This is a genomic window from Nocardiopsis flavescens (assembly GCF_900141985.1).
Lineage (GTDB): Bacteria > Actinomycetota > Actinomycetes > Streptosporangiales > Streptosporangiaceae > Nocardiopsis > Nocardiopsis flavescens.
Genome location: NZ_FQZK01000037.1, coordinates 1,508 through 43,481, shown reverse-complemented (window position 1 = coordinate 43,481; position 41,974 = coordinate 1,508). Strand labels below are relative to the sequence as shown.

At 74.0% G+C, this 41,974-nt stretch carries 36 protein-coding genes and 2 pseudogenes; 22 read left to right on the top strand and 16 right to left on the bottom strand.

Going from position 1 to position 41,974, the window contains the following annotated elements; all coding sequences use genetic code 11:
• From BUE45_RS29540 to BUE45_RS29525, 4 genes and pseudogenes are all read left to right on the top strand, one after another.
• Positions 1 to 400: pseudogene (locus tag BUE45_RS29540) on the top strand (methyltransferase domain-containing protein); the annotation flags it as partial.
• 216 nt (positions 401 to 616) lie between these two features.
• Positions 617 to 898 carry a helix-turn-helix domain-containing protein gene (locus tag BUE45_RS34125; protein ID WP_084738140.1) on the top strand — a complete coding sequence of 94 codons (282 nt, stop codon included), beginning with the start codon at positions 617 to 619 and terminating at the stop codon, positions 896 to 898.
• Positions 895 to 1,107 (top strand): BldC family transcriptional regulator, encoded by a 213-nt coding sequence (locus BUE45_RS29530; RefSeq protein ID WP_073383187.1) that lies wholly within the window; start codon positions 895 to 897, stop codon positions 1,105 to 1,107. Before BUE45_RS34125 ends, BUE45_RS29530 begins: the two co-directional genes overlap by 4 nt.
• A gap of 675 nt (positions 1,108 to 1,782) precedes the next feature.
• A complete protein-coding gene (locus BUE45_RS29525; protein WP_073384206.1) occupies positions 1,783 to 2,577 on the top strand; it encodes a VOC family protein in 795 nt (264 codons plus the stop codon).
• A 58-nt stretch (positions 2,578 to 2,635) separates the two neighbouring features.
• Here BUE45_RS29525 and BUE45_RS29520 read toward each other — a convergent pair whose 3' ends face one another.
• The 4 genes from BUE45_RS29520 to BUE45_RS29505 form a co-directional block, all read right to left on the bottom strand.
• Positions 2,636 to 4,207, bottom strand: coding sequence for a long-chain-fatty-acid--CoA ligase (locus BUE45_RS29520; protein WP_073384205.1), 1,572 nt, complete (start codon positions 4,205 to 4,207; stop codon positions 2,636 to 2,638).
• A gap of 31 nt (positions 4,208 to 4,238) precedes the next feature.
• Positions 4,239 to 5,111, bottom strand: coding sequence for an amidohydrolase family protein (locus BUE45_RS29515; protein ID WP_073384204.1), 873 nt, complete (start codon positions 5,109 to 5,111; stop codon positions 4,239 to 4,241).
• Between the two features lie 64 nt (positions 5,112 to 5,175).
• Positions 5,176 to 6,015, bottom strand: coding sequence for a DMT family transporter (locus BUE45_RS29510; RefSeq protein WP_073384203.1), 840 nt, complete (start codon positions 6,013 to 6,015; stop codon positions 5,176 to 5,178).
• Between the two features lie 134 nt (positions 6,016 to 6,149).
• Positions 6,150 to 6,635: an Lrp/AsnC family transcriptional regulator gene (locus BUE45_RS29505; RefSeq protein ID WP_073384202.1), complete on the bottom strand. Its 486-nt coding sequence runs from the start codon at positions 6,633 to 6,635 to the stop codon at positions 6,150 to 6,152.
• 191 nt (positions 6,636 to 6,826) lie between these two features.
• Between BUE45_RS29505 and BUE45_RS29500 the strand changes: the two genes are divergently transcribed.
• Positions 6,827 to 8,152, top strand: a complete 1,326-nt coding sequence (locus BUE45_RS29500) for an MFS transporter (protein ID WP_143173523.1) — start codon at positions 6,827 to 6,829, stop codon at positions 8,150 to 8,152.
• A 550-nt stretch (positions 8,153 to 8,702) separates the two neighbouring features.
• Positions 8,703 to 10,133, top strand: a complete 1,431-nt coding sequence (locus BUE45_RS29495; protein ID WP_084738137.1) for an MFS transporter — start codon at positions 8,703 to 8,705, stop codon at positions 10,131 to 10,133.
• A 22-nt stretch (positions 10,134 to 10,155) separates the two neighbouring features.
• On the opposite strand, the gene BUE45_RS29490 is transcribed toward BUE45_RS29495, so the two are convergent.
• The 5 genes from BUE45_RS29490 to BUE45_RS29470 all read right to left on the bottom strand — a co-directional run bounded on the left by BUE45_RS29490 (position 10,156) and on the right by BUE45_RS29470 (position 15,814).
• Positions 10,156 to 10,896: an anti-sigma factor gene (locus BUE45_RS29490; RefSeq protein WP_084738134.1), complete on the bottom strand. Its 741-nt coding sequence runs from the start codon at positions 10,894 to 10,896 to the stop codon at positions 10,156 to 10,158.
• Positions 10,893 to 11,504 (bottom strand): sigma-70 family RNA polymerase sigma factor, encoded by a 612-nt coding sequence (locus BUE45_RS29485; RefSeq protein WP_073384201.1) that lies wholly within the window; start codon positions 11,502 to 11,504, stop codon positions 10,893 to 10,895. Before BUE45_RS29485 ends, BUE45_RS29490 begins: the two co-directional genes overlap by 4 nt.
• Before the next feature lie 277 nt (positions 11,505 to 11,781).
• Positions 11,782 to 12,414, bottom strand: a complete 633-nt coding sequence (locus BUE45_RS29480; RefSeq protein ID WP_073384200.1) for a fasciclin domain-containing protein — start codon at positions 12,412 to 12,414, stop codon at positions 11,782 to 11,784.
• A gap of 72 nt (positions 12,415 to 12,486) precedes the next feature.
• Entirely contained in the window at positions 12,487 to 13,992 is a 1,506-nt protein-coding gene (locus BUE45_RS29475) for a molybdopterin-dependent oxidoreductase (RefSeq protein WP_084738152.1), read from the bottom strand.
• Between the two features lie 190 nt (positions 13,993 to 14,182).
• Positions 14,183 to 15,814, bottom strand: coding sequence for a molybdopterin-dependent oxidoreductase (locus tag BUE45_RS29470; protein ID WP_073384198.1), 1,632 nt, complete (start codon positions 15,812 to 15,814; stop codon positions 14,183 to 14,185).
• A 142-nt stretch (positions 15,815 to 15,956) separates the two neighbouring features.
• Between BUE45_RS29470 and BUE45_RS29465 the strand changes: the two genes are divergently transcribed.
• From BUE45_RS29465 to BUE45_RS29440, 6 genes are all read left to right on the top strand, one after another.
• Complete coding sequence (locus BUE45_RS29465; RefSeq protein ID WP_073384197.1) at positions 15,957 to 17,558, top strand: OmpA family protein; 1,602 nt, start codon at positions 15,957 to 15,959, stop codon at positions 17,556 to 17,558.
• Positions 17,559 to 17,749: 191 nt separating this feature from the next.
• A complete protein-coding gene (locus BUE45_RS29460) occupies positions 17,750 to 18,091 on the top strand; it encodes a hypothetical protein (RefSeq protein ID WP_073384196.1) in 342 nt (113 codons plus the stop codon).
• 48 nt (positions 18,092 to 18,139) lie between these two features.
• Complete coding sequence (locus BUE45_RS29455; RefSeq protein ID WP_073384195.1) at positions 18,140 to 20,686, top strand: TPR repeat domain-containing protein; 2,547 nt, start codon at positions 18,140 to 18,142, stop codon at positions 20,684 to 20,686.
• Positions 20,687 to 20,718: 32 nt separating this feature from the next.
• Positions 20,719 to 21,243: a hypothetical protein gene (locus BUE45_RS29450; RefSeq protein ID WP_084738132.1), complete on the top strand. Its 525-nt coding sequence runs from the start codon at positions 20,719 to 20,721 to the stop codon at positions 21,241 to 21,243.
• Positions 21,240 to 21,755, top strand: a complete 516-nt coding sequence (locus BUE45_RS29445; protein WP_073384194.1) for a hypothetical protein — start codon at positions 21,240 to 21,242, stop codon at positions 21,753 to 21,755. Before BUE45_RS29450 ends, BUE45_RS29445 begins: the two co-directional genes overlap by 4 nt.
• A gap of 149 nt (positions 21,756 to 21,904) precedes the next feature.
• On the top strand, positions 21,905 to 22,279 hold the full coding sequence (locus BUE45_RS29440) for a hypothetical protein (protein ID WP_245833566.1): 375 nt from the start codon (positions 21,905 to 21,907) through the stop codon (positions 22,277 to 22,279).
• A gap of 648 nt (positions 22,280 to 22,927) precedes the next feature.
• Here the strand turns inward: BUE45_RS29440 and BUE45_RS29435 are convergent.
• From BUE45_RS29435 to BUE45_RS29420, 4 genes are all read right to left on the bottom strand, one after another.
• A complete protein-coding gene (locus BUE45_RS29435; RefSeq protein ID WP_073384193.1) occupies positions 22,928 to 23,569 on the bottom strand; it encodes a hypothetical protein in 642 nt (213 codons plus the stop codon).
• A gap of 38 nt (positions 23,570 to 23,607) precedes the next feature.
• Positions 23,608 to 24,714 (bottom strand): FecCD family ABC transporter permease, encoded by a 1,107-nt coding sequence (locus tag BUE45_RS29430; RefSeq protein WP_073384192.1) that lies wholly within the window; start codon positions 24,712 to 24,714, stop codon positions 23,608 to 23,610.
• Complete coding sequence (locus tag BUE45_RS29425; RefSeq protein WP_245833564.1) at positions 24,711 to 25,766, bottom strand: FecCD family ABC transporter permease; 1,056 nt, start codon at positions 25,764 to 25,766, stop codon at positions 24,711 to 24,713. The genes BUE45_RS29430 and BUE45_RS29425 overlap by 4 nt, the downstream gene beginning before the upstream one ends.
• A gap of 73 nt (positions 25,767 to 25,839) precedes the next feature.
• Positions 25,840 to 26,895 carry an ABC transporter substrate-binding protein gene (locus tag BUE45_RS29420; protein ID WP_073384190.1) on the bottom strand — a complete coding sequence of 352 codons (1,056 nt, stop codon included), beginning with the start codon at positions 26,893 to 26,895 and terminating at the stop codon, positions 25,840 to 25,842.
• A gap of 187 nt (positions 26,896 to 27,082) precedes the next feature.
• On the opposite strand from BUE45_RS29420, the gene BUE45_RS29415 reads away from it, so the two are divergent.
• Positions 27,083 to 27,853, top strand: coding sequence for an AraC family transcriptional regulator (locus tag BUE45_RS29415; protein ID WP_073384189.1), 771 nt, complete (start codon positions 27,083 to 27,085; stop codon positions 27,851 to 27,853).
• Between the two features lie 408 nt (positions 27,854 to 28,261).
• Here BUE45_RS29415 and BUE45_RS34035 read toward each other — a convergent pair whose 3' ends face one another.
• Positions 28,262 to 28,384: a DUF397 domain-containing protein gene (locus BUE45_RS34035; RefSeq protein ID WP_342746061.1), complete on the bottom strand. Its 123-nt coding sequence runs from the start codon at positions 28,382 to 28,384 to the stop codon at positions 28,262 to 28,264.
• Positions 28,385 to 28,388: 4 nt separating this feature from the next.
• Positions 28,389 to 29,261, bottom strand: coding sequence for a helix-turn-helix domain-containing protein (locus tag BUE45_RS29405; RefSeq protein ID WP_073384187.1), 873 nt, complete (start codon positions 29,259 to 29,261; stop codon positions 28,389 to 28,391).
• 261 nt (positions 29,262 to 29,522) lie between these two features.
• On the opposite strand from BUE45_RS29405, the gene BUE45_RS29400 reads away from it, so the two are divergent.
• The 3 genes from BUE45_RS29400 to BUE45_RS29390 are packed head-to-tail and all read left to right on the top strand — an operon-like array spanning position 29,523 to position 31,650.
• A complete protein-coding gene (locus tag BUE45_RS29400; protein WP_084738143.1) occupies positions 29,523 to 30,074 on the top strand; it encodes an ATP-binding protein in 552 nt (183 codons plus the stop codon).
• A gap of 8 nt (positions 30,075 to 30,082) precedes the next feature.
• Positions 30,083 to 31,354, top strand: coding sequence for a hypothetical protein (locus BUE45_RS32755; RefSeq protein ID WP_178378693.1), 1,272 nt, complete (start codon positions 30,083 to 30,085; stop codon positions 31,352 to 31,354).
• On the top strand, positions 31,351 to 31,650 hold the full coding sequence (locus BUE45_RS29390) for a hypothetical protein (RefSeq protein WP_143173522.1): 300 nt from the start codon (positions 31,351 to 31,353) through the stop codon (positions 31,648 to 31,650). Before BUE45_RS32755 ends, BUE45_RS29390 begins: the two co-directional genes overlap by 4 nt.
• Before the next feature lie 467 nt (positions 31,651 to 32,117).
• Here BUE45_RS29390 and BUE45_RS29385 read toward each other — a convergent pair whose 3' ends face one another.
• Complete coding sequence (locus BUE45_RS29385; protein ID WP_073384184.1) at positions 32,118 to 32,945, bottom strand: alpha/beta fold hydrolase; 828 nt, start codon at positions 32,943 to 32,945, stop codon at positions 32,118 to 32,120.
• Positions 32,946 to 33,277: 332 nt separating this feature from the next.
• Between BUE45_RS29385 and BUE45_RS29380 the strand changes: the two are divergent.
• From BUE45_RS29380 to BUE45_RS29355, 6 genes and pseudogenes are all read left to right on the top strand, one after another.
• Positions 33,278 to 34,526: pseudogene (locus BUE45_RS29380) on the top strand (MFS transporter); the annotation flags it as partial.
• 334 nt (positions 34,527 to 34,860) lie between these two features.
• Entirely contained in the window at positions 34,861 to 35,964 is a 1,104-nt protein-coding gene (locus BUE45_RS29375; RefSeq protein ID WP_073384182.1) for a winged helix DNA-binding domain-containing protein, read from the top strand.
• Positions 35,965 to 36,124: 160 nt separating this feature from the next.
• Positions 36,125 to 37,687 carry a hypothetical protein gene (locus BUE45_RS29370; RefSeq protein ID WP_073384181.1) on the top strand — a complete coding sequence of 521 codons (1,563 nt, stop codon included), beginning with the start codon at positions 36,125 to 36,127 and terminating at the stop codon, positions 37,685 to 37,687.
• Between the two features lie 199 nt (positions 37,688 to 37,886).
• The gene (locus tag BUE45_RS29365; RefSeq protein WP_073384180.1) at positions 37,887 to 38,519 is read left to right on the top strand and encodes a hypothetical protein; all 633 of its coding nucleotides are present in this window, start codon (positions 37,887 to 37,889) and stop codon (positions 38,517 to 38,519) included.
• 192 nt (positions 38,520 to 38,711) lie between these two features.
• The gene (gene lpdA, locus BUE45_RS29360; RefSeq protein WP_073384179.1) at positions 38,712 to 40,118 is read left to right on the top strand and encodes a dihydrolipoyl dehydrogenase; all 1,407 of its coding nucleotides are present in this window, start codon (positions 38,712 to 38,714) and stop codon (positions 40,116 to 40,118) included.
• Between the two features lie 219 nt (positions 40,119 to 40,337).
• Positions 40,338 to 41,030, top strand: a complete 693-nt coding sequence (locus tag BUE45_RS29355; protein WP_073384178.1) for a hypothetical protein — start codon at positions 40,338 to 40,340, stop codon at positions 41,028 to 41,030.
• Positions 41,031 to 41,974: the final 944 nt, after the last annotated feature.

Here is a 41,974-nt window from a genome sequence, read left to right as displayed (position 1 = left end):
CGCACCCTCGCCCGACGCCCCCGCCGAGCACACCGAACGTGTGGTCGACGATCCGCGCCAAGACTGGCTCGACGGGGAGCGGGCGCTCCTGCTGTCCCTGCTCGTGCCCGACTGGGGATACGGCATGCGCATAGAGACCGGTGCCGTCGAGCCGCACGTGTGGATCGGCTCGACGTCCTGCCCCTCATGGCTGCGCCTGCACGCCCACGGGCGGGTCGAGTCGGCCGGGCCACGGCGCCTGTGGACGGAGTTCACCGACGCACTGGTCTGGTGGAAAGCCCAGGGCGAGCCCGACCTCTCCGATTTCGGGCTGACCGTGGACCGGGGCCGCGCCCTCCAGCGGGTGTGGCTGGGCAACCCCCACACACCGGTGTGGACCACACACCGCACACCCGCCTGAACCCGTACAGGCCCCCGCCCGCCCGGTGACCCCCGTCCCGGGCGGGCGGGCACCACACACCTCTTCCCGCTGTCTTCTCGCCTCTCCTCACCGCTGTTCTTCTTCCCGGGCGCGGCACGGGCCGCGCCCGAGCCACCGCATGCCACCCGTCCGTCCGCCGTCCGGCACAGCCGCAACCCCCGACCCGCAACCCGCAAGGCAAGGAACCAGGAGCCGATGCACACCGAACCCCCGCCCCTGCCCTCGAACCTGAACCCGCCGCTGTCCCCGAACCCGCCCCCGTCCCGGCTCGCGCCGCTGCCCCCGCACACGGACCCACCCCTGCCCGAACTGGTCACCCCCGGCGAGGTCGCCGCCCTGTTCGGCGTCGACGCCAAAACCGTCACCCGCTGGGTCCTGCGCGGCAAACTCCCCGGCGTGCGCACCCCCAGCGGACACCACCGCTTCCTGCGCACCGACGTCGACCGCCTCCTCCGCCAGGCAGGAGCCACCCCGTGAACCGCCCACAGCAGGTCCCCGAACCCCTCACCTCCGGCGAGGTCGCGCACATGCTCCGCGTCACCCCCGTCACCGTCGCCCGCTGGGCCGACACCGGCAAACTCACCTCCTTCCGCACCCTGGGCGGCCACCGCCGCTTCCACCGCGCCGAAGTCGAAGCCCTCCTCGTCCCCGAAACGGTCAGGACCACCAGCCCCGGAACGGGCTGACCCCGCCCGCCCGGCGCCCCCACCGGGCGGGCCCACCCCGACAACCAGCCAGGGCACCCGCATCCGCCCCCGCACACACGACGACCGGAGAAGAGACCGAGCCCATGGGCAACACCCGCACCGGGCACCCCACCCACCCCCGGAACCCACCCCTCCCACCACCCGCACCGACCGCACACAACCCCGCCGACCCCGCCGACTTCACCGACCTGGCCGCCGCCGTCCGCACCCTGCTCGCCCTACGCCCCGACCTCGCACAGACCACCCGAACACCACCCCCGACACCACAAGAACCGCCGGGTTCGCCCGGCCTGATCGGGCCACCCACTGCCGCGCCGCCGCCGGTGCTCCCGCCCGCTGGTCCACCCGGGCCGCCGCACGGGTCTGAGCCGCCGCCGGTGCTCCCGCCCGCTGGTCCACCCGGGCCGCCGCACGGGTCTGAGCCGCCGCCGGTGCTCCCGGGCCCGCCGACGGTCCTGTCCGTGCGGCCGACGCCCGTGCCGCCGCGCGGGCCGGATCACCCGCCGCCCCCTCACGCACGTCGGGCGCGACCCGCCGCCGGTACGGGGTTCCGGTGATTGCGGTGAGTTGTGCGAGACTTTGCCGCCCCCATCCCCGCCCCCGCGGACGGACGGTCCACACTCGGGAATGACGTGTCCACGAGAGGGGGCCTGCATGATCACCACCGACTTCCTGCCGGGGTCGCCCTGCTGGCTGGAGGTGTCCTCCCCGGACACCGACGCCTCGACGGCCTTCTACCGACGGGTGTTCGGCTGGAAGGCCATGGAGGACACCCCCGAGGCCGCCGGATACCTCACCTGCCGACTCGACGGGGACGCCATCGCCGGACTCAGCCCGCTCCTGGGCGAGGGCGAGCGCCCGGCGTGGACGGTCTTCTTCCAGGATCCCGACGTGGACTCCACCGTCCCCGCCGTGGAACGGCTGCACGGCTCCGTCCTGGTCGAGCCGTTCGACGCGCTGACCGCGGGCCGCTCCGCCCAGTTCTTCGACGCGCAGGGGGCCCGGTTCGCGGTCTGGAACCCCATCGACTTCCCCGGCATGGAGCGCACCGACTCCCACGGCACCCTGTGCCGGGTGGAGCTGCTGACGCCCGACGGCGACGGCTCGGAGGCCTTCTACCGCGAGCTGTTCCGCTGGCACTACTCCGACGCCCCCGCCCCCGCGGGGGCCGGGCGGCGCCGCGTCATCACCCCCGACGGCGCCGGCCGCGACCGCGACCAGGGCGGCATCACGGCCCTGGCCCCCGACCGGGTGGACGACACCGAGGGCTCGGCCGAGTGGAACGCCGTGTTCCGGGTGGACGACGTCGACAGGGCACTGGAGGCCGTCCGCACCGGGGGCGGGCAGGTCTACACCGGCCCCGAGCCCACCCCCGACGCGGGCCGCACCGCGGTCTGCGCCGACCCCTTCGGCGCCGGGTTCGCCCTGCTGGAGACCGCGCGGGGCTGAACCCCGGCGTCCCCCGCCTTCGAAGAGCGGGGGCGGGGGACACGAAGCCCCCTCGCGCTCACTGGCGGGAGACCGCCGAGGCCCCGCCGCGCAGGACGAACTTCTGGATCTTGCCGGTGGCCGTCTTGGGCAGGGCCTCCACGAACTCCACGCTGGTCGGCGCCTTGAAGTGCGCCAGGTTGTCCCGGGCGAACGCGATGACCTCCTCCTCGGTGGCCGTCGCCCCCTCGCGCAGCACCACCGCGGCGCGCGGCGACTCGCCCCACTTCTCGTGCCGGACGCCGAACACCGCCGCCTCCAGCACCGCCGGGTGGCGCAGCAGCACGCCCTCCACCTCGACGGAGGAGATGTTCTCCCCGCCGGAGATGATCACGTCCTTGAGCCGGTCCTGGATCTCCACGTACCCGTCGGGGTGCACCACCGCGGCGTCGCCGCTGTGGAACCAGCCGTCGCCCATGGCGCGCTCGGTGGCCTCGGGGTCGTTGTAGTACCCCTCCATCACCACGTTGCCGCGCACGGTGATCTCCCCGGCGGTCTCACCGTCCCACGGCACCTCCGCCCCGTTCCCGTCCACCACCCGCAGCTCGCCGGAGGTGATCAGCTCGACGCCCTGGCGGGCCTTGACCGCGGCCCGCTCCGCCGGCGCCAGCCCCGCGTGCTCGGCGCGCGGCTCGCACACGGTGATGAAAGGCGCGGTCTCGGTCAGCCCGTACACGTGGGTGACGGTCCAGCCGAACCCGTCCTCCAGCCGCTCGATGGTGGCCGCGGCCGGGGAGGCGCCCGCCGTGAACACGCGCACCCCCGCCGGGACGTCGCCGCGCACCTCCCGGGAGGCGTTGGCGAGCATGATGAGGACGGTCGGGGCGGCGCACAGCCACCGCACGTCCTCGGTGCGGACCAGCTCGAACACCGTGGCCGGGTCCAGCGCGGGCAGGCACACGTGCACCCCGGCGGCGGCCGTCACCGTCCAGGTGAACGTCCACCCGTTGGCGTGGAACATCGGCAGCGTCCACAGGTAGGACTCCCCGATGCCGATCCGCCCGTGCAGCAGGGTGCCCACCGAGTTCATGTAGGCGTTGCGGTGGGTGATCATCACCCCCTTGGGGCGGGCCGTCGTCCCGGAGGTGTAGTTGATGGTGAGCAGGTCGCGCTCACCGATCTCCGGGCGGTCGAACTCCGCGGACGCCCCCGCGATCAGCGCCTCGTAGTCCTCCCAGCCCGGCCGCGCGCCCTCCAGCGCCACGAACCGCTCGACCCCCGGCATCCGGTCGCGCACCCCGTCGACCGCGTCCAGCTGGTCGGCGTGCGCGCACAGCACCGTGGCGCCGGAGTGGTTCACGATGTAGACGAAGTCCTCAGCGGTCAGCCGGAAGTTCACCGGCACCAGTACCGCGCCCAGCTGCGGCACCGCGTAGAACGACTCCAGCTGGGCGTGGGTGTTGGGCGCGATGTAGGCGACCCGGTCCCCCGGGGCGACCCCCATCCCCTGGAGGGCCGAGGACCAGCGGTCGCAGCGGTCGAAGAACTCGGCGTAGGTCAGCCGCAGGCCGCGGTCGACCACCGCGAGCCGGTCGGGGTGGAGCCTGCGGGTCCGGCGGGCGAACTCCAGCGGGGTGAGCGCGATTTCCATGGCGGCCTTTCTCTGCTTCGTGCGGGCGCGGTCAGAGGTCGAACAGGCGGGCGGCGTTGTCGTGCAGGACGCCGCGCAGCCAGTCGTCGCCCAGGCCGAGGCCGACCAGGGCGTCGAGCTGCTCCAGGTAGGGGTAGGGGATGTTCGGGTAGTCCGTGCCGAGCAGGACGCGGTCGGCCAGGTCCTTGAGCCGGGGGTACCCGTCGGCGGGGAAGGGCGCGCGCCGCTCGGTGAACCGGGTGAACACCATGGTGGTGTCCAGGTGCACGCGCGGGTAGCGCTCGGCCAGGTCCAGGAAGGCGGTGTACTCGGGCGACCCGGCGTGGGCGATGACCGCGGTCAGCTCCGGGTGGCGGCGCATCACCTCCCCGAACGGCCCCGGCCCGGTGTGCTCGCCGGGCACCGGCCCGGACCCGCAGTGCACCACGACGGGCACCCCGGCGTCGGCGAGCGCACCCCAGACCGCGTCGAGCAGCGGGTCGCGCGGGTCGTAGCCGCCGACCTGCACGTGGGCCTTGAACACGCGGGCGCCCGCCGCCAGGGCCGCGGGGACGTAGTCGCGGGCGGAGGGCTCGGGGTAGAGGGTGGCGCCGCGCAGGCAGTCGGGGTGGGCGGCGGCGAACCCGGCGGCCCAGTCGTTGAGCCAGGCGGCCATCCCGGGGCGGTGGGCGTAGAACAGCGAGGTGTAGCGCCGCACCCCGAACCCCCGGAGCCGGGCGACCCGGGCCTGCTCGCCGTCCCGGTAGGTGATCGGCCAGTACCCGCCCAGGGCGTCGAAGTGGGCCCACACCTTGCGCAGGACGTTGTCCGGCATGAAGTGGGTGTGCACGTCGACCAGGCCGGGCAGGCCCAGGCCCTGCCAGAGGCGGCGGACGGCTGCGGACTCCGTTGAGATGTCGGTCACACGGCCACGATACGAGGGGCGCCCGCCGCGGGCCAGTCCGGACGGGGCCGCGAGCCGGACCCCCTCACAGGGCCAGCAGCAGCACTCCGGCCACGACGAGCGCCGAGGCGGCGACGCGCACGGCCCCGAACCTCTCCTTGAACAGCAGGGTGCCCAGCAGCGCCGCGAACACGATGCTGGTCTCGCGCAGCGCGGCGATGCCCGCGAGTGCGCCGCTCAGCTGCGCCCACAGCACGATCCCGTAGGCGAGGGCGCTGATGGCGCCGCCCGCCAGCCCCCTCTTCCACACCGGCGCGAGCTGGGCGGGCAGCCGGCCCCGGCGGGTGAACACCGCCACCACGAAGAACACCGGTCCCTGAAAGAACATGATCCACGTGATGTAGCCCAGCGGGTCCTGGGTGAACCGCACGCCGTAGGCGTCCACCACCGTGTACGCGGCGATGGCCAGGCCGGTGGCGAACGCGGCCGGCAGGGCCCTCATCTGCTCCCGGGAGGGGCGCCCTCCCGCGAACACCAGGACCATCAGCCCGGCCGAGACGACCAGCACCCCCAGCAGGTGGGGCGCGGACACGGCCTCGCCGAGCAGGCCCACCCCGACCAGCGCCACCACCCACGGGGCGGTGCCCCGGGCCAGCGGGTACACCTGCCCGAACTCGCCGCTGCGGTAGGAGGCCATCAGCAGGCCGAAGTAGACCAGGTGGGTGAGCACGGAGGCGGTCAGGAAGAGCCACGCCTCGCGGGGCGGCGGGCCGACGACGAACAGCAGCGGCACGGCGGGGACCATGCCGCCCAGGCCGATGAGCGCGAAGCCCAGCAGCCGGTCGGTGATGCCGTGGGCGATGGCGTTCCACGCCGCGTGCAGCAGCGCGGCCAGCAGGACCGCGGCCACGATCGCAGGAGTCATGGGTGTGGGGGTGTCCCGTCTCGGAGCCGGACAAGGCCGACCACCCTACCCGCGGCCCCCTTTCACGTTCGCGACGGGAGGCCCGCCCGCCGGGGCCGCCCGGCGCGGCCCCGGCGGGCGGACGGGGGACGGGGTCAGGCCCGGCGCCGGGGGCGGGCGCCGGCCGGGGCGATGCGGTCGTTGCGCAGGTGCTCGTAGACGATCGAGGCGCGCACGTCGGCCACCTCGGGGCGCTCGGTGAGCTTGTCGACGACGAACGCGTAGAGGCTGTTGTTGTCCGGCAGCGCCACGTGGACGAGGAAGTCCTCGCTGCCGGAGGTCACGAACACCGCCAGCGTCTCCGGCAGCGAGCGCACCCAGTCCCGGAACGCCTCGATGTTGTGCCGCGAGGGCTTGACCACGCTCACCGTGACGAGCGCCTGCACCGGCCGGCCGATGAGTTCCAGGTCCACGTCCAGGAGTGCGCCACGGATCACACCCCGTTCCCGCAGGGCGCGGGTCCGGTCGAGCGTCGTCGTGGGCGATGCGCCCACCGCGGCGGCCACATCGCGGTTGGTCTTCCGTGCGTCCGACTGGAGTTCGGCCAGGATCGCCGTATCTAGTTCGTCGAGATCAGGCATATGCGCATCATACCCGTATTAAGTACGGAAAGTTGTGTATACAGCCGGGCTATGCTTACCATTCAAGCGAAAAGGTCGTATTTGGCTCGCCCGAGAAGTGATCCTTCAGGGGCAGGCGGTGTCGCCCGCCGGTCGGCCTGGCTCCGGTGCAACGCCGCACCACCGCTGAACAAGGGACGTCCGTCGCCGTTATGTCACCCTCGTCGATGACGGCCGTCGCCGACCGATCGTCGGTACGGCCCGCCCCGGTGCCCACCACGGCCCGCCGGGGCCGCATCCTCGCCTTCACGGCCATCGCCTGCGCGGCGCTCAACCTGCGCCTGGTGGTCACCTCGCTCTCACCCCTGCTGGCCACCGTCTCCGCGGAGTTCGGGTTCAACGCCACCGTCGTCGGCGTCTTCGGAACGCTGCCGCTGGTCGCCTTCGCCGTGTTCGGCCTGGTCACCCCGGTGATCATGCGCCGGATCGGCCCCGAGGCCACCGTCGTGCTCAGCATGGCCCTCACCGCCGCCGGGCAGGCGCTGCGCGCCTTCGCGCCCGGCACCGGCACCCTGCTGCTGCTCACCGCCGTGGCGCTCACCGGCGCCGCGCTGGGCAACGTGGTGCTGCCCCCGCTCATCAAGCAGTACTTCCCCGACCGGCTGGCCGCGCTGAGCACGGTCCAGATGGTGGCCATCCACCTCGGCGCGCTGTTCCCGCCCCTGGTGGCGGTGCCCCTGGCCGAGGCCTTCGGCTGGCGGACCGCGCTGGGCGCGTGGGCCGTGGTCGCCGTGGCGGCGGGCCTGCTCTGGGCCGTCCGCTGGGCGTCCCCGGACGCGCGCCGCACCGGCCGCGCCGCCCGGGCCGACCAGGGGCCCGAACTCGCCCGGCCGCTGTACCGGGTGGGCATGGCCTGGCGTACGGCGCTGCTCTTCGGCCTGGTCACCTGGAACGTCTTCACCCTGTTCACCTGGCTCCCGGCGCTGCTCACCGACGCCGGGCACACCTCCGCCTACTCCGGGAGCATGGTCTCCCTCATGGTCGGGGTGAGCCTGCTGTTCGGCCTGGTCGCGCCCACCGTCACCGCCCGTGCCGCCGACACCTTCCCGATCGTCGCCCTGGGCGTGGCCGGGTACGCCGCCGGCTACCTTGGCCTGGCGCTGGGACCGGCGTGGCTGGCCCCGCTCTGGGCGTGCTTCCTGGGCCTGGGCACGAGCCTGTTCGTGGTCGTCATGACCATGATCAACACCCGGGCCACCACGGCCCGGGGCTCGGCCTCGCTCTCCGGGTTCGTCCAGGGGGTGGGCAGCGGCGTCGCCCTGGGCGGCCCGCTGCTGTTCGGCCTGTTCGCCGAGCTGACCGGCGGCTGGACGCTGTCGTACGCCCTCGTCGCGGGCGGCTCGCTCGCCGGGGCCCTGGTGGTCGCCCGCCTGGAGCGCACCCCGTGGACCATCGAGGCCGCCGCCGCCGGGCACCGGCCCGCCCGCCGCGGCCGACGGGCCGCGGGAGGCCGCCGGCCCGGGGCCCGCGCGGCCTGATCGCGCCGGGCCGGCCGTCCCGGCGCCGGCACCGCGCGGGGTTTTCACCCCGGAACCCCGCGCGGTTCTCCTTTCCCTTCGCTCCCGTGCGAAGCATGGATTTCACGCGCATCCGCAATCTCATAAAACCCTGAAGAAACAAAGGGACGGAGTTCCCCCTTTTTGCCGCCCGGGGCCCGGAGGGTGTTTCCGGGAGGGCCCGCGGCCGGGGCGGCCGGCTCGGAACGGCCTGTGCGCAGGCTGAACGCGGGCGTACCGCGCGCCGCGCGGACCCGCGCCCGCGACCCCGGCCCACCCGCGGGGGGAGGGAATCCGACAGGAACCGCCGATGCGCGCGGTGTATCCCGGGAAAGGCGTTCAGTACGGAGAACGAGCGCATAATGGCGTCATGACGAGTTCGCTTCCCGGAAGGATTCCCGGGAGGCCCCCTGACCCCGGAGAGCGCGTGTGTCCGCCGGACGCCGGGCGGCTCCGCACACGCGTGTCGAGCCCACCAGGCCCACACCGCGTCATCCCCGAAGCCGGGGGACCCCAGGGGGAGTCGATCACCATGGCCGCGGACCAGCTCCGCCAGCACCGGGCCCGCACCGGGCGGCGCCCTCCCGCGCCCGCCGGTGTGGACCCCCGCCCGCCCGCTGCCGCGGACGCCCCCGGGCCCCGGCCCGCGCGCGGGGGCGACCCGCTCGCGCCCGCCGGCCCCCTCCCGCCCGCCGGGGGCCCGCCCGTGGACCCGCCCGGGGGCGCGGGGGAGGACGGCCCGCCCCCGCTCCTGCGCAACCGCGACTTCCAGGCCCTGTGGAGCAGCCGGTTCCTCGCCGGGCTCGGCAAGGAGAGCGGCGAGGTCGCCTACCCCCTGCTGTGCCTGCTGCTCTCCGGATCCGCCGCCCACGCCGGGGCCATCGGCGCCGCCCAGGTGGCCGCCACCATGGTCGCCGCCCTCGTCGGAGGCTCGCTCGCCGACCGCGCCGACCGCCGCCTGGTCCTGCTCTGCTGCGACCTGGGCCGGCTGGTCCTGCTCGGCGTGTTCGGGGCCGTGCTACTCGCGGGCGGGGTCGCCTTCCCGGCCGTCCTCGCCGTCGCCGTGTGCTCCTCGGTGCTCATGGGGGTCTCCAACCCGGTCGCCATGGCCGCCGTCAAACAGCTGGTGCCCCCGCCGCAGGTCGCCGACGCCGCGGCCCAGAACCAGATCCGCTTCTTCACCACCACCGCCCTGGGAGCGCCCGCCGCCGGGGTCCTGTTCCACCTCGGGCGCGCCTTCCCGTTCCTGGCCGAGGCGGCGGCCTACCTGCTGTCGGCGGTGCTGGTGCTGTGCATCCGGCGCCCCCTCCAGGCGCCCGGCCCCCGCGCCCGCGAGCCGTGGTCGCTGCGCGGCGTGTTCGGCGGGTTCGTGTTCCTGGCCCGGCACCCCGTCCTGCGGCCGATGCTCACGTGGATCGTCGGTTTCAACCTGGCCTTCACCCAGACCGGCGCCTTCCTGGCACTCATCGCCACCGCCGAGAGCCGGGGCGCCGACCACGCGCAGATCGGCCTCACCGTGTCCCTGGCCGGGGCCGGCGGGCTGGTGGGCGCGCTCGTGTCCGCGCTGGTCCTGCGGCGGGTGCGCCCCTCGGCGCTGTTCCTGGCCGCCGCGTGGTCGGCCCCGGTGTGCGCACTCGCCCTGGCGGCCGTCCCCGACGTGCTGTCGATGGGCCTGCTGACGGGCTGCGTGTTCGCCCTCGTGCCGTGCGTGAACGCCGTGTTCCACGGCTACATCGCGGCGTCGGTCACCGACGAGTACCAGGGGCGGGTGCTGGGCGCGGTCACGTTCCTGTGCCTGGTGTCCCAGCCGGTCGGCGTGCTCGGGGTGGGCCTGGTGTTCGAGGCCGCCGGACCCGCCCGGGTGTTCCTCGCGATGGCCGCGGTGTCGGGGCTGGCCGCGCTGTCCAGCCTCTCGCCGGTGATGCGCGGCCTGCCCCGGCCCGGGGACGTCACCGTCCCCTGACCGGGGCGGGCCGCCGTCCCCCTCAGCCTCGGATGGGCATGGCCATGATGGGATCGGAGGTCGGCTGCTCGGAGCCGCCCACCGGCTCCACGGTCACCGCGACACCCTCGGTGTCGGCGCCCCGCGGGGACGCCGGGATCGGGGCGACGACGCCGCCCTCGTCCACCGGCAGCACCCCGGCCGAGTACACGGTCCCGTCGGTCCTGGTGAACCACAGCTGGTAGTCCTCGTCGTCCAGCGGCTCCAGGCCGTGGCCGCTGAACACCATGCTGCCGTGCGCCTCGGAGTACACCGCCGCCACGAACACGCCCTCCATGGGCTCGGCCGCGGTGTACTCGGCCGCCGGGTCCGACAGGACCGCGGCGACCAGCCGCTCGTTGTCCTGGAGCACCCGGATGCGCTGCGCCTGCTCCCACGCCACCGCGCCCAGCGCCATCGCCACCACCAGGCAGGCCGCGACCACCCACGTCGAACCGCGGGTCCACCACCGGCGCCCCGGCTCGGCCAGCCGGTCGGGCGGCGGGGCCAGCTGCCGGGTGCGCGACACCTCCGACAGCACCCGGGCGCGCAGCCCCGGCGGGGGAGCGGCCTCGGCGGACGCGCCCAGCAGGGCGGCGGTCTCGGCGAACCCGCGCACCTCCTGCACGCACGAATCGCACCGGGCCAGGTGGTCCTCGAACCGGACCGCCTCGTCCGGTGACAGGGCGCTCAGGGCGTAGGCGCCCGACAGCGTGTGCGGGTCCTGCCTCAGTCTCCGACTCACCACTCCACCCCCAGGCAGTCGCGCAACCGGATCAGGCCGTCGCGCATCCGCGTCTTGATCGTGCCCAGCGGAGTGGACAGCAGCCTGGCCACCTCACGGTAGGTGTAGCCGCCGTAGTAGGCCAGCCGCACCGATTGCTCCTGGAGTTCGGTGAGGGTCTCCAGACAGCGGCGCACCCGCTCCCGCTCCAGGCGGTCGGTGACCTCCTCGGCGACCTCGTCGTAGGGGCGGTCCGCCTCGGCGGCGGCCGCCCGCGCCTCCCGGTCCGCGCCCACCTGCTCCGAGCGGACCCGGTCGACCGCGCGGCGGTGGGCGAGGGTCATCAGCCACGCCCGGGGTGTGCCGCGCCGCGCGTCGTAGCGGCAGGCCGTGCGCCACACCTCCACCATGACCTCCTGGGTGACCTCCTCGGACTGGGCCGGGTCGCGCAGCACCCGGCGCACCAGCCCGTACACCGACGGGGCCACCTGGTCGTACACCTCCCCGAACGCGCTCTCGTCGCCGCGCGCCACCCGCCCCAGCAGGTCGGCGAGGCTGGGTACGGGCTCCGGCCCCGGTGCCGGTCCCGTCGCCCAAGGGCCGTGCGGTCGAGCCGCGTCCTGGTCCATCCGGTCCTCCTGCCGCGATGGGGGCCGCGCCGGCCGGCGCGGCCCCTGGGCCGTGTGCTGCGGGTCGCCGCCGGTCCGCGGCCACCGACCGCGTCCCGTCGGCCCCGCCCGGGTCACCGCCCCGGCAGGGCCGGCCCCGCCCCTTCCCGGTGGGCCCTCCCGCGGGAGGCCCCGGCCGGCCGGCGCGGACGCCGGTCCGGACACGGGTCCCGCGTCGCGGCCCCTGGGCCCCGGACGGCCCGGCCTTCGTCCACGGGCCGCCCGGGAGTCGTACCGACTACTCCGGCATCAGCACGGTGTCGACGATGTACACGGTGGCGTTGGCGGTCTGGACGTTGCCGCAGACCACGGCCGAGTCGCCGTTGACCGTGAACTCCTCGCCGGCGCCCTCGGTGGTGACGTCCCCGCCCTGGAGCGAGGTGAACGTCCCGTCCTCCAGGTCGGCGGGCGCGTGCTGACCCTCGACCACGTGGTAGGTCAGCACGTCGGTGAGCTGGTCCTGGTCGGCGAGCAGCGCGTCCAGGTCCTCCTGCGGGATCTTCTCGAAGGCGTCGTTGCTGGGCGCGAACACGGTGATGTCCTCGGCCGAGTTCAGCGTGTCCACCAGGTCGGCCTCGGTGACCGCGGTGACCAGGGTGGACAGGACCGGGTTGTTGGAGGCCGCGGTGGCCACCGGGTCCTGGGCCATGCCCTCGAAGCTGCCCGCGCCGTCCTCCGGCACGGCCGCGCAGCCCGGGCCGAAGTTCTCGCCCGCGGTCTCGGTCATCTCACCGCCGCCGTTGTCCATCTCCTGGTCGGTGCTCTCCTCGGTCGCCGCACCCTCGGTGGGCGCCTCCTCCTCCATGCCGCCGCAGGCGGTCAGACCCAGGGCGAGAACGGCGGCGCCGGCGATCATGCTCGTGCGAATCATGGTGCTCTCCTTTGACTCTTCTTCTTGTGAAAACCGTGAAACCGGTGGTCTGTTCGTGATGTGCGCCGGGCGTCAGGTCGCCGTGAAGGCGATCTGGTGCCAGCCGGTGGCCCCGCTGGGGATCGGTTCGGCGCGATCGGAGGTCTGTACGTAGCCGGTGGCGTCGGTGGCGCGCACCTGCACGTCGTGGCGGCCGGGTTCGACGTCGACCTCGGCGACCCACTGGACCCAGGTGTCGATGCCGGGGACCTTGGCGAGCTCGGCCTCGGACCACTCGCCCCCGTCGACGCGGACCTCGACGGCGTCCACCCCCCGGTGCTGCGCCCAGGCGACGCCCGCCAGGACGACCTCCCCGGCGTCCACCCGGCCCAGCGGGGCGGGCACGTCGATGCGGGACATGGTCCTGATCGGGGCCTTGACGGCCCAGTCGCGCTGCGCCCAGTAGGCCTGCTCGTCGGAGAACCGGGTGAGCTTGAGGTCGGTGACCCACTTGGTGGCGCTCACGAACCCGTACAGGCCGGGCACCACCGTGCGGACCGGGAAACCGTGTCGGTGGGGGAGCGGCTCACCGTTCATCCCCACGGCCAGCAGCGCGTCGCGGCCGTCCATGACGACCTCGGTGGGCGTGCCGCAGGTCCAGCCGTCGTGCGAGGTGGCGAGGATCTGGTCCGCCCCGGCCTGCACCCCGGCCCTGCGCAGCAGTTCGGCCAGCGGGTACCCGAGCCAGCGGGCGTTGCCCGCGAGGTTGCCGCCCACCTGGTTGGACACGCAGGTCAAGGTGATGTCGGCTTCGACCAGCGGCAGGTCCAGGAGTTCGGCCATGTCGATCTCGAAGGGCCGGTCGACCATGCCGTGGATCCGCAGCCGCCATCGCCCGGGGTCCGGGCGGGGCACGGTGAGCGCGGTGTCGATCCGGTAGAAGTCGCTGTTGGGGGTGGTGAACGGCGTCAGGCCCGGGATCCCCAGGTTGGTCGCCGCGGGCAGGGCGGGCAGCGGACGCGCCGCCGCGGGCAGGGCCACCGTCTCCGGGCCGCCCGCACCGCCGAGCCACCCGGGCACGAGGCGGGACAGGACGCCCGCGGCGCCCGCACCGGCCGCGATCCCCGCGGAGGTCAGCACGAACGCGCGGCGTCCGGGCCGGTGCTCCACGGGGCCCGGGGACGCGGTGTCCCCCTCCCCGGCGGAGCCGCCCCCCTCGGGCGCGGTGCCCTGGGGGGAGTTCTGCGCCGCGGGGCGCACGCGGCCCGCCGCGCGCAGCAGCGCGGCCAGGCACAGCGCGCCGACGGCCGCGGCGGCGAGAACGGGGAGCACGGCCCACGTATCCCCGCCGCGGCCGATGAAGACGGCGGCGACGCCCGCGACTCCGAACACCGCCAGGCCCGCGTACCCCAGGGACGGCCGCCGCAGCGCGGCCACCCCGAGGACGCCTCCTACCAGCAGGAGGATGACGACGATGCCCGAGACCAGGACGATCTTGTCCGCGGTCCCGAACAGGGAGATCGCCCACTCCGCCAGGGCCTGGGGGGTGTTGTCGACGAGGGCGTCGCCGACGGCGACCACGGGGGACGCCGTTCCCATGAGTGCGGCGACCAGTTCACCGGCGGCCACGGCGGCCGCCACGGTCACCAACCCCACGCACGACCCGGGGAGGAGCCGCCCTCTCGTGCGGTTCCGGTCCCCGAGGTCCTGCTTTCGCGTGGTCACATGGGGTATTCGGAGCCGGCCCGGGGGCGGATGGGTCCCGGATCGGATTTTTTTCGGGAGAGTTCTATTCGGCGGTGAACCGCAGGTAGTGCCAGCCCTCCGCGCCGTCGGGGACGGTCTCGACCTCGACGGGGGACTGGGTGAACCCGGTGGCGTCGGTGGCCCGGACCTCCAGGGCGTGCATGCCCGGGTCGACGACGACCTCGGTGACCCACTGGACCCAGGTGTCGACGCCGGGGACCCGGGCCAGCTCCGCGGGGCGCCACTCGCCCCGGTCCAGGCGCACCTCCACCGCGTCGACGCCCGTGTGCTGGGCCCACGCCACCCCGGCGACGGTCACCTCCCCGGCGCCGGTCCGGGTGAAGTCGCCGGGGACGTCGATACGGGACATGGTCTTGACCGGGCCGCGCTCCGCCCAGCCCCGGTCGGCCCAGTAGGCCTGCTCGTCGGAGAACCGGGTGAGCTTGAGGTCGGTGACCCACTTGGTGGCGCTGACGTAGCCGTACAGGCCGGGGACGACCGTGCGGGCCGGGAAGCCGTGCTCGTAGGGCAGCGGGGCGCCGTTCATGCCGACGGCCAGGAGCGCGTCGCGGCCGTCCATGACGACCTCGGTGGGGGTGCCGCAGGTCCAGCCGTCGCGGGAGGTGGCGAGGATCTGGTCGGCGTCGGCGTGCACGCCGGCCCTGCGCAGCAGTTCGGCCAGGGGGTACCCGAGCCAGCGGGCGTTGCCGGCCAGGTCTCCGCCGACCGGGTTGGACACGCAGGTGAGGGTGATGTCGGCCTCGACCAGGGGCAGGTCCAGGAGTTCGGCCATGTCGATCTCGAAGGGGCGGTCCACCATGCCGTGCACCCGCAGCCGCCACTGCGAGGAGTCCAGGCGGGGGACGGCCAGCGCGGTGTCGATCCGGTAGAAGTCCCGGTTGGGCGTGAAGAAGGGGGAGAGGCCGGGGACGCCGAGGTCCGTGCCGGGCGCCGGCGCGGGGAGGGCGCCGGCGGCGGCCGGCAGCCGCAGCGCCTCGGGACCGCCGCCGCGCCCGAGCACCGAGGGCAGCCACAGCCCTGTCCCGCCCGCCAGCGCGCCCGCCGCCAGCACCCCGGCGGACGCCACGACCGTCCGCCGCGCGGGGGCGGGCGGGCCGTTGCCCGTCCCGGGTGTCTCGGAAGCCCCGCCGGTCTCTGCCGCCCCGGGACCGCTGTCCGTCCCGGGTGCCGCACGGCTCCCGTCCGCGCCGGAGGCGGCGGGCACCGCCGCTCCGGGCGGGGCGGGGAGGGTACGGCGCAGGAGCGCCAGCGCCAGGGCGCCGGCCAGCGCCGCCACCAGCACGGGGACCCCCGCACCGGGGTCGTCGGTGCGGCGCAGCCAGGCGGCGGCCAGGCCCGCCAGCGCGACCGCCCCCAGGACCGCGTACCCCGCGTTCGGGCGGCGCAGGGCCAGGGAGCCCGAGGCGCCCGCCACCGCCGCCAGCACCAGCAGGATCCCCCCGACCAGCACCGCCTTGTCGGCCGCGCCGAACACCGCGATCGCCCACGCCACCAGACCGAACGGGCTGTGGTCCACCACCGCGTCGGCCACCACCGTCACCGGCGGCGACACCCCCAGCAGCGCGGCCGTCGGCTGGGCCGCGCCCAGCGCCGCGGACGCCGTCGCCAGCCCGATGAGCGGACCCGGGAAACGGGGCTGTGCAGATACCGACATGGCAGTAAGAATGGTCGATCGCCCTCCCCGGCGCCAGGCCCGGCGGACTTTCCGCCCGTTGCGGGGCACCGCGGTCGGTTCGACTCCGGGAGTGCAGGAGGATATTTCCCGTACGTCTCCCCAACGATCGGAGTTCCCCCACATGGTGCGGAAGACGCCCCTCGCCGCGGCCGCGCTCATGGTCTCGGGCAGCCTCCTGCTCAGTGGCTGCACGATCACCGCGGACATCTCGGACTGGTGGTCCGAGACGTTCGGGAGCGCGTCCGGACCACCCGAGGTCAGGGAGGAGTTCCCCTACGTCCGGGAGGGCCGGATCTTCCAGGACACCGGCCAGGACACGGAGATGCGCTTCGCCGTCACCGGGCTGGAGCGCACCGACGAGTACACCGTCATGCACTACGAGATCACGTATCCCGACGAATTCTCCGGCCCCAACCGGAACCTCAGCATGGCCCACACCCTCGTCGACCCGCTCACCGGGCGCGTCTACCGGCAGTTCCTCGACGCGGACGGCCTCAAGTACGGGTCCGAGAGCCCCAACCAGGACGGCCTCTACCCCGTCCACGACGGCGTCACCAACGAGTACACCCGCTACTTCCCCCGCATCCCCGACGAGGTGCGGCAGGTCACCTTCGTGGGCAGCGGCCTGGGAGCCATGACCGGCATCCCCGTCCAGGACGTGGAGGAGGAGCGCGCCGACCCCGAGAACCCCAACGGCCCCGACCACCTCTCCCTGGACGACCCGCCGCCCAACGGGGAGAACCTCACCTTCGCCAACCGGCGCCCGGACGGGGACGCCGTCGCCGACGAGGGGTGGGTGCAGAGCTTCGTCGACTCCGAGATCGCCTCCACCACCCGCGACGGCGACCGCGAGATCATCTCCCTGCACTCCGACGTCATGTTCGAGTTCGACCGCTCGGACCTGACGGAGGAGGCCGAGGAGGTCGTCCGCCGGGCCGCCACCTCGCTGGCCGCCAACGTCCACCCCGACGAGCCGGTCATCACGATCATCGGCCACACCGACGGCATCGGCGGCGACGCCTACAACGACGGCCTGTCCGTGGAGCGCGCCGAGAGCGTGCGCGACCTGCTGGCCGAGGAGATCGGTCCGGGGTTCGACCTGGAGGTCGAGGGCCGCGGCAAGAAGGAGCCCATCGCGCGCGAGGGCGGCCCCGACGACGAGCAGGCCCGCGCCCGCAACCGCCGCGTCGAGTTCTCCTACATCTTCAACACCGACGTCGAGGCGACGGAGGAAGAGGAGTACGACGAGGACGGCCTCGACACCGCCCAGCGCAACGTCACCTGGCCCGCCCCCTACGACGACGACCCGGGCTCGGTGGTGGCCGAGAGCGAGCAGGACGGCATCCGCCTGGAGGTCTACCCGCTGCGCCGCGACGGCGCGTACGTGATCGGCACGGTCGCGTTCACCAACGTCACCGACGAGCCGCTGATGCCCGAGATGGGCGGCTCGGACGTGGTGGCCGGCGGCCCGGAGCAGTTCAGCAAGGGCACCCTGGGCGGGTTCCAGCTGTTCGAGCCGGAGAGCGGCCTGGTGCGGTACGTCGCGCAGATGGACTTCGGCGAGGGCCGGTACAGCAGCTTCGCCGAGGAGGTGCACGTGCTCCAGCCGGGCAACACCTACAACCTGGTGGCGGTGTTCCCGGCCCCGGCCACGAGCGTGGAGGAGCTGACGCTGCGCGCCGGGCCCTTCGGCGAGTTCGAGGAGGTCCCGGTCGAGTACTAGACCGGGGGAGCGGGGGGTCGTCGGCGATGCGCCGGCGGCCCCCCGTCCGCGTGTCCGCCCCGTTCCCCCGCCCGCGGTACGCCGTCCCGTCATCACGAAGCCGTAACCATGCGGGAAAACCTCAACTGCTACGTTTTCTTCGCGATCTACGGATAACGATGGTTCCCTCGTGACGAAGGAGGTGTACCGCGATGAGCGGTGGAACCGGTGCGAATCCGAACGAGGCGCGCCAGGGCGGCGAGGACGCCGAGGCGCTGGCGACGGCGATGGCGGGGCTGGCCGACGCGTTCGACCTGACGGTCGACGACGCGATCCGGGTGGCGGGCGAGGAGGACGTCGAGGCGGGATGGCGGTCCTTCCGCGAACTCCACCTCCAGGGGTTCGTGGACGTCCAGGGGCACGGCCTCCAGCTCGCCGACAACATCCAGGCGGGGGCGAGCGAGATCGCCCTCAACGACCTGGAGAGCTCCGAGGAGCTGTCCGGCGCCACCGAGCACGTCCCGCCCGGTCTGGGCAACGTCAACTTCTACTGACCCCGGTCCCGGTCACGTCCCCTCCCCCGCTTCTTCTGAGGATGCCCTGTGGCTACTTTCGACATCTCCCTGACCCTGCGCACCATCGACGCGGTCCCCGCGCTGGTCCGGGCCCGGTCCGCCGACTTCGAGGAGCTCAACGGCCGGGTCCTGGGCGACTCCGAGAACCTCCAGTCGAGCCTGGACGGCGCGGCCGGGCAGTTCACGAGCCTCCTGGCCTGGGACATCACCACCCTGTCCGCCGAGGACCGGCAGCTGTGGGTGGACGCCGCCGTGGCCCTGACCTACGCGGCCATGGTCAGCGACCAGTGGGCCGACCACGTGGAGGAGTTCCGCGACGGGCGCGAGGAGCTGGTGGAGGAGTGGAACACCGCCGTCACCAACTGCGAGGGGCGGGTCCCGGGCAAGTTCTCCTCCAGCCACATCACGGCGACGTTCCCCGAGCGCAGCTGGTTCTGGAGCGACGAGGACACCTGCCGGGACCTGTACGACGAGCTGGTCGAGAAGCGCACGAGCGTCCAGGGGCGGTTCGACACCCTGTGGAACACCTACCAGGGGCACGCCGAGGAGGTCGGCGCCATGCTGGAGGGCGGCCCCACCAAGGTCAACGTGCAGAAGCTCATCGACGGCGGGTACGCGAACTGGGCGTTCTACAACCTCGACCCGAACAAGTACACGATGCTGGTGGACGGCCGTGAGCTGACCGACGAGAACGCCCGCGAGTGGTCCACCGAGCTGGCCTCCTACTGGTCCGGGGACAAGCCGCTGGACGACCGCTACCACGAGCTGATGCTCATGATGGCGATGATCGGCACCAACGCCAAGCAGGCCCAGAACACCGGCTCCGGGTTCCGCTCCGAGGAGATCGACTTCCTGGAGGAGTTCTATACCAACCTGGAGCTGGAGGGCGGCGGCCCCTACACGGGTGTCCTGTCCGTCCCGGGGTGGATGGACGGCGACCACATGAGCGGGGAGGAGCGCGCGCACGCGCTGGGGGTGCTCGGCGACGGGCTGCTCACCCTCTCCGACGAGGACCTGGGCGGCGGGTACGACCTGCTGCCGGAGAGCGTGCGCCGGGCGACCGAGGGGCCCTTCCTCGCGCCGGGCGGCGACGGGGAGATGCCGTACCACCTGGTCAACTACCAGGACGACGCGCTGGCTCTGTCGCAGCTGCTCCGGTACACCGACGACGAACTCCAGGGCGGTGACGCGTTCTCCACCAACCTCACCCTGGGCGCGGGCGCGTACATGCACTACTGGGGCGCGGAGGGCGAAAACGGCTGGGTGGTGTCGGAGGACCTGGCCCCGCTGGTGGAGGTCGGCACCCGCAACGAGGACGCCAACCACTACGTGCTCACCGGCGAGTACCCGGGCGGCGCGGAGAGCATTCCGGGCCTGCCCGAGCTCGCCCCGCACGAGCGCCCCAACGCGGTCGAGGGCCTGCTCACCTACGAATGGCACGACGGCGGCGCGACCGCGCGCGGGCTCATCGACTGGATGGCCGAGGACGCCCTCAGCGAGGACGACGAGGTCCGGGAGCGGGCGGGGACGGCCGCAGCCGGGTTCATCGATCTGGTCACCACGGCGGAGATGCAGGAGGCGCTGACCGACACCGGTGTCGATGTGGGAGACAGCGAGGACGCCTCGTTCACCGAGTTCAACCCCGAACTCGCCGATGCGTTCGCCGGGGTCTTCGACTCCTACATCGTCAGCTTCGCCGAGAGCGTCATCGAGGACGGCGGGAACAACGACGAGCTGATCACCGGTGTCGGTGAGTACAACCCGGAAACGGGTGCCTTCAACATCGGCATCCAGGAGCGGGCCGCCTACATGCAGTACCTGATGGGCGACGAAGCGGCCGCAACACGGGTCATCAACTCCACTGCCGCGTACGAGTACGCGGCGACCGAGTTCTATATCGCGACCGGGGACACCGAGCTCGCCGCACGCGGGCCCGCGACCCTCCACTCGCTCATCGAGCTGGGCATCTCCATGGAACTCGACGACAGGGTCGGGGACGACGCGTCCGCGCAGCAGCGGCGGGAGGAACTGTACGGGTACGCGCTGGGCGAGGCGGGGACCCTGGTGGAGAAGATCCCGGTCATGGGAGGCCTCATCAACAAGGGGCTGGACCTGGGGTCGGATGCCATCGTCGAACACCTGGCGGCTTCCGACGCGGAGATCGTCGCGAATGTTCCGAGCCACGGGAACGAGAGCGAGGAGGCACGCAGGGAGAACCAGCAGGTGCAGTTCCTCGCCCACATCCTGACCTCCGAGAACGGAGCGGTGGTCCAGGGGCCCGGGCAGGAGCAGCTCCATGAGCTGGAGAAGCACGGCATCGTCTCCTACGCGGCGGACGGCTCGATCCGGGTCGAGACGGACCGCGGCAAGTGGGACGTGGAGAACGAGCCCGGGGGCGGGGGGGACGGGGCGGCCAACGCGTTGCACGCCGCCCTGAACAGCACCCAGCTCGATCCGTCCAACAGGGAGCAGACGGACGGCAACACCATGTACAACGAGTTCGCGACTCCTTACAACACCCGGTATGACCTGGTGCAGGAGGAAGGACGCCGAGAGACCGAGGACGACGAATGACGCAGGGACCAGGGAGACGTACTTTCCGAGCCGTGGCGACCGTGTCCGTGCTCTTGTTCGTCGGCGCGTGCGCCCCGGCGGCAGAGGAGATCGCGGACCCGGGGGAGGTCGAGGCCTCGGAGGGGACCGGGGCCTCGGGCGGGCCCAGCGCGGAGTGGGTGCTGCGGACCGTGCGGACGTTCACGCTGGAGCGCATGTTCGCCGAGCAGGACCCGGACCCGGCCGCGGTCCACGCCGGGGACCGGCCGGGGGACGTGCTCACCGAGGCCGGGGTCCTGGTCGAGGACGGCGAGGGGACCCGGGTGGAGACCGACCCGGAGCTGTGGTCCCCCTCTCTCGGTGAGGGGCTGAGCGGCGACGGTCCCCTGCTCCAGGAGGTGGACCAGGCCCTGGCCGACCTCCTGAGGGAGAACGGGGTCTCCTGGTGCGGCCCCGAGGTGCCCGGCGACACCTTCGTCGACTCCTATCCCGCGCTGGAGGCCGGTGCCTTCGACACGCATGAGGAGTACCTGGAGGACATCGCCGACTACGTCGACTGCGGGGAAGATCCCTCGTGAGGACGACGTTCCTCCGGTGTTCGGCGGTGGCCGCAGTGGTCCTGCCGCTCATGGCGTGCGGTGCGGTGGGGACTCCGGAGGAGCCCGCGGAGCCCGTCGAGAGGACGGTCGTCACCCTTTCGTGGGTGAAGCGTGAGGTGAGCGTCCTGACGCTGGAGCGGATGTTCGCCGAGACCGGTTCGGAGGAGGTGCTGGGCAACACCGATGAGCTGTCCGTGGAGAGGTTGCTGGAGTCGGGTGCCGCCCGGCCTGTGGAAGGTGGGGAGGGCCATGAGGTCGTCCTCGACAAGGCGGAGTGGCGCACCGATGAGGCAGTCAATGGTCTGAGACGCCTGGACGGGGCGCTTGGTGGGGTGATGTGGGCGAACGAGGTGTCGTGGTGCGGTGAAGCGGTGGACGGTGAGACGTTCGTGAACGCCTACACGGAGGAGTTCACGAAGGCCTTCGACACGCATGAGGAGTACGAGGCCAGCATCGCCGACTACGTCGACTGCGGGGAAGGGCGGCCGTGAAATCCCTCGTGAGGACGACGTTCCTCCGGTGTTCGGCGGTGGCCGCAGCAGTGCTGATGTTGGTCGCCTGCGCAGGTCGGGCGGCGCAGGACGAATCCTCGGAGCCCGTCGAGAGGACCGGTGTCTCCTTCTTCTGGATGGAGCGTGAGGTGAGTGTCCTGACGCTGGAGCGGATGTTCACCGAGACCGGTTCGGCGGAGGTGCTGGGCAACACCGATGAGTTGTCCGTGGAGAGGCTGCTGGAGTCGGGTGCCGTTCGTGCCGTGGAGAGCGGTGAGGGCCATGAGGTCGTCCTCGACAAGAGTGAGTGGCGCACCGATGAGGCAGCCAATGGTCTGAGCCGTCTGGACGGGGCGCTCGGTGGGGTGATGTGGGCGAACGAGGTGACCTGGTGCGAGGGGGCGCCGGACGGTGAGACGTTCGTGAACGCCTACACGGAGGAGTTCGAGGGCGTCTTCGACACGACCGAGGAGTACACGGCCAGCGCCGCCGACTACGTCGACTGCGGTGACGGGCGGCCCTGAGCCGAGCGGCCGGCCTGCGCCGGGAGACCGGTACCCCCGGGGAGGGGCGGGCGAGCGCTGCGCGGCCATGACCGGCGCCGCGTACCGGCCGGCGACGGTCTCCGTCCGCGATGCGAACACGGGCCCGCCGTCCCGCGCGGTGTGCCCCACGCGCCCGCCGACGGGGGCGTTCGGCCGCCGGACCGCCCCCGCGGGGGTCCGGCGGCCGGGTGGCCCGGGGTCCGTAGGACGGACGGACCCCGGGTGGAGCCGGGGCTCCCGGTGCAGCGGCAGCCCCGGCGGTTCAGGGCCGGGGCGCGGAGGCCGCGCTCGTCCGGGCGGTGGCCGCGGCGGGAGCCGGGTCCGCCCGGGAACGGGCCGGGCGCGCCGCGCGGCGGATACTCCCGCCGGTACGTCGGCGAGGTGGGCGGACGACGGTCGGTGCCATGGCCCGGACCTCCTCGACGGGTTGTGCGGACCCGCGGGCGGACACCCGTACGGCCCTCTACCGCTGAGAACGGTCATGCGTCGACTGATGTTCCTTTAATTGAGTCTTTCTCACTCAACTCTAAAGAAGGTAAGAAGGGGCCGTGCGACCTGCGGGCGCAGCCTTCGCCGGGCCCCGCCGGTTGCGGCCCCCGGCTCCACCGCGGCCGAGGAGCGCGCGGGTCAGCGGGGGGCGGCGCCCCGGCCAGCGCGCCCCGCACGGACCTGGGCGGTGACCGCGGCGAGCACGGCGTCGGCGGTCCCGCCGGGGTCCATGGAGCCGCCGACGGGCAGCGCGGTGAGGCCGCTCCGGTCGACCTCGGCGCGCATGAGGCTCTGGAAGCGCAGGGTGCGGTCCAGGAACACGTCGATGAGGTGCCGCTCCCGCGGGGTCGCGTCGGCGCGGCCGGACTCCGCGTACACCCGCTCGCGCAGCACGCCCTCGTCGGCGGTGAGCCACACCGCCCCCGTGCCCGGGACGTCCAGTTCCGCGACCCTGGCCGGCCACAGCGCCGACCCCTCCAGCACCAGGCCGGGGCCCCCGCCCGCGGCGTGCTCGGCGACGGTCTCCCGAATGCGCGGCCACAGGCGCTCGTAGTGGGCGAGGACGGAAGCGATCAGCTCGTCCGGGGCCAGGGTGCCGTAGTGCTCGGCGACGTGCGGGGGCACCTCCCGGTCGGGCGTCCGCCACGGGCGGCCGGGGTGGCGGGCCAGGTGGTCGGTACCGGCGTACGAGAAGCCGAGGCGCTCTGCGAGCACCTGTGCGGTCGTGGACTTGCCGGTGTGGGAGGTGCCGCCGATCAGGACGACCCGGATGTCGCGCATGCCCCCGACCCTAGCCGCCCCCCGCCGGACGCGGTCGGTCACCGGGGCCCCGTGTAGTGGCCACGGGTCTCCCCGACCAGGAGCCGGATCAGGTACAGGCCGCCCAGGCACACGGTGATCAGGCCGACCGGGACGGGCCGGTACACCTGGGCGACCGCCAGCGAGAGCACGTGGGCGCCGGCCAGCAGCACCGCACCCATGGCGGCCGACGACAGCAGGCTCACCCCCGGCGACCGCGTGAGGCGCCGCGCCAGCTGGGGCGCGACCAGGGCGATGAACCCGATGGGGCCCGCCGCCGCGGTCACCAGCGCGGAGGTGGCCACCCCCGTCACCATCAGCCCCAGGCGTACCGGGCCGGTGCGGGTCCCCAGCGTCACGGCCGCGTCGTCCCCCAGCTCCAGCCGCCGCAGCGCGGGGGCGAGCAGGGCCGCGGCGAGCACGATCGCCGCCGCGATCGCCAGCGAGGGCGCCAGGCCGTTCCACGAGACCCGGGAGACCGAGCCGGCGCCCCAGAAGCCCACCGCCATCGCGTCGTCGATCTCCGCGCGGGTGATGAGGTACGCGTTGACCGAGCCCAGCATCGCGGAGACACCGATACCGACGATGATCAGCCGGAACCCGACGACGCCCCGCCGGTAGGCGAGGAGGTAGACGGCCAGCGCCGTCCCCAGGCCGCCCGCCAGCGCCGCGGAGGCGATCGACCAGTAGTCGCTGGAACCGAGGACCAGGATGGTCAGCACCACGGCGGTGTAGGAGCCCGCGTCGAAACCGATCACGTCCGGCGAGCCGAGGGGGTTGCGCGTCAGGGACTGGAAGACGGCCCCGCCGATGCCCAGCAGCGCGCCGAACACGACGACGGCGACGGCGACGGGCAGCCGCCACTCGACGACGATGGTGCGCTGGAAGGGTTCGCCCCCGCCGCCGAGGGCCGCCGCCACCTCGCCGAGGGTCAGGGGGTAGTCCCCGACCGTGATCGCGGCCGTCGCCGCGGCGACGGCGACGGCGAACAGGACCAGCGAGACGAGCAGCAGCCGGACGGGGATCCGCACGGAGAGCCGACGGGCCCGCAGGGTGGCGGTGGCGTAGCCGAAGTCCACCCGAGGGGAGGGGGTACCGGCGCCGCGTGGGCGGGACACGGTGCTCACAGGCCGCTCGCCTTCCTGCGCCGCACCAGCGCGATCAGGACCGGAGCGCCGACCACGGCGGTCACGATGCCGACCTCGATCTCGGAGGGCCTGGCGACCACCCTGCCCACGACGTCCGACGCCAGGACGAGCACCGCCGCGGCCACGGCCGAGCACGCGATGATCCACCGCTGGTCCGGACCCGTGAACCACCGCACGACGTGCGGCACCATGAGGCCCACGAAGGCGATCCCCCCGGTCAGCGCGGTCGCCCCGCCGGCCAGCAGGGCCACCGCGACGACGCCGAGCACACGGGTGCGCCGCACCCTGGCGCCCAGGGACGCGGCCAGGTCGTCGCCGAGCGCGATCGCGTTCAGCGAGCCCGCCACGGCGAGGGCGAGGACCGTTCCGGCGAGGAGGAACGGCAGCACGGCGAGGGTGTCGTCCAGGCCCGTGCGGGCGATGGACCCCAGGCCCCAGGCGCGGACCGACCGGAAGGTGTCCTCGTCGATCAGCGTCAGGAACGTGGCGGAACTCGTCAGCACGGCGCCCAGCGCGACACCCGCGAGCACGAGCGTGACCGGCGCCGCGGGGCCCCGGCCGGCCGAGCCGATGACGTAGACCAGGACCGTGGCCGCCGCCGCACCCGCGAAGGCGAACCAGATGTAGCCGGTGATGCCCGACAGGCCGAGGAAGCCCACGCCCAGGGTCACCGCGAACCCCGCTCCGGCGTTGATCCCCAGGATGCCGGCGTCGGCCAGCGGGTTGCGGGTGAGCGCCTGGATCAGCGCTCCCGCCACCCCGAAGGCCGCGCCCACCAGCAGGCCCGCCACCGTGCGCGGGACGCGGAGCGTCCACACGATGAGCGCCTCCTCGGACCCGTCCGGCCGCCACAGGCCCCACCACACCTGCCCGGGGGAGAGCGGGTTGGCCCCGAAGGCCAGGCCGGCCGGCACCGCGACCGCCAGGGCGGCCAGGAGCAGCAGCAGCCCGAGCACCCGGCGGGCGTGCCGGGGCGGCGCGTCCGTGCCGTCCGCCGGCTCCGCGGCCCCGGCCACGGGCGCCGTCCTCACGTTCTCGTCCCTGACACGGGAGAGCCACCTCTTCTTCTCCGGGGTCCGACTGCTCCGAGGGGTCCGCGCCCGGTCAGGCGAGGTCGACCTCCTCGGCCCAGCCGGCCACCACCTCGACGGCCCAGGGCACGCTCAGCGCGCTCGCGCCGCGCCGCAGCACCCACGTGGCGTTGCCGCCCGACCCCTCCTCGTCGGAGAGGACGGAGACGTAGCGGTCCTCGGCGACCGGTGCCAGCGTCCGGAAGAGCTCGCCCTCCTCGCGCGCCCGCCGGTCGGCGTCGTTGTTGTAGAACACGACGAGCAGGTCGGCGTCGAGCAGGCCCAGCCGCTCCTCGGACACCCCGGGGTCGGCGACGAACTCCTCCGCGAGCGGGTTCGGCTCGAAGCCCAGCTGCCCGACGATGCCCTCGGCGGTGCCGCCCGTCACGGTGTAGTAGTCCATGCCGGTCTCGGCGTAGTCGTAGGCGATGGTGATGGTCCGGCCCGCGAACTCCGGGTGCTCGGCCGCCACGGCCCCGACCGCCTGCTCTGCCCCGTCGATCGCCTCCTCGGCCGCGGCGCCCAGGTCCAGGGCCTCGCCGACCATGCGCTGGGTCTCGCGCCAGTCGATCTGGTCGCCCTCGACCTGCTCGGGGTTGTCCAGGACCGGGGCGATGTCGCTCAGCCGCTCGTAGTCGTTCTCGTCGAAGATGAAGTTGGCGGCGACGATGAGGTCGGGCGCGGACGCGGCGATCCCCTCGAAGTTGAGGGGGTCGCGGCGGGTGGCGGTGTCCACGACCTCGACGCCGGAGAGCCACTCCGGGTCCCGCCACTCCCAGTCCTCGTCGCTCAGGGCGTAGACCGGCGTCGCGCCGATCGCCTCCAGCGCGTCCAGGTTGGGGGAGAACCCGATGACCGCCACGCGCTCGGGCCGCTCCTCCAGGACGGTCTCCCCGGCCCAGGTGGTCAGCGTCAGCGGGTACTCCGTGGTCCCCTCGGCCGCCGGGAGCAGGTCGGCGGCCGGGCCCTCCGGCGCCCCCTCGGGGTCCGCGCCGTCCGGCGAGGCACAGCCGGACAGCGCGACCACGGCCGCCAGCGCCAGCGCGGGCAGCGCCCGCGGTCTCCGGGGGACGGGGGTGGTGACGGTCATGGGAGTCCTCTCGTGGTCCGGGGCAGGGGTGTGCGGGCCGCGGCGGGGGGCGGGCGCGGCCGGGTGAGATCCCCTGACGATAAGGTTAGGTAAACCTATCCTTATGCGGGACGCAGTTTGCGACAGGGTGGGTGCAGTTTGCGGCAGCGCGTTCCGGCGCACGCCGCTCCGGACCAGGCTGGGGGCCATGCCGAAACCACGAGTGCCGGAATCCGGGTCGGCCGCGGGCTCCCCCTGGCGGGTCCACCTTCCCCCCGTCTCCCTGGAGGGGATGATCGAGGACGACAAGCACCTCCTGCTCTGGCAGGCCCGGGGCGAGTCGGACTTCACGATCGACGGGGAGCCGCGCGTCCTGGCGTCGGGCCACGCGCTCTGGCTCCCGGCCCGCACCCCGCACGCGTTCACCGTGCGGGAGAACTCGGTGCTGCTGCCGATGTTCTTCGACGTCGCCGTCACGGCCACCACGCTGCGGGAGTCGACCGCCATCACGGTCGACCGCGACCTGCGCACCCTGTTCCTGGGGTTCATCCAGGCGAGCTACAGCCTCATCCGGCCCAACGTGAACATCGCCCGCCAGATCCTCGCGCTGATCGAGGAGCGGCCGGTCCTGGTCACGGCGCTGCCCCTGCCGACCACCGAGTCGGCCCTGCTGGTGGCGGAGTCCCTGCGGTTCAACCCCGGGGACGACCGCAGCGTGAACGAGCTGGCCGCGTCCGTGCACTCCTCCGCGCGCACGATCGAGCGGGCCTTCCTGGCGCAGACGGGCATGACCCTGCGCCAGTGGCGGATCAGGAACAGGATGGAGGCGGCGGGCATCCTGCTCCGCTCGCACACGCTGCTCGACGCCGTGGCGCGCCGGGTCGGCTACACCAGCACGAGCGCCTTCCGGCGGGTGTTCAAGGGGCACTTCGGGATGACCCCGGGGGAGTACATCGCGCGGTTCCGCAGCGGGCCCTGAGGCGCTCGGGGCGACGGCGCCCGGAGCCTTGGCGGGCCGCCGCGCCGGTCACGGCGCCAGGGGGCGCCCGGTGCTCCCGGGAATCCGAGGGAGCGATGGTGAATGACTGAATTGGATGCTTATCGATAATTTCATGGCGGAAGAGAATTCCGGACCGGGAAAAAAGGAACGGCCGACCGGTGGATACCGGTCGGCCGTCGGGCGGGGGCCGAGCCCGTGGGTCCGGGTTCTCGCACCGCGCGGTGGAGCCGCCCGGGCGCCGGGGTCACGGCCGAGGTGTCCCGGAGGGTGTTCCGGGTGTCGCGGGCAAGGACGGGGAGCCCTCCGGAGACCTCGGTGCCGACGCCCGCGGCGGTGCGGCGACCGCTCTGGAGCCGGTCGTCCCGCGCGGTGGTCGTCCACCCGGACTCAGACGTGGGACTTCACGCCCCGGAGGAAGACCGTCCACGCGCGCGCGGAGTAGTCGATGTGCCCGAGGGGGCGGTTCTGGGTGTCCCTGACGAGGGTGCTCGGCCCCTCGGAGACCTCCACGCAGCTACCCTCGCCGGAGCTGTAGCTGCTCTTGTGCCACGGCGGCTGCCCGAGCTCGTGCCTGCTCTTCAATGCTTTCCCTGACCTTCCTGACGTATTCAACGCTGGCCCCCATCGGCAGTGCCTCGGCTTGCAGAAGCCCGAAGATGGTCATGCGCTTCTGCACGGTCTCCTGATCGTCCATGAGCACCTCGCCGCCTGCGTACTCGGCGGAGGCCGTCGGCGGATCGCCGGGGAAGGTGTAGATCCGGAACGGGCCTGCGGTCCCGGGATGGTACTGGGAACGCGGAGGGGTGACCTGGAAGCGGATCCTTCCTTCCTCGACAAGCTGCAGGACCCAGTTCAACTGGGCGATTTGGGTAGTTTCGTCCCCCATGACGAGGTCTAGGACGAACGCCTCTACCACGATAGACACTAGCGGAGGGTGGTCCCTCACAAGTATCTCTTGCCTCTTTTGCCTCGCCAGCACCATCTCTTCCACCTCGGTGGCACTGGCCCACGGCAATGCGTCGCGAATCGTTGTGCGGGCGTACTCGGGGGTCTGGATGAGTCCCGGAAAAATCTGGGACTGGTACTCCCGGAGTTCGGTTGACTTCTGTTCCAGCTTCGGGACCTTTTTGTACCAGGGTGGGATGGTTTCGGTCTCCTGGCTTCTCTCCCAGGCGCGGGTCAGCTGGCCGTTGGCCGAGAGGGCCCGGTCGAGCCGGAAGACCTGCTCCTCGCTCATGCCCCGCTTGCCGTTCTCCCAAGCGGACACGTGCGCGGCAACCACGTTGGCGTAAGGCGCGAGCTCCGCCTGGGTCAGCTTGGCGGTGCGGCGCAGGGCCGCGAGTTCCTTGCCCACCTTGGCCCATTCGGGCTTGCGGCGATCCGACATTCGTCACCTGTCCAAGCGAAGGAAACCGGGGATAACCACGATGCAACGCCTTCTCAACCACTCGCAACCGATTCACCGAAATGTTGTCCCTGTGGTTGATTCGCTGGCCTTTTCCCAAACGGCTACCTCAAGGTGTTGTCACGAAGGCGCACGGTAACCGAAAGGGTCTTTGTACCCTTCTCGGTTCTTCTGGGTGGTTCTTGGCGTCGTCGGACAACGATGCGGAAGGCGGAAGAGCACAGAATGGGATCGGTGACCCGCATGGAACCCCGTCAAGAGCAGAACACGGCTTCCAGCGACGACGTCGAAGAACTGGTGCCCCGCCCGCCCAGTCCGGAGCCACCCGGCCCCGTGCCGCCCTCGCGGCGCACGCCCGCCCCGTGCGGCCGGGCCGCGATTGTCCTGGACGTCGCGAGCGGTGGACTGGAGCACTCCCTCACGGTCCCGGGCGTTCCCGAGCGGACGGGGGAGGTGCGCCGGCGGCTCGCCGAACTCGCCCTGCTGCCCGGGGAGCGGACCGACGTCCTCCAGGGTCTGGTGAGCGAGCTGTTCACCAACGCCGTCCGGCACACGCGCAGCGGACTGCCGGGAGGCACGGTCGTCGTGGCGCTGTACCGGCTGCGGGGGTGCGTGCGGGTCCGGGTGACCGACCAGGGGGCCCGCGACGGCTCCGGGAAACCCCGCGTACGCGAGCAGGACCTGGAACGCGAGGGCGGTTTCGGCCTGAGGCTGGTCGCGCTCCAGGCGGACCGGTGGGGGGCCGTCTGCGAGGACGGACGGACCACGGTGTGGTTCGAGCTGGATCGAGGGTGACCCCGGCCATGGCCTGGAACCGAGTGGACGACGGCGAACAGTACGAGGCGGCCCGGCGGCTCAACGCCGAGGCGGGCCGGACGTGGACGGTGATGTGGGCTCCGGGCCTGCGCGCGTACGTGGCGTTCTACCAGGGGACGGCCGCGGTCCGCTGGCAGGGCTCGCCCACGGCGGAGGGGCTGATGGAACGGTTGCGGGAGGCCGAGCGTGGGCTCCGCGCGGGCCCGGGGGGCTCGCGGACGCCGGAACGCGGCGACGGACCGCGCGCCGGCGGAGCGCACCGGCGCCGGGAGGCGGCGCCGGTCCCGGCCGCGGCGGGTGCGACGACGGCCGCAGTGCCGGCCCCGGCCGGGCCGGCGGCGGTGTCCGGGCCGGACGCGGTGACGGGGTCCTGGGCGCCCCCGCACACGGCGGGCGTGGGCGATCCCGTGGAGGGGGCGGGCCCGGACGGCTCCGTGCGGGCACCGGTCCCGGGCGTGGTGCCGGCGGGCTCGGAACCGCGCCTGTTCGGCGGGGTCGTGGCGGACACGCCCGACTCCGTGGAGGGGGCCGGCCTGGACGGTTTCGTGGGGGAACCGGCCCCGGACGCGGTACGAGCGGGTTTCGACCCGCGTGTGTCCGATGGGCCCGGGGCGGGCGCGGGGCGCAACCGCGCGTCGCGCATGCCCGTGGAGCCCGATCCCGGGCCCGAGTCGGCACGTGCGCAGGCCGCCGGGGTCGACGCGCACGGCCCGGCGACCCCGGGCGGCGGCGAGGGGGCCGTCGCCGTGGACGGTCCCGGTACGGGGCGCGGCTCCGGCGCGGTGCCCCCGTGTGCGGGGCGGCACGCGGCGGTACCGACCGTCCCGGTAGCCGCGGACGCCGGACCGGCGCGGTCCCGGGCGCCGATGAGGAGGCCCGCGCCGGTGCCGGTGCCGGTACCCGCTGCGGTCCCGGACGGCGGCGCCGACCACGCGATCGAGACCGCGCCCGGTACCGCCAGGGCGACGTTCGTCCCCGTGGGCGCCGGGACCGGGACCGGTCCGTGGTCGGCGACCACACGGCTGCGCGGCCCGAGGCCCGGAGCCAGGGCGGTGGTGATCCCCGGGGAACCGGTGGCGGACGGGTACTGGACCTGCCCGGCTCAGGGGTGCTCGTGGACGTCGATCAACCCCATGTCCCACCCGTGCCCGGTGGGCGGCCAGAGCCGGGCGCGCGGCCGGGGCCACGGCCGGAGCCCCGCCCGTGCACGGGGGGAGTTCGGGGTCGAGGGCGCCCTGCGCGCGGGACCCGCCTCATGAGACCCGAGCCCGCGTCGGTGGACGAGGCGCTGCTCCTGCTGCGGGAGGAGCGGGAGGGCGCGCGCGGCCCGCACCGCGGGGCGGGCACACGAACGACCGGCTGGGAGTGGCCCATCGCGCAGCCGACCCTGGAAGAGGTCATCGCCTCCCTGGAGATGGTGTACGACCTGGCGGAGGGCACTACGGAGGGCGCGGAGGAGATCCTGCGCCTGGTGCGCGCCCTGCGCGCCCTGCACACCGGGCCCGGTTCCGTGCCGAGTTCCGTCGTCGACCACCTCCCGTCGATCCACCGTTGACGTCGTCCACCCGGCCCTCCTCGACCCGGGCCGGGAGGCGGGGCGGAGCGGGGACGGGTGCCGCCCATGATCCGTGCCGCGCGGGGGCCTGACGGGAGCCGCCTCGGCCGACCGGAAGCCCCGCCGGCCCGCTGCGGGCGGGCCACCGGACCGCCCACAGCCCCGGGGGCGCGGGTGTGGGCCGCGCCCTACGGAAAGACCGGGCACCTTTCGGGGCGCTCTTGTGCCGCTCGGCCGCTCCGCCCGCCGCCGCAAGCGGGTGCGTGGGGCGGACCGCCTTTCCGGGCGCGGCGGGTACCGCCCTGCGCGGAGCGGTGGCCGTTCGGGGCCTTCCCGTGCCCGGTCGCTGCACCGGCCGCCGGAGCCGGATGCGCCGGACCGCCCGCCTTCCCGGCCGCGACGGCCTGGGACATGCGGCCGGTCGCGCGCGGCTCCGCCCCGGCGCCCCGCCCCGGCGCACGCCGGGCTCACGGTGTCGCTGGTCGGGTGGTCGCCCAGCGGCGGAGTTCGTCGGCCAGGGCCACCGGGGCGTCCAGCTGGATCAGGTGGCCGGCCTCCGGGATGAGGGACAGCGTGCTGCCGGGGATCGCCGCCCGCAGCCGGTGCGCCCGGTCGACCGGGATCCACGTGTCCTCGGTGCCCCACACGATGTGCACCGGGAACGGCGTCCGCGCCAGCTCCGGCTCCAGCTCCTCCGTGAACCGCTCGTCCGCCTGCGCGATCTGCCGGTAGAACGCGGCCTTGCCCTCCCCGCCCAGCCACGGGGCGACCAGGGTGTCGAGGTCCGCGTCGCGCAGCCCCCGGTGCGAGGCCCCGGCGACGTAGGCGCGCACCGCCCCCTCGTGCACCGCGTCCGGGAGCCGGCCGAACACGGACGCGTTCTCCCGGACCAGCCGGAAGAAGGGCGAACCCCACGGCCGCAGCGCGACCACGTCCACCAGGCACAGCGCCAGGTAGTCGGCGCCGTGCAGCAGGGCCGCGCGCAGCGAGACGGCGCCCCCGTAGTCGTGGGCGACCACGCGCGGGCGGTCCAGCTCCCAGTGGTCCAGCAGCGCCGCGAACGCCTCGCCCTGCACGCCGAGGTCGACCGGGTGCCCCGGGTCCTTGCCCGAGGCTCCGTAACCCGGCATATCCCACAGGTACACGGTGAAGTCGCGCGACAGCGCGTCGGCGAACGGCGACCACAGGCGCGAGGACCACGGCGTGCCGTGGCACAGCACCAGGGGCGGGCCCTCGCCCCCGCGCCCCCAGGCGATCCGGTGTCCGCGCCACTCGAATTCCTCCGTCACATCCATGGTTCCAGGGTGCCGTAGACCGGGGCCCGGGAACCGTTGTCCACAGGGCGGATCGCGGCGGGTCCCGACCCGGGGCGGCACCGCGCGGCCACCCCGGCGGTCTCCCCCGACGGCCTCCCCGGGAAAACCGGTGGACACCGCCCCCGGGACGGCGGATAGGTTCGGTCCCGTGTCCTCACCCGAAGCGTCCAGACACGTGCCGCCGGTCCGCCGGTAGGCACGTGACACGAGATCTCCGGCCCCCGCCGCGGGGTCCGTTCTCCGTGCGCTCGTGAACTCCGGCGGCGCCGTGCGCCCGCCGACCCTTCACACGACGCTCTCGGGAGACACCCGTGCCCTTTCTGCTGTACATGCTCGCCCTCGCGGTCTTCGCGCAGGGCACCTCGGAGTTCATGCTCGCCGGGCTGCTGCCCGCCGTCGCCGACGACCTGGGGGTTTCCATCCCGCAGGCCGGGCTGCTGACCTCGTTCTTCGCCGTCGGCATGGTGGTCGGCGCGCCGGCCATGGCCGCACTGGGCCGCCGGTGGTCGCCGAGGTGGACCCTGACCGGGTTCCTCGGCCTGTTCACCGCCGCCCACGCGGCGGGCGCCCTCACCGACGACTTCTCCGTCCTGCTCGCCACCCGGGTGGCCGCCGCGCTGGCCAACGCCGGGTTCCTGGCGGTCGCCCTGTCCGTCGTCGCCGCCGTGGTGCCCGCGGGCCTGCGGGCCCGCGGACTGGCCGTGGTGCTCGGCGGCACCACCCTGGCGCTGGTCGCCGGCGTCCCGCTGGGGGCCGCCCTGGGCGCCGGGTTCGGCTGGCGCTCGACGCTGTGGGCGGTGGCCGCGGTCTCGGTGCCCGCGCTCGTCGCGGTGGCCGCCGCCACCCCGGACCGGATCGGGGACGCCGGGCGGGGCGCCGACGGCACCCCCGGCGCCGACGGCACCCCCGGCGCCGACGGCACCCCCGGCGCCGAGGGCACCGCCGCCCGGGATGCCCGGTCCCGCGCCGACGCGCCGGGGCTGGGAGCGGAGTTCGCGGTGCTGCGGCGTGCCCGCCTGTTGGTCGCCCTGCTGCTCGGCGTCCTCGTCAACGGCGCGACGTTCTGCGCGTTCACCTACCTCGCGCCGCTGGTGACGGACACGGCGGGGCTCTCCCCGGCCGTGGTCCCGGCGGTGCTGGCGCTCTTCGGCGCCGGGGCCTTCGCCGGGGTCCGGCTGGCGGGCCGCTACGCGGACCTGTACTGGCGGGCGCTGCTCGGCTGGGGCGGGGGCGCGCTGCTGCTCGGCTGGGGGCTCCTGGCCGCCGTCGCCGCGCACCCCGCCGCGCTGCTGGCCCTGGTCCCGCTCCAGGGCGCGCTGTCGTTCGCGGTGGGCGGCACCCTCATCGCCCGCGTCATGGCGAACGCGGCCGGGGCGCCCACCATGGGCGGATCCTTCGCCACGGCGGCCCTCAACCTGGGCGCGGCCGCCGGGCCGGTGCTGGGCGGGGCCGCCTTCGCCGCGGCGGGCGCGCGCGGCCCGGTGCTGGTGGCGGCGGCGCTGGTGCTGGCCGCCCTCGCGGCGGGCGCCGTCCACGCCCTCGCCGGGCTCCGGTCGGCGCGGGCCCGCGCCTGCGGAGGTGTCCGGGGCTGAGGCGGGGCCCTCGTCCACAGCCTGTGGGCGGGGGCCGCGGGCGGCGGCCCGGGAGGCTAGCGTGGAACCGGGGGGACCGCGCCCCGGCGGCGGGGGAGCGTGCCGCCCCCGAGTCCATGGTCCACCCGGGCCGCCGCTCCCCGCCACCCCGGCCGCCGGGCCTGTGGACGGCGCCGCGCCGTGGACGACACCGGGCCGTGGACGGCGCCGCGCCTGCGGGCGGGTCCACCGCCGGGAAATGTCGGGGGCGCGGGATACAGTGCGGGCGTCGCCCGTCGCCGAGTCCGCCGAGGGAGCCATCCATGGCCGGGACCGTCCTCAGCACCCGCGCGCTGAACCGGGCCACACTCCAGCGGCAGCTCCTCCTGGCCCGCACCCGCCTCCCCGTCGCCGACGTGGTCACCCGCCTGGTCGGCCTCCAGGCCCAGACCGCCCACACCTGGTACCTGGGCCTGGAGAACCGCATCGAGGACCTCGACCCCCACCGGGTCGGCGCCATGCTCACCGACGGCGGGCTCGTCCGGGTCACCCTCATGCGCGGCACCCTCCACCTCGTCACCCCGCGGGACTGCCGCTTCCTGCGCCCCACCGTGCAGCCCGCGATCGACCGCGGCTTCTCCGCGAGCCGGCACGGCCGGGCCACCCGCGGCCTGGACCTCGACGCCCTCGCCCGCGCCGGGTACCGGCTCCTCCTCGACCGCCCCCTGGCCCCCCGGGAGCTGGGCGAGCGCCTGGCCGAGCTGTGGCCCGGGGTGCCCGGCGACCACCTCGCGCAGGCCGTCAAGGACCGGCTCCCCCTCGTGCAGATCCCCCCGCGCGGGGTGTGGGGCGCCGCCGGGGCCCCCGCCCTCGCCCCCGCCGACACCTGGACCGGGCTGGCCATGGACGCCGGGCCCGACCCCGCCGGCCTGGTGCTGCGCTACCTGGCGGCGTTCGGCCCCGCGAGCGTCAAGGACGTGCAGGCGTGGTCCTCGCTCACCCGGCTGGCGCCCGTCGTCGACGGGCTGCGCGACCGCCTCGTCGAGCTGCGGGCCGAGGACGGCACCGTCCTCTTCGACCTCCCCGACGCCCCGCGCCCCGGCGGGGACGTCGACGCCCCGGTCCGGTTCCTCTACGACTTCGACAACGTCCTGCGCGGCCACGCCGACCGCGGCCGGGTGCTGCCGCACGAGCACCGGTCCCGGCTGGCCTCCCGCAACGGCATGCCCCCCGGCACGGTCCTGGTGGACGGGTTCGTGCGCGCCTCCTGGAGGACCGTGCGCCCCCGGGGGAGCGCCGCCGCCCTGGAGGTCACCCTGTTCGAGCCGGTCGGCGCCGGGGACCGGGACGCGATCGCCGCCGAGGGCGAGCGCACCCTGGCGTTCCTGGAGCCCGAGGGGCGCGGGATCCGGTTCGTCGAACCCTGATCCCACCCGCGCCGGCGGCCTCCGGGGAGCCCCCGGGCCCGCCCCTGGCAGAGCCCGCCCCTCCGGCCCGATCACCCGCCCGCCACAACCGTTGCCGCCCTGATGTGGACTGACGTGACCGGACAGCGGACAATACGGGGTGATATGGAAGGATTCTCGGGTGACTGAAGAGTTCCGTGCCGCGTTCCAACGTGTGCTCGACACCGCTGCCGAACAGGCTCCCGGGTTCCCCGCGGCCGTGCACGACGTCTTCCGCCTCTCCTCGCAGGTCCCGCAGGAGGAGCTGGCGGCCGCCATGGAGGCGCTGGCCCCCGTGCTGTCCGACTGCGAGTCCGTCGCCGGCATAGCCGCCGACCTCGCGGTGCTGGCCGGCGCGCTGGTGGAGGCCGGTGCGCCCGCCGGACAGGTGGGGCTGGAGGTGTTGCGCCAGCTCGGCAGTTACGGACAGGCCGCGGTCGCGTTCATGCACGCCTGGGACAAGACCGGCGGCGGCGCCCCGCCGCACCCCACCGAGGTCGCCGAGGCCGAGGAACAGCGGGTCGAGGAGGTCCTGGGCGAGAACGCGCCCCTGGCCACCCTCGGCTGGTGGACCTGCCTGCGGTACGGGCTCGCCGCCAAGGCCATGCTCGGCGATGCGAGCGTGCGCGCGGCCGTGCGCGCCGACTCCGGCGCCCTGGAGGGGCTGAGCCAGATCGTGCACGCCCTCTCCACCCGGCTGCCGGAGTTCACCGAGGTCGGCGAGCTCCTGCGGATGGCCGAGGCGGACACGGTGCTGGTGCTGGACCGCGGCTCCTGGCGGGGGTTCCGGATCCGCTTCGACGGCATCGGCGACAACTTCCAGCTGCACACGCTGCTGGCCGACACGCTGATCGGCAAGGAGGGCCGCCGCCTCCAGGGCTCCCGCCCGGACCCGCGGTGGGTGGCAGCCTGCCTGGACGCCGCCCCCGACCCGCTGGCCGACGTGGTGCGCGGCGAATGGGACCTGGTCGGCGGGGACGGGACCTGGGTGGGCAACGAGGCGGCTCCCGCCGACATCCCCTTCGTGGACGGCGTGCGGGTGCTGGTGCTGGAGCCGCAGACGCTCGCCCACTCCTGGCGCGCGGGCCGCCGCCATCCGCACATCCCCGGCAGCGTCGCGATCATCGAGGAACTGCATCCGGACGAGGCCGCCTCGTGGTGGTCGCGCATGCACCCGGCCGGGTCGGTCCGCCACCCGCTGGCCCCCGCGATCGACCACGGGGACACCGGCGCGCACCGGCCGCCCCTGCACTTCGGGGCGGCGGCGCACTTCGAGGAGGTCGACTCCGGGCCCGCGTCGTCGACGTTCCCGGCCCTGGTGCCGGAGGAGGACGCCGACCTGCTCGGCGGCCCCGGGCAGGGGGCGGCGGCCGACGGCCCGTGGTCCGAGGCGTACCCGAGCGAGGCGGTGGGGTGGGCTGAGGAGCCCGCCCCGGAGCCGGAGGCGGGGGACGCGCTCCCGGCGCTGGAGCCGGAGGTGGAGCCCTGGCCGATGGCCCGGCACGACCCCGAGGCGTGGCCGTCGGCGGACCCGGAGCCGTGGCCGCAGACCCCGGAGGAGCCCGGACCCCGCGGGTACGTCCCGCCCGACGACGGCCGCCCGCCGGGTGCGCACCTGATGCCGCCGATGCCCCCCGGGGTCTCGGACAGCTGGGCGTGGGCGCCGCGCTGGAAGTGGCCGCCCCCGCCCGGCACGGATTCCTGAGCGGGAGCACACCGCCTCCACCGACCCCTCACGCCGCCTCCACCGACACCGGGATGTCCCGGTCGCTCCCGCCGACCGGCCCCCACCCGAGCCGAGCCCGGTCCGGCGCCGCCTCCGGCGCCGGGCACGGGCGCTTCCACCGGCGCCCGGACGCGCCGCGGCGCGCCCGGCACCCCCCACCGTGAAACCGGAGTCCCCCGTGTCCGACACCCCCTCCGCCACCGCCCCGGAGCCGGAACCCGCCCCGATCCCGGAGCCGGTCCAGGCCGCGGGCCCCGGCACCGGGGCCCGCGACGAAGGGCGGGAGCGGGACGCGACCGCCACCGCGCGGGAGAACCCGTGGGTGGTGCGGGCGGCGCTGGCGGCGGCGGCCGGACTGGTGGTCGGCGGCACCGCCTACCTGGGGGTGGAGGTCGCCGCCGCGTTCGCGCTCCCCGTCCCCGCCGGGGCCTCCGAACCCGACCGGGACCGGGGCGCGGGCGAGCGCCGCACCACACCGCTGCTCGCCGACCCCGCCGAAGAGGTCCCCGAGGAGACCGCGGCCGACCCCGCGGCGGGCGGCGGCACGGCCGTCCCCGACCCGGGCGCCGCGGGCGGACCCGCCCGGGGCGAAGCCCCCTCCGGCGCGGGGGAGGGCGCCCCCCAGGGCGGGGAGGACCCCCGCGCCCGGATCCTCCACGACATCCTCAACACCCCGCAGGAGCGCCCGCCGCTGGTCGACGACTGCGACCAGGCCTGTATCGACGCCCGCACCGCGCGCGAGGAGGCCGGCGTCGAACCCGTGGTCATCGAGCCCCACCCCGAGGACCACGGGCTCCCCACCGCCCCCTGAGCACGCCGGCCGGTCCCGCCCCGGTTCCCGGACCGGGGCGCGAACGCGCAGGTGAACGCCGGGGGGACCGGCGCGGAACCCGCGGTCGCCCACGGGGAGCGCGCACCCGGCTAGGCTGGCGTTCGGCAATCCGACATCCCGGCAGGCCGACCGCGCTGGGTGAGTCACGAGCACACTCAAGGAGATCCCGTCATGGGGCAGCGACACTTCGATCTGGTCGTTCTCGGAGCGGGCCCGGGCGGCTACGTCGCCGCGATCCGGGCCGCCCAGCTCGGTCTCAGTACCGCCGTCATCGAGGAGAAGTACTGGGGCGGCGTCTGCCTCAACGTGGGGTGCATCCCCTCCAAGGCCCTGCTCCGCAACGCCGAACTCGCCCACCTCTTCGCCAACGAGGCCGACTTCTTCGGCATCAAGGTCGAGGGCAAGGTGGAGTTCGACTACGGCAAGGCGTTCAGCCGCAGCCGCGAGGTCGCGGACGGCCGCGTCAAGGGCGTCCACTTCCTCATGAAGAAGAACAAGATCGCCGAGATCGACGGCCGCGGCACCTTCGTGGACGACCACACCATCGAGGTCACGGGCGGCGACGGCTCCAGCGAGACCGTCACCTTCGACCACGCGGTGATCGCCGCCGGCTCCTCCACCAAGCTGCTCCCCGGCACGGAGCTGTCCGAGCGGGTCGTCACCTACGAGGAGCAGATCCTCGAATCCGAGCTCCCCGGCAGCATCATCATCGCCGGCGCGGGCGCCATCGGCGTCGAGTTCGCCTACGTCCTGGCCAACTACGGCGTGGACGTCACCATCGTCGAGTTCCTCGACCGCCTCGTCCCCCTGGAGGACGAGGAGGTCTCCAAGGAGCTCTCCCGCGCCTACAAGAAGCTCGGCGTCAAGGTCCTCACCTCCACCCGGGTCGAGAGCGTGGAGGACACCGGGAGCAACGTCAAGGTCACCGTCACCGGCACCGACGGCGCCCAGCAGGTGCTGGAGGCCGACAAGCTGCTCCAGGCCATCGGGTTCGCGCCCAACGTCGAGGGCTACGGCCTGGAGAAGACCGGGGTGGAGCTGACCGAGCGGGGCGCCATCGCCATCGACGGCCGCGGCCGGACCAACGTGCCGCACCTCTTCGCGATCGGCGACGTCACCGCCAAGCTCATGCTGGCGCACACCGCCGAGGCCATGGGCATCGTGGCGGTGGAGACCATCGCCGGGGCCGAGACCCAGGAGATCGACTACAAGTTCATCCCGCGCGCGACCTACTGCCAGCCGCAGATCGCGAGCTTCGGCTACACCGAGAACGAGGCCCGCGAGGCCGGGTTCGACGTGCAGGTGGCCAAGTTCCCGTTCATGGCCAACGGCAAGGCGCACGGCATCGGCGACAGCCGCGGGTTCGTCAAGGTCCTCTCCGACGCCAAGTACGGGGAGATCCTGGGCGCGCACCTGGTCGGCCCCGACGTCACGGAGCTGCTGCCGGAGCTGACCCTGGCCCAGCAGTGGGACCTGACCGTCCACGAGGTGTCGCGCAACATCCACGCGCACCCGACGCTCAGCGAGGCCGTCAAGGAGGCCGTGCACGGGCTCTCCGGCCACATGATCAACTTCTAGGGCGGCCGGCGGGGCGGGACCCCGCCCGAAGGCCTTTCCGGCGCGGGGCGCCGGGGAACGGTGCACGCACCGGTCTCCCGGCGCCCCGCGTGCGTTCGCCCGGGGTGCGCCGGACTGCGGTTTGTGCCGTACCGTCGGCGGAGTTGCTAAGTTTCCCTGTGTCCCCCGCCGGAACCGTCCGCATTCGTCCGGCGCCCTTCCGAACATCGAGAGCCACCCATGCGACTGATCCCCTCCTCCCCCCTGTCGTGCCTGGGCACGGCCGCCGTCGCCGCCGTGATCGGCGGATTCGTCCTGGTCGGCTGTGACGTCGTCGAGTTCGACGAGTTCGACACGGACTTCACCCTCTTCTCGGGGAGCGGGGAGGCCTCCCCGAGCCCGGAGGCGAGTGCCGACCCCAGCCCCGGGGAGGAAGAGGAGGCGGAGGAGGAGACCGCGCGGTACGCGCTCCCGGAGTCGTGCGCGGAGGCGGGTGCCGCGGAGGTCGTCGGCGACCTGGCACCCGGGACCGTGCTGGCGGAGGAGCGGGGCGAGGTCGAGGGGTTCGCCGACGCGGAGCAGCTGACCTGCTCGTTCAGCGACGGGACCGCGGGCGCGTCCGCGGTCACCCTGGTGTTCACCCTCAACGTCGACCCGAGCCTGAGCCCCGACGTGGTGACGGTGCCCGGGGCCGAGGAGGAGATGAACTGGGAGGTGGACATCGACGTGGACGTCGACACCTACCACACGGACGAGGCCGACTCCCTGGGCGGAGACCTGGAGTACGTGGGGACGGTGGACGGGAGCACCCGCCACCTGTACCTGTCGCTGCCGGGGGACCTGTACGTCACGGTGATCGCGCACGGCGAAGAGGTCCCGCGCGAGGACCTGGAGCGCGTGGTGATGCTCGCGGCGGAGCGGGTACGCGGCTGACCCGGGGGCGCCGGCCGGGGGCCGGCGCCGCGGTGGTTCTGCGTTCGAACGGGGCGGTCGGCTCCTGCCCGGTGCTGGGCAGGGGCCGTAGTGGCTTCGGCCCGACCGGGGCGCCCGGCCACTGCCGGTCGGCGGACCGGGGCCCCGGCCACAGCGGGAGGGTGTCGCTTCCACCCGGGTTGTGGGGGGCAGGGCCGCGCTCACCTACCTCACCCTCTTTAACGCCGTGGAGGGTGGAGCGTGCGTTGTCTCCGGGCCTCCAGCACAGCCGGTGAGCATGGATCGGCACCCCGGCTCCAGGGGGTTGACGAGGGCGTACCCGGCTCCGCGGACCCGTGGGGTGAAGGCCGCGGGTACCTGACCCGCCGCGCCCCTGGGGGTTGTCCCCCCTCTTGGAGTGCTCAGCCGTAGCCGGGGGGCATCGCTCCCACCGCAGGTCGCGCGGGGTAGGGTCGCGCGCTCTTGTTCGGCCCGGCCGCAGGGGGTGTCGGGTGGCGCTCCCGCAACCCCCGCCCCAGGGGGTGAAACGGACTTGGGGGCTTCCAGGACGGTCACCCGCTGGAAACGGCGGTCTGTGGACGCGCCCGACCAGAACCTTTGGCTTCCAAAACGGTCACCGCTTGGGAAGGTACAGACCGGCGGAGCCGGATCCGCCCCCACGACGCAACGGACGGCAGACCACCAGGCAGAAGCGTTGGATGCACGTCCCGAGTGGTGGGGGTGTGCTTTCCGGGGGCGGGTCCGGGCGAGGCCTGCCCCGCCCAACCACGTGGCAAGGGAGGAAAGGTCCGCCCGGGGCCGCGCGGTTGCTCCCGACCTCGCTTGGAACACCAACCCCAGACGCAGTAACCAGCACCCAAGCGCCCTCCCGCACCACGACGCACCGAGGCCGCGAGCACGCAAATGCGCGCGGCCTTCACCCCCGCGTGGTCGAGCGAGCGGGC

Bases quoted from the DNA above. Each gene is read 5' to 3' on its own strand.
- BUE45_RS32755 (WP_178378693.1), top strand. From the start codon at position 30,083: ATGGCCTGGAACCGAGTGGACGACGGCGAACAGTACGAGGCGGCCCGG.
- BUE45_RS29485 (WP_073384201.1), bottom strand. From the start codon at position 11,504: ATGGACCAGGACGCGGCTCGACCGCACGGCCCTTGGGCGACGGGACCG.
- BUE45_RS29495 (WP_084738137.1), top strand. From the start codon at position 8,703: ATGGCCGCGGACCAGCTCCGCCAGCACCGGGCCCGCACCGGGCGGCGC.
- BUE45_RS29510 (WP_073384203.1), bottom strand. From the start codon at position 6,015: ATGACTCCTGCGATCGTGGCCGCGGTCCTGCTGGCCGCGCTGCTGCAC.
- BUE45_RS29400 (WP_084738143.1), top strand. From the start codon at position 29,523: ATGGAACCCCGTCAAGAGCAGAACACGGCTTCCAGCGACGACGTCGAA.
- BUE45_RS29470 (WP_073384198.1), bottom strand. From the start codon at position 15,814: ATGTCGGTATCTGCACAGCCCCGTTTCCCGGGTCCGCTCATCGGGCTG.
- BUE45_RS29500 (WP_143173523.1), top strand. From the start codon at position 6,827: ATGTCACCCTCGTCGATGACGGCCGTCGCCGACCGATCGTCGGTACGG.
- BUE45_RS29390 (WP_143173522.1), top strand. From the start codon at position 31,351: ATGAGACCCGAGCCCGCGTCGGTGGACGAGGCGCTGCTCCTGCTGCGG.
- BUE45_RS34125 (WP_084738140.1), top strand. From the start codon at position 617: ATGCACACCGAACCCCCGCCCCTGCCCTCGAACCTGAACCCGCCGCTG.
- BUE45_RS29520 (WP_073384205.1), bottom strand. From the start codon at position 4,207: ATGGAAATCGCGCTCACCCCGCTGGAGTTCGCCCGCCGGACCCGCAGG.
- BUE45_RS29415 (WP_073384189.1), top strand. From the start codon at position 27,083: ATGCCGAAACCACGAGTGCCGGAATCCGGGTCGGCCGCGGGCTCCCCC.
- BUE45_RS29465 (WP_073384197.1), top strand. From the start codon at position 15,957: ATGGTGCGGAAGACGCCCCTCGCCGCGGCCGCGCTCATGGTCTCGGGC.
- BUE45_RS29435 (WP_073384193.1), bottom strand. From the start codon at position 23,569: ATGCGCGACATCCGGGTCGTCCTGATCGGCGGCACCTCCCACACCGGC.
- BUE45_RS29460 (WP_073384196.1), top strand. From the start codon at position 17,750: ATGAGCGGTGGAACCGGTGCGAATCCGAACGAGGCGCGCCAGGGCGGC.
- BUE45_RS29420 (WP_073384190.1), bottom strand. From the start codon at position 26,895: ATGACCGTCACCACCCCCGTCCCCCGGAGACCGCGGGCGCTGCCCGCG.
- BUE45_RS29355 (WP_073384178.1), top strand. From the start codon at position 40,338: ATGCGACTGATCCCCTCCTCCCCCCTGTCGTGCCTGGGCACGGCCGCC.
- BUE45_RS29375 (WP_073384182.1), top strand. From the start codon at position 34,861: ATGGCCGGGACCGTCCTCAGCACCCGCGCGCTGAACCGGGCCACACTC.
- BUE45_RS29405 (WP_073384187.1), bottom strand. From the start codon at position 29,261: ATGTCGGATCGCCGCAAGCCCGAATGGGCCAAGGTGGGCAAGGAACTC.
- BUE45_RS29525 (WP_073384206.1), top strand. From the start codon at position 1,783: ATGATCACCACCGACTTCCTGCCGGGGTCGCCCTGCTGGCTGGAGGTG.
- lpdA (WP_073384179.1), top strand. From the start codon at position 38,712: ATGGGGCAGCGACACTTCGATCTGGTCGTTCTCGGAGCGGGCCCGGGC.
- BUE45_RS29505 (WP_073384202.1), bottom strand. From the start codon at position 6,635: ATGCCTGATCTCGACGAACTAGATACGGCGATCCTGGCCGAACTCCAG.
- BUE45_RS29385 (WP_073384184.1), bottom strand. From the start codon at position 32,945: ATGGATGTGACGGAGGAATTCGAGTGGCGCGGACACCGGATCGCCTGG.
- BUE45_RS29475 (WP_084738152.1), bottom strand. From the start codon at position 13,992: ATGGGAACGGCGTCCCCCGTGGTCGCCGTCGGCGACGCCCTCGTCGAC.
- BUE45_RS29480 (WP_073384200.1), bottom strand. From the start codon at position 12,414: ATGATTCGCACGAGCATGATCGCCGGCGCCGCCGTTCTCGCCCTGGGT.